General features: G+C 62.3%; 54 protein-coding genes, 1 tRNA gene and 4 pseudogenes (1 of these 59 only partly in view). 36 read left to right on the forward strand and 23 right to left on the reverse strand.

Annotation, left to right across the window (positions count from 1 at the left end):
* Positions 1–280: trehalose-6-phosphate synthase (locus tag F3J18_RS04305; protein WP_205195295.1), on the forward strand; the 280-nt coding region annotated here is incomplete at its 5' end.
* 416 nt (positions 281–696) lie between these two features.
* On the opposite strand, the gene F3J18_RS04310 is transcribed toward F3J18_RS04305, so the two are convergent.
* The 3 genes from F3J18_RS04310 to F3J18_RS04320 form a co-directional block, all read right to left on the reverse strand.
* Complete coding sequence (locus F3J18_RS04310; RefSeq protein WP_166911536.1) at positions 697–1,311, reverse strand: hypothetical protein; 615 nt, start codon at positions 1,309–1,311, stop codon at positions 697–699.
* Complete coding sequence (locus tag F3J18_RS04315) at positions 1,308–1,586, reverse strand: hypothetical protein (protein ID WP_166911538.1); 279 nt, start codon at positions 1,584–1,586, stop codon at positions 1,308–1,310. Before F3J18_RS04315 ends, F3J18_RS04310 begins: the two co-directional genes overlap by 4 nt.
* Before the next feature lie 192 nt (positions 1,587–1,778).
* The gene (locus F3J18_RS04320) at positions 1,779–2,267 is read right to left on the reverse strand and encodes a response regulator transcription factor (protein ID WP_166911540.1); all 489 of its coding nucleotides are present in this window, start codon (positions 2,265–2,267) and stop codon (positions 1,779–1,781) included.
* Positions 2,268–2,383: 116 nt separating this feature from the next.
* On the opposite strand from F3J18_RS04320, the gene F3J18_RS04325 reads away from it, so the two are divergent.
* Entirely contained in the window at positions 2,384–2,761 is a 378-nt protein-coding gene (locus F3J18_RS04325; RefSeq protein ID WP_166911542.1) for a hypothetical protein, read from the forward strand.
* A gap of 14 nt (positions 2,762–2,775) precedes the next feature.
* Here the strand turns inward: F3J18_RS04325 and F3J18_RS04330 are convergent, their stop codons facing one another.
* From F3J18_RS04330 to F3J18_RS04340, 3 genes are all read right to left on the reverse strand, one after another.
* The gene (locus tag F3J18_RS04330) at positions 2,776–3,429 is read right to left on the reverse strand and encodes a response regulator (protein ID WP_166911544.1); all 654 of its coding nucleotides are present in this window, start codon (positions 3,427–3,429) and stop codon (positions 2,776–2,778) included.
* Between the two features lie 65 nt (positions 3,430–3,494).
* Complete coding sequence (locus F3J18_RS04335) at positions 3,495–3,926, reverse strand: response regulator (protein WP_205195296.1); 432 nt, start codon at positions 3,924–3,926, stop codon at positions 3,495–3,497.
* A 30-nt stretch (positions 3,927–3,956) separates the two neighbouring features.
* Positions 3,957–5,882, reverse strand: coding sequence for an ATP-binding protein (locus tag F3J18_RS04340; RefSeq protein WP_205195297.1), 1,926 nt, complete (start codon positions 5,880–5,882; stop codon positions 3,957–3,959).
* A gap of 396 nt (positions 5,883–6,278) precedes the next feature.
* Between F3J18_RS04340 and F3J18_RS04345 the strand changes: the two genes are divergently transcribed.
* Complete coding sequence (locus F3J18_RS04345; RefSeq protein ID WP_230686075.1) at positions 6,279–7,262, forward strand: alpha/beta hydrolase; 984 nt, start codon at positions 6,279–6,281, stop codon at positions 7,260–7,262.
* A 134-nt stretch (positions 7,263–7,396) separates the two neighbouring features.
* On the opposite strand, the pseudogene F3J18_RS04350 reads toward F3J18_RS04345, so the two are convergent.
* Positions 7,397–7,627: pseudogene (locus tag F3J18_RS04350) on the reverse strand (amino acid ABC transporter ATP-binding protein); the annotation flags it as partial.
* Positions 7,628–7,660: 33 nt separating this feature from the next.
* Positions 7,661–8,104: a hypothetical protein gene (locus tag F3J18_RS04355; RefSeq protein WP_345891693.1), complete on the reverse strand. Its 444-nt coding sequence runs from the start codon at positions 8,102–8,104 to the stop codon at positions 7,661–7,663.
* A gap of 944 nt (positions 8,105–9,048) precedes the next feature.
* Here F3J18_RS04355 and F3J18_RS04360 point away from each other — a divergent pair.
* From F3J18_RS04360 to F3J18_RS04405, 10 genes are all read left to right on the forward strand, one after another.
* A complete protein-coding gene (locus F3J18_RS04360) occupies positions 9,049–9,834 on the forward strand; it encodes an AfsA-related hotdog domain-containing protein (protein WP_166911546.1) in 786 nt (261 codons plus the stop codon).
* On the forward strand, positions 9,831–10,907 hold the full coding sequence (locus tag F3J18_RS04365) for a ketoacyl-ACP synthase III family protein (RefSeq protein WP_166911548.1): 1,077 nt from the start codon (positions 9,831–9,833) through the stop codon (positions 10,905–10,907). Before F3J18_RS04360 ends, F3J18_RS04365 begins: the two co-directional genes overlap by 4 nt.
* Positions 10,904–11,362 (forward strand): nuclear transport factor 2 family protein, encoded by a 459-nt coding sequence (locus tag F3J18_RS04370; protein WP_240154483.1) that lies wholly within the window; start codon positions 10,904–10,906, stop codon positions 11,360–11,362. The genes F3J18_RS04365 and F3J18_RS04370 overlap by 4 nt, the downstream gene beginning before the upstream one ends.
* On the forward strand, positions 11,359–12,009 hold the full coding sequence (locus F3J18_RS04375) for an isoprenylcysteine carboxylmethyltransferase family protein (RefSeq protein ID WP_166911550.1): 651 nt from the start codon (positions 11,359–11,361) through the stop codon (positions 12,007–12,009). Before F3J18_RS04370 ends, F3J18_RS04375 begins: the two co-directional genes overlap by 4 nt.
* Entirely contained in the window at positions 12,009–14,783 is a 2,775-nt protein-coding gene (locus tag F3J18_RS04380) for a PEP/pyruvate-binding domain-containing protein (protein WP_166911552.1), read from the forward strand. The genes F3J18_RS04375 and F3J18_RS04380 overlap by 1 nt, the downstream gene beginning before the upstream one ends.
* Before the next feature lie 11 nt (positions 14,784–14,794).
* On the forward strand, positions 14,795–16,015 hold the full coding sequence (locus tag F3J18_RS04385) for a cytochrome P450 (protein WP_166911554.1): 1,221 nt from the start codon (positions 14,795–14,797) through the stop codon (positions 16,013–16,015).
* Entirely contained in the window at positions 16,012–16,920 is a 909-nt protein-coding gene (locus tag F3J18_RS04390; protein ID WP_166911555.1) for a hypothetical protein, read from the forward strand. The genes F3J18_RS04385 and F3J18_RS04390 overlap by 4 nt, the downstream gene beginning before the upstream one ends.
* A 27-nt stretch (positions 16,921–16,947) precedes the next feature.
* Positions 16,948–17,943 carry an NAD(P)-dependent oxidoreductase gene (locus F3J18_RS04395; RefSeq protein ID WP_166911557.1) on the forward strand — a complete coding sequence of 332 codons (996 nt, stop codon included), beginning with the start codon at positions 16,948–16,950 and terminating at the stop codon, positions 17,941–17,943.
* A gap of 137 nt (positions 17,944–18,080) precedes the next feature.
* Entirely contained in the window at positions 18,081–19,325 is a 1,245-nt protein-coding gene (locus F3J18_RS04400; protein WP_166911559.1) for a Bcr/CflA family efflux MFS transporter, read from the forward strand.
* Between the two features lie 165 nt (positions 19,326–19,490).
* Entirely contained in the window at positions 19,491–20,810 is a 1,320-nt protein-coding gene (locus tag F3J18_RS04405; RefSeq protein WP_166911561.1) for a nucleotide disphospho-sugar-binding domain-containing protein, read from the forward strand.
* Positions 20,811–21,481: 671 nt separating this feature from the next.
* Here F3J18_RS04405 and F3J18_RS04410 read toward each other — a convergent pair.
* Positions 21,482–22,438, reverse strand: coding sequence for a tyrosine-type recombinase/integrase (locus F3J18_RS04410; RefSeq protein ID WP_166911563.1), 957 nt, complete (start codon positions 22,436–22,438; stop codon positions 21,482–21,484).
* A complete protein-coding gene (locus F3J18_RS04415) occupies positions 22,435–23,262 on the reverse strand; it encodes a nucleotide-binding protein (protein WP_166911565.1) in 828 nt (275 codons plus the stop codon). Before F3J18_RS04415 ends, F3J18_RS04410 begins: the two co-directional genes overlap by 4 nt.
* Before the next feature lie 112 nt (positions 23,263–23,374).
* Between F3J18_RS04415 and F3J18_RS04420 the strand changes: the two are divergent.
* The 4 genes and pseudogenes from F3J18_RS04420 to F3J18_RS04435 form a co-directional block, all read left to right on the forward strand.
* Positions 23,375–23,626: pseudogene (locus F3J18_RS04420) on the forward strand (IS30 family transposase); the annotation flags it as partial.
* Between the two features lie 45 nt (positions 23,627–23,671).
* A complete protein-coding gene (locus F3J18_RS04425; RefSeq protein ID WP_166911567.1) occupies positions 23,672–24,256 on the forward strand; it encodes an ATP-binding protein in 585 nt (194 codons plus the stop codon).
* Between the two features lie 97 nt (positions 24,257–24,353).
* Positions 24,354–25,196 carry a bis-aminopropyl spermidine synthase family protein gene (locus F3J18_RS04430; RefSeq protein ID WP_166911569.1) on the forward strand — a complete coding sequence of 281 codons (843 nt, stop codon included), beginning with the start codon at positions 24,354–24,356 and terminating at the stop codon, positions 25,194–25,196.
* On the forward strand, positions 25,196–25,777 hold the full coding sequence (locus F3J18_RS04435; protein WP_166911571.1) for a hypothetical protein: 582 nt from the start codon (positions 25,196–25,198) through the stop codon (positions 25,775–25,777). The genes F3J18_RS04430 and F3J18_RS04435 overlap by 1 nt, the downstream gene beginning before the upstream one ends.
* Here F3J18_RS04435 and F3J18_RS04440 read toward each other — a convergent pair.
* Positions 25,774–26,427, reverse strand: coding sequence for a hypothetical protein (locus F3J18_RS04440; RefSeq protein ID WP_166911573.1), 654 nt, complete (start codon positions 26,425–26,427; stop codon positions 25,774–25,776). The two genes, F3J18_RS04435 and F3J18_RS04440, sit on opposite strands and share 4 nt — an antisense overlap.
* Positions 26,424–27,422: an ImmA/IrrE family metallo-endopeptidase gene (locus F3J18_RS04445; protein ID WP_166911582.1), complete on the reverse strand. Its 999-nt coding sequence runs from the start codon at positions 27,420–27,422 to the stop codon at positions 26,424–26,426. The genes F3J18_RS04440 and F3J18_RS04445 overlap by 4 nt, the downstream gene beginning before the upstream one ends.
* Positions 27,423–27,848: 426 nt before the next feature.
* Between F3J18_RS04445 and F3J18_RS04450 the strand changes: the two genes are divergently transcribed.
* Positions 27,849–28,628 (forward strand): hypothetical protein, encoded by a 780-nt coding sequence (locus F3J18_RS04450; RefSeq protein WP_166911584.1) that lies wholly within the window; start codon positions 27,849–27,851, stop codon positions 28,626–28,628.
* 164 nt (positions 28,629–28,792) lie between these two features.
* Here the strand turns inward: F3J18_RS04450 and F3J18_RS04455 are convergent, their stop codons facing one another.
* The gene (locus F3J18_RS04455; RefSeq protein ID WP_166911586.1) at positions 28,793–29,557 is read right to left on the reverse strand and encodes a hypothetical protein; all 765 of its coding nucleotides are present in this window, start codon (positions 29,555–29,557) and stop codon (positions 28,793–28,795) included.
* Positions 29,558–29,681: 124 nt separating this feature from the next.
* On the opposite strand from F3J18_RS04455, the pseudogene F3J18_RS04460 reads away from it, so the two are divergent.
* Positions 29,682–29,934, forward strand: a pseudogene (locus F3J18_RS04460) (IS6 family transposase); the annotation flags it as partial.
* Between the two features lie 507 nt (positions 29,935–30,441).
* Here F3J18_RS04460 and F3J18_RS04465 read toward each other — a convergent pair.
* The 4 genes and pseudogenes from F3J18_RS04465 to F3J18_RS04475 all read right to left on the reverse strand — a co-directional run.
* Positions 30,442–30,741: pseudogene (locus F3J18_RS04465) on the reverse strand (site-specific integrase); the annotation flags it as partial.
* Positions 30,742–30,942: 201 nt separating this feature from the next.
* On the reverse strand, positions 30,943–31,125 hold the full coding sequence (locus F3J18_RS38065) for a hypothetical protein (protein WP_240154484.1): 183 nt from the start codon (positions 31,123–31,125) through the stop codon (positions 30,943–30,945).
* The gene (locus tag F3J18_RS38070) at positions 31,122–31,283 is read right to left on the reverse strand and encodes a hypothetical protein (protein WP_240154485.1); all 162 of its coding nucleotides are present in this window, start codon (positions 31,281–31,283) and stop codon (positions 31,122–31,124) included. The genes F3J18_RS38065 and F3J18_RS38070 overlap by 4 nt, the downstream gene beginning before the upstream one ends.
* A gap of 74 nt (positions 31,284–31,357) precedes the next feature.
* Positions 31,358–32,284 (reverse strand): abortive infection family protein, encoded by a 927-nt coding sequence (locus F3J18_RS04475; RefSeq protein ID WP_166911588.1) that lies wholly within the window; start codon positions 32,282–32,284, stop codon positions 31,358–31,360.
* Positions 32,285–33,095: 811 nt separating this feature from the next.
* Here F3J18_RS04475 and F3J18_RS04480 point away from each other — a divergent pair.
* From F3J18_RS04480 to F3J18_RS04520, 9 genes are all read left to right on the forward strand, one after another.
* The gene (locus tag F3J18_RS04480) at positions 33,096–33,578 is read left to right on the forward strand and encodes a hypothetical protein (protein WP_166911590.1); all 483 of its coding nucleotides are present in this window, start codon (positions 33,096–33,098) and stop codon (positions 33,576–33,578) included.
* Positions 33,579–33,818: 240 nt separating this feature from the next.
* Complete coding sequence (locus F3J18_RS38075) at positions 33,819–34,577, forward strand: hypothetical protein (RefSeq protein WP_240154486.1); 759 nt, start codon at positions 33,819–33,821, stop codon at positions 34,575–34,577.
* A gap of 92 nt (positions 34,578–34,669) precedes the next feature.
* Positions 34,670–35,635 (forward strand): DUF932 domain-containing protein, encoded by a 966-nt coding sequence (locus F3J18_RS04490; RefSeq protein ID WP_166911592.1) that lies wholly within the window; start codon positions 34,670–34,672, stop codon positions 35,633–35,635.
* 80 nt (positions 35,636–35,715) lie between these two features.
* Positions 35,716–36,711 carry a lambda-exonuclease family protein gene (locus tag F3J18_RS04495; protein WP_166911594.1) on the forward strand — a complete coding sequence of 332 codons (996 nt, stop codon included), beginning with the start codon at positions 35,716–35,718 and terminating at the stop codon, positions 36,709–36,711.
* Between the two features lie 10 nt (positions 36,712–36,721).
* Positions 36,722–36,949 (forward strand): hypothetical protein, encoded by a 228-nt coding sequence (locus tag F3J18_RS04500; RefSeq protein ID WP_166911596.1) that lies wholly within the window; start codon positions 36,722–36,724, stop codon positions 36,947–36,949.
* A 50-nt stretch (positions 36,950–36,999) separates the two neighbouring features.
* A complete protein-coding gene (locus tag F3J18_RS04505; protein ID WP_166911597.1) occupies positions 37,000–37,920 on the forward strand; it encodes a phage capsid protein in 921 nt (306 codons plus the stop codon).
* Positions 37,917–39,005 carry a hypothetical protein gene (locus F3J18_RS04510; protein ID WP_166911599.1) on the forward strand — a complete coding sequence of 363 codons (1,089 nt, stop codon included), beginning with the start codon at positions 37,917–37,919 and terminating at the stop codon, positions 39,003–39,005. Before F3J18_RS04505 ends, F3J18_RS04510 begins: the two co-directional genes overlap by 4 nt.
* A gap of 59 nt (positions 39,006–39,064) precedes the next feature.
* Entirely contained in the window at positions 39,065–39,871 is an 807-nt protein-coding gene (locus F3J18_RS04515) for a DUF4942 domain-containing protein (RefSeq protein WP_166911601.1), read from the forward strand.
* A 102-nt stretch (positions 39,872–39,973) separates the two neighbouring features.
* Positions 39,974–40,273, forward strand: a complete 300-nt coding sequence (locus F3J18_RS04520) for a hypothetical protein (protein ID WP_166911603.1) — start codon at positions 39,974–39,976, stop codon at positions 40,271–40,273.
* Between the two features lie 29 nt (positions 40,274–40,302).
* Here F3J18_RS04520 and F3J18_RS04525 read toward each other — a convergent pair whose 3' ends face one another.
* Positions 40,303–40,605, reverse strand: a complete 303-nt coding sequence (locus F3J18_RS04525; protein WP_166911605.1) for a helix-turn-helix transcriptional regulator — start codon at positions 40,603–40,605, stop codon at positions 40,303–40,305.
* A gap of 232 nt (positions 40,606–40,837) precedes the next feature.
* Between F3J18_RS04525 and F3J18_RS04530 the strand changes: the two genes are divergently transcribed.
* Together F3J18_RS04530 and F3J18_RS04535 are read left to right on the forward strand one after the other, a co-directional pair.
* Positions 40,838–42,607, forward strand: a complete 1,770-nt coding sequence (locus F3J18_RS04530; RefSeq protein ID WP_166911607.1) for a hypothetical protein — start codon at positions 40,838–40,840, stop codon at positions 42,605–42,607.
* Between the two features lie 143 nt (positions 42,608–42,750).
* Positions 42,751–44,016, forward strand: coding sequence for a toxin-antitoxin system YwqK family antitoxin (locus F3J18_RS04535; RefSeq protein WP_166911609.1), 1,266 nt, complete (start codon positions 42,751–42,753; stop codon positions 44,014–44,016).
* A gap of 397 nt (positions 44,017–44,413) precedes the next feature.
* Here the strand turns inward: F3J18_RS04535 and F3J18_RS04540 are convergent, their stop codons facing one another.
* On the reverse strand, positions 44,414–45,604 hold the full coding sequence (locus tag F3J18_RS04540) for a hypothetical protein (RefSeq protein ID WP_345891694.1): 1,191 nt from the start codon (positions 45,602–45,604) through the stop codon (positions 44,414–44,416).
* Between the two features lie 1,153 nt (positions 45,605–46,757).
* On the opposite strand from F3J18_RS04540, the gene F3J18_RS38080 reads away from it, so the two are divergent.
* A complete protein-coding gene (locus tag F3J18_RS38080; RefSeq protein ID WP_240156356.1) occupies positions 46,758–48,353 on the forward strand; it encodes a translation initiation factor IF-2 associated domain-containing protein in 1,596 nt (531 codons plus the stop codon).
* Here the strand turns inward: F3J18_RS38080 and F3J18_RS04550 are convergent.
* The 3 genes from F3J18_RS04550 to F3J18_RS04560 all read right to left on the reverse strand — a co-directional run bounded on the left by F3J18_RS04550 (position 48,336) and on the right by F3J18_RS04560 (position 50,459).
* Complete coding sequence (locus tag F3J18_RS04550) at positions 48,336–49,082, reverse strand: hypothetical protein (protein ID WP_240154487.1); 747 nt, start codon at positions 49,080–49,082, stop codon at positions 48,336–48,338. The genes F3J18_RS38080 and F3J18_RS04550 overlap by 18 nt on opposite strands.
* Positions 49,083–49,329: 247 nt before the next feature.
* Positions 49,330–49,406, reverse strand: a tRNA-Arg gene (locus tag F3J18_RS04555).
* Positions 49,407–49,628: 222 nt separating this feature from the next.
* Positions 49,629–50,459: an undecaprenyl-diphosphate phosphatase gene (locus F3J18_RS04560; RefSeq protein WP_013697431.1), complete on the reverse strand. Its 831-nt coding sequence runs from the start codon at positions 50,457–50,459 to the stop codon at positions 49,629–49,631.
* A 571-nt stretch (positions 50,460–51,030) separates the two neighbouring features.
* Between F3J18_RS04560 and F3J18_RS04565 the strand changes: the two genes are divergently transcribed.
* The 5 genes from F3J18_RS04565 (at position 51,031) to F3J18_RS04585 (ending at position 56,782) form a co-directional block, all read left to right on the forward strand.
* Positions 51,031–51,948, forward strand: a complete 918-nt coding sequence (locus tag F3J18_RS04565) for an aldose epimerase (protein ID WP_025101001.1) — start codon at positions 51,031–51,033, stop codon at positions 51,946–51,948.
* Positions 51,949–52,204: 256 nt separating this feature from the next.
* The gene (locus F3J18_RS04570; RefSeq protein ID WP_166911612.1) at positions 52,205–52,918 is read left to right on the forward strand and encodes a peptidoglycan DD-metalloendopeptidase family protein; all 714 of its coding nucleotides are present in this window, start codon (positions 52,205–52,207) and stop codon (positions 52,916–52,918) included.
* Between the two features lie 354 nt (positions 52,919–53,272).
* Positions 53,273–54,895, forward strand: a complete 1,623-nt coding sequence (locus tag F3J18_RS04575; protein WP_025102304.1) for an acyl-CoA synthetase — start codon at positions 53,273–53,275, stop codon at positions 54,893–54,895.
* Positions 54,896–55,076: 181 nt separating this feature from the next.
* Positions 55,077–55,400, forward strand: coding sequence for a DUF2288 domain-containing protein (locus tag F3J18_RS04580; RefSeq protein ID WP_025102303.1), 324 nt, complete (start codon positions 55,077–55,079; stop codon positions 55,398–55,400).
* Positions 55,401–55,408: 8 nt separating this feature from the next.
* Positions 55,409–56,782 carry an MATE family efflux transporter gene (locus tag F3J18_RS04585; protein WP_166911614.1) on the forward strand — a complete coding sequence of 458 codons (1,374 nt, stop codon included), beginning with the start codon at positions 55,409–55,411 and terminating at the stop codon, positions 56,780–56,782.
* Positions 56,783–56,854: 72 nt separating this feature from the next.
* Here the strand turns inward: F3J18_RS04585 and F3J18_RS04590 are convergent, their stop codons facing one another.
* On the reverse strand, positions 56,855–56,988 hold the 3' portion of the coding sequence (locus tag F3J18_RS04590) for a hypothetical protein (protein ID WP_166911616.1). 61 nt of this gene lie beyond the right edge of the window; only the last 134 of its 195 coding nucleotides appear in the window; its start codon lies off the right edge, out of view; it ends in the stop codon at positions 56,855–56,857.

Below are 56,988 nucleotides of genomic sequence, written 5' to 3' on the forward strand. Positions count from 1 at the left end.
GGACGGCAAGGACCCCGGCGTGCTGGTGCTGTCGCGCTTCGCCGGCGCCGCCGAGCAGTTGACCGACGCGCTGCTGGTCAATCCCTACGACATCCAGGGCACCGCGCGCGCGATCCAGGCAGCCCTGGCCATGCCGCTGGACGAGCGCGTGCGGCGCCACACGGCCCTGCTCGCCGAGATCCGCAAGCACGACGTGCACTGGTGGACCACCCGCTTCCTCGGCGCGCTCGACGATACATCCGCCACGCATGTGATCAATCACGTTCACGCGATCGCTTAGGCTTGCAGCACGTCGTCTGCACCATGTTACATAGGCAACGATGCATGCCTCTTTGACCCGCTCTGCATCTGCGACGGCACTCGTTTATTTCGTGGACCAACCCATTCTAAGATGTCTAGCGACGAAGCTAGTGGCAAGGGCAACCCCGCTACCGGGCAACAATCTCATCCATCAGCGCAGTGGCCGATCACGCCGCCCCGCCCCCCGCAAAACATAGTAAAGCGGCAAGACACATGTCACCATAAAGTCCACGCCGATACTGCTCAGAGCGTGGTCCAATACGGATTTCTCAGTTGCCACTAGAGCGCCGAGCGAATAGTGCGGCGCGTCACCAGCACGGGGACATCACCATGCAATCACAGCAAACCATGCCCCAATACGAGCTAGCATCTTCATTGACGGCGCTCCGCCTCGTCTCACTGTGCTCGGCCTTCGATGCTAGCCGGCGACGGCATGCGCATTCGATCGAGCGCGAAGTCGGGCAACGTCTGCGCGAGGTCCGACGCCTGTTCAAAACTCACTAGGCTTGGCGGCTCGTCCTTAGACGCGAGATCGAGCAACTTGAGTTCAATCGCCTGTCGCCCGAGAATCAAGCTGCGCGTCACAATATAGCGAGTGTGCCCGTAGTCTTCGTGTCGAAAAATCTCGGCTATGCTTCCCTCGATCACTGCATACCATGACTCGGCGTTAACTGAGCAGGCGCGCCAGGTAACACCACCGATCTTGCGCGTGCCCCATTGAAAAGCCTCAGTCCAAGAACAGCCAGCCTGAGCTGAACTCAGGTTTCCGTTGTATGCGACCAGCCGAGCGATGTCGGATGCTCTAACGGTGGCGTGATAGCTCGGCCCCTCATCCGCCTGGGAGCTGAGCGTTTCAACAATCCGGATGTGCGAAAGCGTTCCTATTTCGACACGTTCTAATGACGTCGTGAGGCCGGTACGCGTGATTTTCCAGCGGTAACCGCCCCACTCGACACTGCCTTTGGAGGCCTGCCGCGCGAGAGCGATAAAGGTAGAAATAGCGTGCGTCATATCGGCTCTCCCAGAGAGTCCACAATCAAGCTCGTCATATGGGCAAGCACCGCCCGCACGAAGGTTGGCGCCATCTGCTCAGCTTCCTTAACGGATACCTGCGGTGTCGAGCGAAAGCCCAAATATATGAGATACCATGCCCCATCGACCTCGTACTGTATACGCGCGCGGTGGCCTGCGAACAGTGCGCTATAGCCGCCGACGTTGTTGCTGTCACGCTTCCAGTGCTGCTGGGCATAACCTAAGAACTGCTGATGAGCATCGGTTGGAGTCATAAGGCCTGCATGGGAAGGTTGATTTGGCATCTGAGAAGTATGCCAAAGTCCGGCTGCAAGCCATAGTGAACTGTCCAGAGCACACCAGACACCCCGGACCCTCACACCGCGGCCTGTTCAAAGGCGATGGGTGCCATCGGGCAGCAAATGCACAGATGTCGGTCCTTGCCCTGCCTTGTCGTAAAACCACCCTTAGCCGACAACACCAGATTTGGTCGACAAGAAGGATGAATCAGGCTCACGAAGGGGTTTGCATAAAAAATAATACCCCGACGAACCACGCACCGTTCGAATGAAACGGCTGCCGTCACGATCGTAGAGTTTGCTCCGGAGCTGCTTGATATGTACCTCGACGACATTGGTGCCCGGATCGAAATTACGCTGCCAGACCGCTTCGAGATTCATCCGGCGCGTAACGGTGCGTTGCGGGTTCAACATCATGAATTCCAGCAGCCGGAATTCCGTCGGCCGAAGCATCACCAAGGTTGAACCGATCAATGCGACCCGCCTGATCCGGTCGAGCGTGATGCCTGGCGCATGGAGTTGCAGCATCGGTTCGGCAAGCGGGGAAGGACGAGCACGCGACTGCCTACGGTACAGTGCCATCACACGGGCCGCCAACTCCTCGTCGACGAACGGGGAGGACAGGTAATCGTCCTCACCAGAACGGGACCGCCGCATCAGGAATCGGTGCGCAACTGAGCGTCGGCTTACGCGCCGGCATTCCTTCGATTCTCCTGAATACGGTCCTGCTCAGCGCCGCGGATGCAGTCGGCATCGTCATCGCGCGCGGCGGATTGCTCAAGCTCCTGCTCACGCTCGCGGGCCACGAACATACGCCGGGAATCGCCGGCACCTGGATTTTCCAACAGTTTTTCCACGTGGCTGTCGGGATCGCGATGATCATCGTCTACGGACTACTGTTGGGCTCCTGGCGCGCCCCAGCACTCCTCAAGGGTGTGCTCGCCGCGGCGATCGTCTGGCTGCTCAACGCCGGCATGGTACTGCCCATGCTCGGCGAAGGCTTCGCGGGCTCCCGCGTGCTGACGCCCGGCGGCCTCGCGGCCTTCGCGGTGGCGCACACGCTGTTCTTCGTGGTCGGCGCCGCGCTCCATGAAAGATGGAAAGGACGGACCGGCGAAATCGAACACCGAAGTGGCGTCGACAAGCCATGACCGACGGCCCCACGTCATTTCTGGTAGCGCGACACTGGTTCCCGTACGCCGAGCGTCTGTGCCATCAGCACGAGGTCCGCGAGCGAATCGGCTTCCATCTTGCGCATCAGGTTGCCGCGATGAATCTTCACGGTGATCTCGCTGAGTTCCAGCCTGCCGGCGATCTGTTTGTTCATCAGGCCCGCGGAAACCAGCCCGAGCACATCGCGCTCGCGCGGCGTCAAGGCTTCGAAACGCGCTCGCAGCAAGGCCTTCTCCCGCGACACCGTGCGCTGCTCGCGGCCCCGCGTCAGCGCCTCGTCGATCGCGGCCAGCATCGCGGATTCGTCAAACGGCTTGGATAAAAACGTGATAGCCCCGGCCCGCATGCCGCGTACGGTCATCGGGATATCGCCGTAGCCGCTCATCAGGATGACGGGCAGCGATGTATCGCTTTCGGCCAGCTCTTGCTGGAAATCCAGGCCATCGACGCCGCGCAGCCGCACGTCGAGAATCAGGCAGGCAGCCGCATCGATATCGTCGCAAGCCAGGAATTCCTCGGGCCCGTCGAACGCGCGCACACGATGGCCATGGGAGCGCAGCAAGGTATCGAGCGATTCGCGCACGTCGGCATCGTCGTCGACGATACAGATCAGTTCACTGGCGGACAGATCGTGCGTGTCATTCATCGTGGATCTCGCTCGGGCGGATGCGTGCATTCATGTGGGAGGCGTGGCCTGGCGCCGGAGCAGGCTCAGGCAAGCAACAAGGTTTCGACTTCGCCGAGCAACCACTCGGGATCCGCCGGCTTTGCCACGAAGCGGGCCACGCCAAGCAACCGGGCCCGCTCGCGAGCCTCGGGAGTCGGATAGGCCGTCATCAGGATCACCGGCACGTCGCGACCGCGCGCCTTCAGCTCGCGCTGCAGATCGAGGCCGTCCATGCCATGCATGTGCAGGTCGGTGATGACGCATCGCATGGTCGGCAATTCGACCGATGCCAGCAGCGACTCGGCGGCTTCAAAACCGCGCACGGCGATGCCAGCCGAGCGAAACAGGGTGCCGATGCTGTCGCGCACTTCCTCGTCGTCGTCGACAATGCCAATCAACGTATCCTTGCCACCTGCCATGTCGCCCTCGCCGCGGCGCATCCGCGATCCCTGAAAGCCGATATTAGTGACATGCATCGAGGCACGCCACACATACCAAGGTTTGCATCAGACAGACGCCAGCGGCTCCGCGTATGCCGCCGGCAGCGTGAACCTCACCTCGGCGCCCGGTCCGTGCGGGTTGTTCGCGGCGCTGATGCGCCCGCCCTGGGCCTCGATGATCGACCGGCAGATCGACAATCCCATGCCCATGCCGTCCGCCTTGGTGGTGAAAAACGGCTCGAAAACGTGCGAGGCATGGTCGGGAAAACCGGGGCCGGTATCCTGCACGCGAAGCTGGACCATGCCGTCAGGCTGTTGCGCGGCACCGATCCGGAGCTCGCGCTTGCTTGAGCCAGGATCATGCATCGCCTGGATGCTGTTCATCATCAGGTTCACCAGCACCTGCTGCACTTGCACGCGATCGGCACACACCTTGGGCAGCTCACCGCTCCAGTCGCGCCTGAGCGTGATATCGGCGTGCCGGACCTCCCGTCCGACCAGCTCGATCGCATCGTCGGCCAGCTCGGTCAGATCGAGCAGCGTAGCCTGGGGGGGCGCCTTGCGCGCCAGCGACCGGACCCGACCGATCACCTCGGCCGCGCGCGTGCCGCTCGCCGTGATCTTGTCCAGGCAATGCCGGATTTCCCCGAGGTCCGGCTCCGGGCGGTCCAGCCAACGCTGTCCGGAGCGCGCGTAGTTGATGATCGCGGTCAGCGGCTGATTGACCTCATGCGCGATCGAGGCCGACAACTGGCCGAGCATGGACACGCGCGCCGCGTGGGCAAGCTCGGCCGAGGCGGCCTCGATCCTTGCGCGCGCCTCGTTGCGCTCGGTCACATCGAACGCCATCAGCAGGACATGCGAACCCTGGTCCCCCTCGGGCAGCAGGCTCACGCGCAGCACCACATCGGCAATACGACCGCTGGGCGTGATCAGCCGCGTTTCACTCTCGGCCATGGCGGCGCCCCCAGCCAGCGCCGCGAGAATCCGCGCGAAGCCGCCGCGCCCTTCAGGCGGATGCGCGCGGCAGGGATTCGAGCCCACCAGACGCTCCACACTGCCGGTCTCGAACAAATCGACCGCTGCCTGATTGCCGTTTCTCACCACCGCCCCGGCGATCGCCCGCTCGACCACGTCGGGATGCGCCACCAGCCAGGTATCGAGGGGCGCATCGACGGGCGCCTGTTCTCGCACCACGCGCAAGCTGGCGGACCAGTCCGATTCCCAGGCGGCGAAACCGGCGAGATCGAAAATGGTTCGATAACGCCGCTCCGAGGCGCGGCGCTCGAGATCGGCGCGCCGCAACTCGGTCAGATCCGCGCTCGACTCGATCACGCCGATCGCGCGGCCGCCGGGGTCCCGGCGCGCGAGCCAGCGGCTGGCCAGCACGATGCGCGAACCATCGCGCCGGGTCCGGACGATTTCGCCGGACCACTGCCCGCGCGTGTCCAGCGTCGATCGCACTTCCGCCGACGGAAACGCGCAATGCAGCAGATCGCTGCAAACGCGCCCGACCGCCTCCTCGCGCGTCCATCCGTAAAGCTGCTGCGCGCCGTCGTTCCAGTACAGGATGACGTCGTGCGGGTCGCGGATGATGACCGTGTCGTGCGTGAGTTCGAGAATCCGCGCCTGCTCCCGCAGCGTGGTGCGGATAAAGCGATCGCGCAACGACAGGGCGGTCACGCTCACGATCAGCACCAGGCTGAGGCCAAGCGGCACGCCTGCCGAGGCCGTCGCGGCATCGCGATGAAGAAGGACGAACTGCAGGAAGACGAACGACAGCAGCGTGAGCGCCGCCGTAATTGCACCGGCCGCCAGCACATGGCGCCTGCCGAACGGCGCCATCAGCAGGATCACGGCCGGGTAAAGCACCGCCGCCGTCCCGGCCAGGGGCCCCCAGGTGTCGAAGGCGCAGATCAGCGCCGTCAGTGCGATCGCGATCATCAAGGTATGGCGCATCGGTGTCCCGATCACGGCTTGCTCGTCATTCATGGGCGCATCTCGGTCGGTGCGGAAAACGAAAAAGGCCGGCCGGATGCCGACGATCGACGTGATTGTAGCGACTACACGGCGCACCGGAGCGCCTCCCATACCTTGGTATGAAGCCGCTCGGCCCGCCATCCGGCGCGAACCCGATTTTCCTTTCCGGTCATGGACTTGGCGTGATGGCCAGGCCGTAATTCTGGCCGACTCATACCTAAGCGTGAATGGTCGCGGGCCGTCGGCGCGGATAACTTTGCATCCATCGCGGAACCGGATGCCTCTCACGGGAAAAGGACTCCGCGACACGATCGAAGCAGGATTCTTTCACGTAGCCGACTACCGTCCAGGAGTCTCACCATGAACCGCCTTTCCAAACTCGCCACCGTTCTCGCAGGAGCCACCATCATGAGCCAAGCCGCCATCGCCCAGGACGTCGCCACCGACCCGCACCTCGATCCCCAGGTGCGCTCGTTCCTGGTCGACATCAACAAGGACAGCAGTGAATTCTGGAAGCTGCCCCAACCGCAACCGCAAGACATCCTGACCGGTCTGCAGAACAAGACGCCGGTGGACCTGTCGGGCGTCACGACCACCGAACGCACCATGAACGCGGACGGCCACGCGTTCAAGGTCTACGTGATGAAGCCCGACCATGTGAAGGGCAAGCCGGGCGTGCTGCTGTTCATCCACGGCGGCGTGTGGATCGTCGGCAATTTCGCGAACCATCAACGCCTGCTGCGCGACCTCGTGGTCCAGTCGGGACAGGTCGGCGTGTTCGTCGACTACACGCCGCTGCCGCAGGCGAAATTCCCGGTCCAGCTCGACCAGTCCTACGCGACGCTCAAGTGGATTTCGGAACACGCCGCCGATTTCGGCGCCGACGGCAGCCGCATCGCAGTGGCTGGCAACTCGGTAGGCGGCAACATGGCGGCGGCGCTCGCCCTGATGGCAAAGGACCGCCAGGGCCCGAAGATCAGCTACCAGGCCTTGTTGATTCCCGCCACCGACGCGAGCGTCGATACCGACTCCTACCATCAGTACGGCACCGATCGCTTTCTGGCGCGCTCGTTCATGAAGTACGGCTGGGATCTGTATGCGCCGGACGCGAAGACGCGCGACAACCCGTATGTCTCGCCGCTGCGCGCCAGCGCCGACGAACTGAAGGACCTGCCGCCGGCACTGGTGGTGACCGCCGAGAACGATCCGCTGCGTGACGAGGGCGAAGCCTACGCCCGCAAGCTCAAGGAGTCGGGCAACGTGGTGGCCGCGGTGCGCTACAACGGCACGATCCACGATTTCGTCCTGCTCAACGCATTGCGCCAGGTGCCGTCGACGCAGGCCGCGCTGCAGCAGATCAGCGACGGGATTCGCGCGCATATTGGCCAGTAGGGTATGGAGCGACCGGAGGCGATTGTCTACGCCTGCGGTAGGTAACCGAGCGCCCACGCAGTATGGGCGCTCTGTATGAGCGGCTCGCCCATGCCTCAACGAACAGGGAATCGTGGCGCGAACGATCAGACCGCCTAGCGGGTCAGGAATTTCCCAGCGCGCTCGGTTCCCGGCTGCTGGAAAAAAGCCTCGGGCGAGCTGGTTTCCACCAGCTCGCCGCCGTCCAGAAACACCACTTGGCCCGACACCTCGCGCGTGAAGCCCATCTCGTGGGTGACCACCAGCATGATCATGCCGCGCCCGGCCAGCACCCATATCACGCCGAGCACCTCGCCGATCCTCTCGGGATCGAGCGCGCTGGTGGGCCTTCGACACCTTTCACAGCAGCTCGTCGCGGCTCATCTCTTCGAGATCGGGGAGCGGTAGCTACCGACGCTCACAAATGACCTCCGCCGGCACAAGGCCGGAAACTTCACGGAGTAGCGTCGTGACATCTCATCCACAAAAAGATAAGGCGGATTATCCGTTCGCGACCGATGAAAGACCGGATGCCGAACCACACTCTCGCGTGTCATCTGCACATAGGCGACCTCGACCAGGAGCTTCGGACTGACCCAATGGACGCCCTTCGCTTCGTAGCCCCTGGCAGGATTCGCCGGTGGCGATTGCGTCGTTTCGAGCGCCTTCAAATGGCCGAGGATCATGTGTAGCGCGGTCTCGTTGATGCCGGCGCCGAACTTGCCTGCGTAGCGTAGCTCACCTGGGCCCGCATCGTGCAGGCCGACGAGCAGAGCCCCGAAGGCGAAAGCGCTGCCGCTTGGCCCCGTGTAGACGGCGATCACGAACCCTTGGCAGAGGCGGCATTTCAGTGTGATCCAGTCGTCCGAGCGCCGCGCTTCGTACAGGGTTCCCGCGCGCTTGAACGGTGCTCCGAATCGGTCACACCGGTTTTCAGCACTAGCGTCTTCAACTGGACATTGCCACCCCGGGATCTATCGATCCTCGACCGCAAACCACAAAACAAGGAAGATATTTTGCGCTTATCGGCACAAGCGAACCCTACATCTATCTTTTTAACTCTCCCGCAACGCCAGCAAGTTTTTGCCGAGCCGCCGCATAGCACACCAAAAATTGCAGCGCTTCGAGCGACGCATCGCGTAATGCATGGTGCATTGCACGAAAATTACTGAACTCATGGCTCCCTTAATAGCGCGCACCACAATTGAGATACATCACCCCACCAAAGTTGGCGAATACGCACCATATGTCATAGTTTGTCATGACAGACATGACATTTAATCGATGTTCAAATTCAATCTCCAAATACGCAATCAATTAGCAACCCACAATTTATTCACCACTCACTCGCAAACAATTGATAAAAAATGAGGATCATATAAATCCATATAGCCATCGTAAAAAATATTATTTATCCGCATCCGATTGAAAGTCGAGCCCTTGACATTGTCGAGAGCAATGAGCTGGATATGCCTCTGCAAAGGGTCTTCCGGCAGCACCACCAATGCGTCGACGCATGGATCAATACAGCCGAAATGTTGCCGAAACCGCTATACCATTAACCAGCACTCATGAAACATCGATGATCGCACGCCATTCCGCTTTGCTTGACATACCGAAGGCGGCTTAGCCATTTTTCCGACCAGATGACGTTCTGGTTGGGGCAATCACCAAGCCTCCTGCTCAAGCACCACAATTCAACGCAATTCAGCTTGCTTGGCATAAGCAAACGCGGCGATTTTGATTTGATCAATCATTTACGAAAACCATGAATATCATTCTGATTGTCGGACAGAGATTTACCGGAATCGGCACGCCAGATCACGTCTTCGGTCTTTATGATTTTATTTCACATCTAAAACATGGCCAATACGACAGCCTCCAGGCGAGGCATCATCTTTACTTTGGCCAAGGCATCAACTCCTACGACAAGCTTTATATCGCAGATGAAATAAAACGACGTGCGCTTTCGGAGCGCATCGCGATTCCGGAACGCATGCCGCGCAAGGCTGCTCGTGCGCATGTCCACAAGCACTTGGAAAAAAACATCCTGCTGGCCGACCTCGAATCGAGCGAACCCAACCGACTGCGCGCCCGCCTGTCCATCGACAACGACAACGAACTGATGCAGGACCACATGACCGGCTGGCATCTATCGGGCATGGTGATGCTCGAGGCGATGCGACAGATGGTGATAGCAGCAGCCGAACGACACGAAGCGATCTCCGTACTCGGTGATCGCCATAGCTTCGTGTTGCTCAACTGGACGTCCAGTTTCGACAACTTCCTGTTCCCTTTGGATGCGGAGGTCGATAGCGTCCTGCATCTCAACCCAGCCTCGAAAGCCAGGCGCCTGGAATTCCGGGTCGATGTCCGCATCATCCAGATCGGTCAGCCGGTTGCAAAGGGCACGCTTGAATTCGCCGTCATCACACGCGACGCGCTCGATTCGCTGGAGGAGCGCCACGCCCGGAAGTCAGTGCAGGCGCTGATGCGCAGCTTGGGCTCAGCCATGCCGGCGGAGGCCGACTCGCTGATGAAGGAGGACGCATGAAGCTGTCTTCGCTTCATATCCGCAGCCTCGGTTCCTATCTGCCGCCTCGTGTCGGCACGCACATGGCGGTCGAGCGAGGCTGGTACGACCCCCGTAGCGTGGAAGCCGATGGCTGGCTCAGCGCCAGCGTGGCCGGCGACCGCGCACCGCCCGAGATGGCCGTAGCGGCCGCCCGTACCGCAATCGAGCGCGCGGGCGACGATGCCACCGCCGCGATCGACATCGTGCTGCACGCCTCGATCTACCCACAAGGCCCACATGGCTGGTTTCCACACAGCTACATCGAACATCACGCGGTGGGGCGTGGCGTGCCTTCGCTCGATTTGCGCCAGGGCTGCACCGCCGTCTTTGCCGCCTTCGAACTGCTCGACGCCTATCTCGCGGTACCTGGTAGACATGGCGCGCTGGTGACCTGTGCCGACAATTTCGGCTTCGATCCCGGCGGCGACCCGGATCCGGCTGGGCGCTGGTGCTATGCGATGAACACCCAGACGGGACGTGGCTCGATTCTCGGCGACGCCGGCGCTGCCTTGGTGCTCTCCAACCGGGACGGCTTTGCCCAGGTGCTGAGCCTGGCGACGCGCTCGCTCTCGTCGATGGAGGAAATCTATCGCGGCGGCGAACCGCTGTTCCCGCCGCGCTCCGGCAACGTCGCTCCGGTCCGGCTCGGCCCACGCTTCAGCGCTCACGAGCAGCGCTACCCGGGCGCGATGGTCTCGATGCTCCGGCGCCTGAACGCCGCGCGCGTCGAGGTGGGACGCGAGGCGATGGACGAGGCAGGCATCCTGCCCGAGCAGGTCGCGCGCGTGGTGCACGTGTTCACGGGCCAGGAGCGCTACCTCCAGCAGTTCTTGCCCAAGCTCGGGATTAACACCTCGCGCGGCGTAGTCGAGTTCGGTCGCACGCTCGGCCACCTCGCTACCTGCGACCCGGTGGTCGGACTCGAGCACCTGGTGGACACGCGGCAGGTCGGCCCCGGCGACCATCTGCTGCTGATGGCGAGCGGTGGCGCCGCGACCGCCGTGTCCTGCGCCGTCCTGAAAATTTCCGATACTCCGAGGTGGCTCTCATGAATCAAGCGACACAACCCGCCGCATGGCATCCGTGGCGCGACCCGCGGGCCGCGACCAGCATCGACGCGCAAGCCTGGGTGGACGGCCTCGAAGCGGCCTGGCGCGCGCGCGACGTCGATGCCGTCGCGGCGCTGTTCGCACCCGACGCGATCTATTTCCAAGGTCCGTTCGGCGAACCGCATCGCGGTCCGGACGGCATCCGCAAGCACTGGATCGGCGTGCTCGACAAGCAGATCGATCCGCGCATCTGGTTTGATCGAGCGTTACAGGACGGCCATCGCGGCGTGGTCGAGTGGTGGTGCATCCTGCACGACCCCGTAACCCGCGTCCCGCGCACCGGCTCCGGCGTCCTGACGATGCGCTTCGCCGCCGACGGCCGCTGCACACACTTCCATGAATACTGGCATCGCCTGGTCGACACCGCGCTGCCCTGCCCGGAGAACTGGCACGCATGAAATCCTTCGATAGCCCCTCGTCGCGCCGCATGTTCCATGCACCTCGCTTCCTGTTCGTGCTGTTCCTCGCGATCCTGGCCGGCGGCCTGGCGGTGCAGTGGAGCAGCGACGATGCCAACCCGGTATTCGCGTACGCGCTGGTCGGCCTCTATGCAGCCTGGGTGCTCTACGAGGCGCCCGTCACGTTCCAGGCCTCGGCAGCGATGAAGGAGACCCGCACGCTGCTGCCCTACGGCCTGGCTCGCGGCGCGGTGATGGCCGCCACCCTGCTCGCGCCGCACGCAGCCGCGCCGCTGCCGTGGAGCGCGATCGGGCTGCTGCTGTTCGTGGCCGGCGTGCTGATTCGCGAGATCGCGATCAAGACCCTCGGGCGCTTCTATACCCACCACGTGGCGCGCCGCACCGACCAGGTGGCGGTGACCACCGGCCTGTACCGAGTGATCCGGCATCCCGCCTATTGCGGCATGCTCGCCGCGCATGTCGGCCTGGTGCTGGCGTTTCCCACGCCGCTGGCCGCGTTTTGCCTGGCCCTGCTGTTCGCCGCCGTGATCCGGCGCATCGTGGTCGAGGAACGCGTGCTGTGGGACATGCCCGGTTATGCGGAATATGCCTCCGCCAAGCCGCGCTTGCTGCCGGGGATCTGGTGATGAACCCGATCGCGCTTTCCATGACGCTGGTGCGCGGCGGCCCGGACGCGCTCGACGCACGCCTGGTCGGCAACAAATTCGCCCGGCTCGCCCGCATGCGCGAGGCCGGCATGAACGTGCCCGACCTGTTCTGTGTGCCCGCACCGATGTTCGATGCGGCACAGGCACTGGCCGCCACCGCGCTGGGACCGGTGCCTGTCGAGCAGCCGATTCACGCCGCGGGCGACCCGATAGCCGGCCGCTGCGCCGCCCTGGCAGGCGAGCTTGCCACATTGGTCATGCCCGCCCGCTGGGTCGACACGCTGCTGGCCGAGTTCGATGCCCGCTTTGGGCCGGACGCGCTGGTGGCCGTGCGCGCCTGCGTGGTGCCGGCGGTCGATGCCAACGGGCGGCAGCTCGAGGATGGCGAGGACAGCTCGCATGACCCGTTCGCGGGTATGTCGGACAGCTTCCTCTACGTGACCCGCGCCCACCTGGCGGAAACCATCGCGCGCTGCTGGGCTTCCGCCTATACGGAGCGCGCGGTGCGCTACCGGCTCTGGCGCGGGTTGGATCCGTCCAGCGCCCGCGTGGCGGTCGGCGTGCAGCGCATGATCGAGGGCAACCGCTCGTTCGTTGCCTTCACGCGCGATCCTCGCGACAGCGAACGGCGCGTCGTGATCGCCGCCGCACACGGCATCGGCGAAGGCGTGGTACAGGAAAAAGCCGACGTCGACCACTTCTTCGTCGAGGCTGGGCGCGTGCGCACGCAGACCGTTACCAAGCGGGCGATGGTGGTGCGCGACGGTCAGCGCGGCAATGGCGAACTGGTCATCGTGGCCGTGCCGGAGGCGCTCGCTGCGCTGCCCGTGCTCGGTGACGACGAAGCACGCCGGGTTGCGCAACTGGCGCTGGCGGTCGAAGCGCATTTCGGCTGCGCGCAGGATATCGAGGGCGCCCTAACCGCCGACGGCACGATCCACCTGGTGCAGGCTCGTCCGATGGTGGCGCGCCACGACGCACCGCCGCTCTACTGGTGCAACTACAACATCACCGAGAGTTATCCGGGCGTGTCGTCCGCGCTGACCTACTCGCAATCGCAGCTGTTCTACCAGCGCGCCTTCGGCGACCTCTACCACCGCATGGGCGTGCCCGCCGCTCGCCTGGATGCGCATCGGCACCACTTGGAGCAACTGGTCGCTTGGCTCGACGGTCGCATCTACTACCGGCTCGACGCCTGGCACGCGCTGCACGGGCAGATGCCGGTATTCGAACTGATGCGCTCAATCTGGGAAGAGGCCATGGGCGTCACGGGTCCGGCACGCGAGCGGCCGCGCTGGACCACGGCCCGCGCGCTCGCCGGCGTGCCCGGCTTGTTGCTGCGCCGCATGCGCCATGCCGCACAGGTACGCGAATTCCTCGGCTGGTGGGATGCGCTGATGCGCGAGGCAGGCGATCTTTCGGGACACGCGCCTGATCAGCTGATCGCGTTCTACCGACGGATGTGGGCGCAGGTTGGAGTGCGCTGGGGTGTCACCCTGACCAATTCGCTCTACGCGATGCTCGAACTCCGCGTCTTCAAGGCCTTGCTGCGTCGGTGGACCGGTGCCGACGTACGCACGCTGGCGGGCCTGCTGATCGGCGGCCGGCCGAACCGCTCTCTGCTGGCGGTACGCGCGGTCGTCGCGCTGGCCGAGCAGGCCGGCGCGCACCCGGCATTCCGCGCTGCCCTGCTCGACCGTGATTCGGCGCAAGCCGTGCCGCTGGCCGAGCTGTGGCGCGCACTGGCCGGGCATCGCTACGGCGCCGCGCTGGCCGACGCCGCGCTGGCCTACCTGGCGCGATACGGCGATCGCGCGATGCACGACCTCAAGCTCGAGGAGCCGACCCCGCGCCAGCAACCCTGGATGCTGCTGAACATGCTGATGCCCTACGTGCGACGCGGCATCAGCCTCGCCACGCTGGAAGCCGACGAGGCCCGCGCCGCGCACGAGGCAGACCAGGAACTAGCGCGGCGCTGCCCGTCGCGCCTGCGACGTGCCGTGTTGCGCGGCTTCGCGCGCCGTGCCCGCGAATACGTGGCGATGCGCGAGGACATGCGCTTCTGCCGGACCCAGCTATACGGGCTGTCGCGACAAGTCATGTGGACGCTGGGGGCCGCGCTTGCGAAAGCGGACCGGCTCGATCGTCCGCAGCAGGTCCACGACCTGTCGGTTTCCGAAGTGATGGGCGCGTTCGACGGCACCCTGGCCGGCAGTCGCTTGCGCGAGCTCGCCGTGCTGCGCCGCGCCGAGCGCGATGCCTGCGTGGCACGGCCGGCCGCCGAGATCCTGCTCGCAACGCCGCGCGAGTTACCCGTCGCGCTTGCACTCGAGCGCGCGGCTCCGGTCTTGCCTGATGTCGTCGCGCCGACCCTGCAGGGGCTCGGCTCGTCGGCCGGCGTGGTGCGTGCCCGCGCGCGACGTGTGCTCGAACCCGACATCAGCGCCGACAGTTGCCAGGGCACCATCCTGGTCGCGCGCGAAACCGACCCGGGCTGGCTGTTCCTGATGATGGCGGCGAAGGGGCTAGTAGTCGAGCGCGGCACTCTGCTCTCGCACACCGCGATCACCGGCCGGCTGCTGGGCATCCCGACCGTGGTGGCGGTCGCCAACGCCACCACCCTGATCCCCGACGGCGCGCTGATCGAGATCGACGGCGGCGCCGGCACGATCCGCATCATCGACCCTGCGCCGGACGCCGTGGATCGCGGCGAGGCCCACGCCGAGCACGACTCCGCCCATCCCGCACTCTAACCGACGCCATCATGACCCGCTGCCCGTTCCCGTTCCACGACCGTCCCGGCGTCAGCCTCGACGCCGACTACCTGGCCGCCTACCGCGGCGAGCCGCTGATTCCAGTCACGCTCAAGAACGGCGCCGAGGCGCTGTTGGTGACGCGCTACGCCGACGTCAAGACGGTGCTGTCCGACGCCCGCTTCAGCCGTCAGGCCTGGAAGGGCGGCACGCTGTTCGCGCGCGAGACCAGCGCGTTGGCGCTGGTCACCAGCGACGCGCCGCTGCACACGCGGCGACGGCGCGCCGTGCAGGCGGCCTTCACGGTCAGCCAGGCAGAACGCGACCGGCCGCGCATCGCGCAGATCGCCGAGTCGCTGCTCGACGCGATCGATGCCCCCGCCGGGCGCTTCGACCTGATCGCGTCGTACACCCAGCCGTTCCCCTACCTGGTGATATGCGAGATGCTCGGCCTGCCGAAGCAGGATATCTCCCGCTTCCTGCCCTGGGTCGAGACCATGATGTCGGCCGGCCGCTTCACGCCCGAGGCCACCGCCGAGGCACATCGCAACATGTACGACTATTTCGGCTCGCTGTTGCGCGACAAGCAGCAGCGGTTGGCGCGCGGCGAGCCGCACGACGGCCTGCTGATGCGCTTGCTCGATGCGCATCAGCCGCGCGACGACGAGGAGAATCCCGACCAGCCGCTGTCGTTCGAGGAACTCACCGTGCTCGCGTTCGGCATGATGATGGCCGGCGGCGAAACCACCACAAACCATCTCGCTCTCTGCGTCTGCGAGGTGCTGCGCGATCCGGCACTCGCCGCACGACTGCAACGCGAGCCCGAGCGGATTCCCGACGCAGTCGAGGAGCTGCTGCGCTGGACCTGGTTCGTCATGACGGGCGGGCAGCCGCATGTCGCGCTCGAGGACGTGGCCCTGTCCTGCGGCACGATCCGCGCCGGCCAGGTGGTGATTCCGTTGACCGATGCCGCCAATCGTGATCCCGCAGCGTTCGGCGACGCCGATACCTTTCGCATCGACCGTACCCCGAACCGCCACCTGGGCTTCGGCATCGGCCGCCACATGTGCCTGGGCGCGCCGCATGCCCGTGTCGAGCTGCAAGAGGGGCTCGACGCGCTGCTGCGGCGCTTCCCCAGGCTCGAGCTGGCCTTGCCCGAGGCCGAGCTGCCGTGGCGCAGCGGCATGTTCATGCGCGGCATCTGGCAACTGCCGGTGCAGGTGCTGCCATGAGCGACACGTCGATTCGCCGGCTGGGACGATACATCGCTGGCAGCTATCCGCCCGTGACCTCGACGCTGTTCGCGCTGGCCTGGAGCTTCGGCGTAAGCGGCCTATACGCGATCGTCGATCCCCGCGGCGGGGCCTGGCGGCCCGGTGCGGACACCGCGATCGCCGCACTCACGCTGGCCCTCGACCTGCTGCTGATGCGCATCGTCGACGACATCCGCGATCGCGACTACGACCGCGCCAATGATCCGGCGCGTCCGCTGCCGCGCGGCGTGGTGGCCATCCCCGAACTGCTGGCCGCCTACCTGGCGGTGGCGGTGCTGCTGGTCGCGCTCAACGCGGGGCAGCCCGGCGCGGGCTTCCTGATCGCGCAGCTCGTCTACGCGCTCGCCATGCTGTTCACCCATGAATGGTTAGGCTGGCCCTCGGGCGACCGGCTGGTGCTGACCCTGCTGATCAGCTGCCCAGCCCAGATCCTGCTGCACCTGTACCTTTACTCGCGCTACCTGGCACGCGTGGGGCATGGCCCGGACGCATGGGGGCTGCTGGCGCTGGTCATCGTGCTGGCCACCACCACCCACCTTGAGGCCGCCAAGAAGATCGTGCGCGTACCACTCCCGGGCGAGCGGACCTACGTGCGCGACTTCGGGCTCGGCGGCACGGTCGGCATCGCGATGTTCTCGGCGCTCGGCGCCTCGGCGCTGCTGCTCGCGGCCATCGTGTCGCGCTGGTCGGCTGCGGGCTGCGTGTTGCTGCTCGCGCCGCTCGCGCTGCCGTTCTCGGCCTATCTGCGTTTCCTGAGGCCGGAACCGCGCTGGCGCGCGAAGTATGCGGCCTACTACGTCCTGGCCAGCTTTGCCGCCTATGCTGCAGGCGGCCTGTGGCTGGCGACTTCCGCCGTCGCATGACGGCCTTCACGGTCTGCCCTCCACGCCATGACGACTTCCTCCCCCCTCACCCTGCTGCTGCTCGGCGGCAGCGGTTTTATCGGCCGGGCCGTGCTGCGTGAGCTGGCGCGCCAGCCGCACGGCAGCCTGCGCATCCGTGCCCTGCTGCGCCAGCCCGACACGCTGCCCGCGCAAGCCGGCCTGGAGCGCATCTCGGGCAGCCTCGAGCAGTGGCCGACCACGCTCGAACCCGACGCGCCGTACGTGCTGGTGCATCTGGCCGTCAAGCAGATCGACCGCGACGGCGGCGGCTACCTGGCCACCAATGTGACCGCCACCGAGGCCTTGCTCGCCCGCCTCGGGCCGCGCCTGCGCGGCGTGCTGTACGCGAGTTCGATGTCGGTATACGGCCAGGGCGTGCAGGACGGCATCGACGAGCGCGCCGCGCCGCGCCCCGACACGCCACTGGCACACAGCCGCCTGCGCGCCGAACGCGTCATCGCGGCGCGAGCGCGGGCGGCCGGCGTCCCGACCCTGGCGATGCGCCCGCGCTTCGTGATCGGCGCGGGGGATCGCCACGTGTTGCCGGCATTCGCGCGCGTCACGCGCCATCCGCTGCAGATCGGCAACGGCCATCAGCGTTTCTCGTTCATCGACGTGGACGACTATGCGCGTGTGATCGTGAGACTCGCCACGCGTCTCGTCGAGCAATACGAAAACGGCGACAGCAGTCAGTCGAGCGTGCATATCGGCTACCGGCAGCCGCTCGATTTCGCTCGGATCGCGGCGATTATCCGCGAGATCGATCCCTCCCGCCGTCCACCGCTGGCGCGGCTGCCTGTTGCGCCCACCCTGACCCGTTGGTTGCGGCGGCTGCCGAGTGCCGGGCTCGCGCAGCTAGCGACCCGGCTGGAACTGCTCGGCCTTTCCCACTGGGGCAGCACCGAACGGCTCGCCACGCTAGCCGGCGCGGATCTGGTCGAGCGCGATCCGGCAGCGGTATTCCAACACGCCGTGAGGAAACTGATCCGCGGCGACGGCTGATCGAGCCGGCCCGTCGGCGCAAGGCGCGACGTCGGGCAATTCGCCGTTGCCGCTCGATCCTTCTGCCGCCCGGCTACCACGCCGATCGACATGCCGCATCGTCCATCCTCCGCAAGCCTACATGAGTGCTCTTGACCATGACTGACCAGGCCTTCTCCCCCGCGATGCATCCGATACGCCCGGTGCCCGTGATCTATCTGGCGCTGCTCGCCATCCTGGCGATGCTCGGGACCGACATCTACCTGCCCGCACTCGGCGAAATTCAGACCGATCTGTCAGGTTCCGTGTTCCAGGTGGGGTTGTCGCTGACCGTCTATGCCGCCAGCCCCTGCCTGGTGCAACTGCTGTACGGCCCGCTGTCGGATGCAATGGGGCGCAAGCCGGTGCTACTGGCCGGACTCGCGATGTTCGTCGCGGCGACGCTGGGCTGCCTGTTAGTGCGCGATATCGGGAGCTTCCTGATGCTGCGCTTCCTGCAGGCCATCGGCGTGTGCACCGCCACCGTGCTCTGGCAGCCGATCGTGATCGACATCCACGCCGGCGACGACAAACGCGTGCGCGACACCTTCGGTTTCGTGATGTCCTTCGTCGGCATTTCGCCGGCGCTCGCCCCCCTGGCGGGCGGTGCCATCGCCGCCGCGTTCGGCTGGCGCTACACCTTCGTGGTCCTGCTCGCGCTCGGCGCGCTACTGCTGGCGTGGACCGCGGCGCTCTACCGGGAGACGCATCCGCGCGAGCGGCGCGCAGTCCACTCGATCCGCGCCCATGCGATCCTGGCGCCTTATCGCACGCTGCTCGGCGATCGACACTTCCATCTCCACGCCTGGCCGGTAGCCGCGGCCGTGGGTGGCTACCTGGCCTATCTGACGATCGCCCCGTTCACCCTCGCACATCTCGGCCTGACGCCGGTCGCGATCGGCCTGAGCTTCCTGCCCTTGGCATGCCTGTTCGGGTTGGGCAGCGCAGCTGCCAGGCGGATCGCGGGCCGGTACAGCGACAAGGCCGCGCTGCAGGTCAGCGCCGCGCTCGCGGCACTGGCAGGCGCGCTGTTCTGGTTATCGGTGGAAAGCGGCTTCGCGACCACCCCGGTGCGCTACGTCTCGTCGTTCGGGCTGGTGGCGTTCGCCATCGGCATCATCATCCCGACCGGCTCAGCGGGAGCAATCGCACGGTTCGCCTTGATCTCGGGTGCCTGCTCGAGCGCGATCAACTGCCTGATCTCGATAACCGCACTGGTGACGACCACCCTGGTATCGCTCGGCTATCAGGCGGACGGCAACCGCCCCCTCGGCGCGATACTGGTCGCCACCGGACTGATCTCGCTGGCCTGTGCCACCGCATTGCGACCAGTACACGACCATCCGACGCCGCCCCCCGCTTGATCGGGTCCGCACAACGTCGGATTCGTTTCGGCCATGCGATGTGGCTCGAGGGCACAAGCAGGCTCTGGCGGCCCGATGCCGGAATGAAACGATTCCGCGGGCGATGCGAATTCCATGAGGTTTCGCCGCTCATCCTACCCATGCGACTGTTACGAAGGAGGTTCCGTGTCACACATGATCATTACCGCGATCGGTTCAGCTGGCGACGTGCATCCCATGCTCGGCATCGGTGCGGCCCTCGCCTCGCGAGGGCATCGCGTAACGTTTTGCAGCCACCCCCAGTATGCCGAGACAGCAGCCCGTCGAGGCTTCTCCTTCGTGCCGGTCGGTACCGCCGAGGCCTACGCGATGGCACTCGCGGACCCGGCCCTATGGGACCCGCATACGTCGTTCCCGACCTTGTGGCAGGCCGTGGCGCCGATGATGCGCCCGCACTTCGACGCGCTGTCCGCGCTGGTCGACGACGATACCGTTCTGATCGGCACGCTGTGGGCGTTCTCTGCCCGGCTGATGCAGGAGCGATACGGCACGCCATTCGTTCTTGTCCAGAGCTATCCTTCGGCGATGCTCTCCGCCTATGCGCCGCCGACCCTCAAGGGGCTGACCGTACCAGGCTGGCTACCGCTGGTACTCAAGCGTGCATTGATCACATTCATCGAGCGCGGCGTGATAGATAGGGTCTGCGGTCCCGAACTGAACGCGGTACGCGCCGGGCTCGGCCTACCCGAGGTCAAGCGCATCCTCGGTCGCTGGCTGCCCTCGAAAGACGGGGTGCTCTGCCTGTTTCCGAGCTGGTTCGCCGCCGATCAACCTGATTGGCCCGAGAATCGGCTACTTAGCGGCTTTCCCCTGTTCAACGACATCGCGGATGTCGCGGACGATGCAGAGCTCGACGCATTCATTACGGCGGATGAGGCGCCGGTGGTGTTCACGGCGGGATCGACCAGGGTCGACCTGGATCACTATCTGCGCATGGTAAATGAAACCTTGGCCGCAACCGGCCTGCGTGGAATCCTGCTCGCCCCCGATCTGCGGGACACACGCCACGATAAATTGCTGATACGCAGCTATGTCCCGCTGCGGACCTTGCTACCGCGCTGTCGTGCGCTTGTGCATCACGCCGGCGTCGGCACTGCCGCACTCGCTTACGAGGCTGGCGTGCCGCAGGTACTCACCCCCTTCGCGCACGATCAATTCGACAACGCGCAACGGGTGGCGGCAAGCGGTTGCGGAGTCGTGATCGACGAGTTGACCAACAGCGACTCGTTGATTCGCGGGCTCAAGCAGGTTCTGGACGACGAGACGCTGGCCGCACAATGCCAACGACACAGGACCTTGGTAACCGAAGCCCCGAATGGATGTGAAGTTTCCGCGCGCTTCATTGAACGGGTGATCCACTCATCATTCCCGCCTGTCGACACACGGCTCGATCTTGATCGACGGCCGGCCGGCTCTCCTCACACGTCCGGCATCGGTCAAACCTGAATCCAACGAGACAGCGGGCGGACGGTGTCGAGGACCAGGACCTCGAGTTCGTCTGATTGCCGATTTGGCGTGTCGAGCCACTCTGCAGCGAGACGGGATGATCGTCGGCGGGGATGAGCACACGCGATCGCGGCGTCGACGGAACCCGCACCTGCCCGTTCCAAGGCCCCCTCCAGCGCCTGCCGCGGCGGGATACGCCATTCACCCGGCACGCTCCGGGGCAATCCAGTGGCTCAGAGATGTCGACGAAAGGCGCCCCTTCAGCACCTCCCTCACTCACGGTTAAGAGAAGTGCAAGCGGTGATCGAGACGACTATCTTGACCCTTGGAAGAGGCCGTCATATATTTACATTAGCCGGACAGGCAGTCCGGTGCCTCGATATTATGGCTCTTTCCCGACAAAACCCTCATTTTGTCGGGATTTTTTTCATATGCCTCCGCTCGTCAATTTACCGATAGTTACCTTTGCAGAGCCTTCGGTAGCGGTGAGCGTTTTACTTCAAGCTCAGCAGCTTCCAACTTCAGCTCTCGCACCGACAAGGTTGTCCTTGACGATCGACGCGACCGTTTCATCCGTCAGAACGCCGGCCCTGAGATATAAATCGGCCGTCTTATCTCAATAGCTTGGTTCGAGCTCGAAACTTCGCGACGGTACAGGGGCATACGCTGCGCTATAGGCAAATCCGCTCCACGTCATCTACGGCGATCTCATCGCGCCGGCGATCATAAAGCTGCGTGGTCCGAGTTGATGCGTGGTTCGCCATTGCCGCGGCATTCTCGAGCGTGCCGCCGTTCGCTAAGTATGCAGTGATGCCAGTCGCGCGAAACGTGTGGTTGCCGATCGCCGTCGCGATGCCGGCCGCCGCTGCGCGACGGCGTACCATCGCGTAGGCGTTCGCCTGCGATAGCTGTCTGTCGCTGAGCCGCCCGGTGCCACGCGCGATCGTGCGGAACAGTGGGCTTTTCGGCTCGGATGCGATGCCCGCGCTGTCTAGGTACGCATGCAGGGCTGTCTCGAGCGTGTGGTGACAGGGCATCGCATGCACCTTACCGCCCTTTTCGCGCAGGCGCACCCACAACCTCCGCTGAGCCACGTAGACGTCCTCAACACGCATTGCCAGCGCCGCGCCCACGCGCGCGAATGAAAACATCATCAGTGCGATCAACGCGCGATCGCGCAGCCCTCCCGGCATGGTCACGTCGATGCTGTCGAGTAGCTGCCGCGCCTCGGCCGCCTCGAGCACAGGAGTCTTGCCGGTTTTCGCGACATGGCTAGGCCCGCGCACCGACGCGGCCGGATTGTGTGGCATGATTTGGCCCGTCACCAGCCAGTCGAACAGATGGCGGATCGCGGCTAGGCGCTGCTTGACGGTCGGTGCCGAAAGTGTCTGACTCTGTAACTCAATCCAAGTCGCGACATGCAGCGGCTGCAGCGTGGCGATCGACGGTACACCTATCCCTTCGCACCAGGACAGGAAATCCCCGGCCGCGCGCGCGTAGGCGCGCCGCGTGTGAGGATTGCGGATCGCCGAGACGAAGAATTCCAAGAAACGCACGCTGGCACGCTCGCCGGCCGCGTCGATCAGTGCCGGCGTGGCTATCTCTCTGAGCGTGACGGGCAAGCTCATGATCGCATCACCACGTTCCAGTCGATCTCATGACCGGCAGCCTGCATCTCTCGACCAAGTGACTGTTTCCAGCCGCCGCCGTCATCCATCCTTTCCCACACGACGCCGAGGTAGTCGCTCGGCAGCTCGAGCTCCCCCCGCTTGAGCGCGCACACCTTGTCGCGCCCGAGCTTGCCGATGAAATATCCGAGTTCGAGCACGACGTTCTGCCTGGCGCGCAACTGAAGCTCCCCACCCATGGCGCGCCCTTCATCGTCAGGCGTGAGTAGCACCACCGCGAAGCCAACATCACCGTGTGCCTCGAATTTCTCGATGATTGTACGACCCTGATTGGCCTGCTCGTGCAGAATGATCGGCTCAAAACCGAGCTTCGCGAGAAAGCGCGCGACAGTTTCGCGCGCCTCGCCATCGTGGCCGTGGACCACGAACACCCGCCGAGATAAAGACACAGCCGACTCGACCGGTTTCGCCGGCGCATGCACCGCATCCTCTAGATCCTCACGAAGCGCCCGCTGCGCGTCCTGCAGAAGGGCGACGGACCGATCGAAATGTTCTCGGACCTCTTGTCTGAGATAGAACTCGTTCTCGAAGCTTCTGGACTGCATCGGTCTCAGCGCGGTCGCCAGCTTGTAGCGCCGGTACGCCGGCGTGTCCCGACCGAAACACCGTTCGAGCGTATCCGCGATCGCCGCTGACAACGCAGCTAGTTCTGGCAGGATTCCATCCTTCGTGAGAGCCTGGAAATCGAACGCCCTGAGCGCGTCGATCCGTTCCTGCAGGCGGGCGATCCCGCGTTCGATCGCGTCGGGAGAACGAGGCGTCATAGCCGCTCCATCTATATGTGATAAAGGACATTATCATATATAGACATTCGATTGCGGATTCAACCCGTCGATGCAACATACTTGGAGCTGCGAGGCGGCAATGAGTGCTGCTATGAAACAGAGACGGCGGACCTACTATACAGATAGCCAGAAGGCGTTAATGTGGGAGCGCTGGCGCAAGGGCGAGTCGATGCAGAAGATCGCTCAGTTGTTTGATCGGAACCATTCCTCGGTGCAAGGGATTTTGGCAGAAACCGGCGGCATACAACCGAAGCCGCGGCACCATTCGAGGTTGGCACTGGCCCTTGCCGAGAGAGAAGAGATTTCGCGCGCTGTAGTTGCCGGCGAGTCGATGCGCACGATTGATTGCAGTTTTAAGATAGCTCGGCCGAGCTAAGGAGGGCATTCCGTGGGACGAGTGATCTACCTTACTGGTGCACCCGCAACGGGTAAGTCATCAATCTGCGATGCAGTCTCACGGCGAAACACAGGGGTGCGTGTCTTCTCGTACAGCTCGATGTTGAGAGAAACTGTCTCCTCCCGGACGTCAACGTTGCTTGATGCACAGCAAATCCGTCAAAACTCAGCAGCTGTGGTGACGCGCGATGATGTCGCCGCTACTGACGAGCGGCTAATAGTCGAGGTGGAGGCCGCGCGGAGGACCAGTCACGTCGTGATAGACAGTCACCCCGTTACCAAGGAAATTTACGGATTCAGGATAACCGGTTTCACTATTGAGCATCTGCATGTACTGAAACCCGACGTCATAGTTTGTACCTATACTTCCCCAGAAGAATTGGAGCGACGTATCCGCTCGACCTCCGAAGGTCGCGTGCTACCCTCCTTTTATGACCTTGACATGCATGTCAAGCTGCAAGCCTCGGTCGCTATCCAATACGGGCTAATACTGGGTCGGCCAAGCTATTTTCTCGACACGTCTTCCACGCTTGATGTGACTGTCAATCATTTTCTTACCATTACAAAGCTTTTGTGATACTTTATCTATCGGCGTCAGTTTATTTGAAGGTTTTTTGTCATGCCCGTTAGTGTGAGTCAAAATCAATCAAACGGGCCACATTATCGGGGGGCGTATGGCGGAGCGAAGGGAGATCGATCTTAAGGCAGCAATTAATGCAATTTCAGATGTAGTCCAAAATCGACCAAGGCCACTGCGGGAAATGGACCAAATCTACATGAAGACCGGCGACATGGTTCTTCAAAGTGAGATGGTCGCGAAATGGGCCGACGGCAAGAGACTGGCGTTCATTGGCGACGGGGATGCTATCAGCGTAAGCGTCGCCTACCTGATGCGCCGCCAGATCCTGAACTACGGGCCGACCAAGATTCAGGTCTTCGATTTCGACGAGCGCATCTGCGGTGCCATCAAGCGCTTTGCCGACCGCGAGCGGATTGAGAGTCTGGACTCCACCCTGTACAACGTGCTGGACGCCTTCCCGAACATTGGCCACTTCGACTGCTTCTATACGAACCCTCCTTGGGGGGCCAGCAATGGCGGGGCCAGCGTGAATGTCTTTTCTCAACGCGGCATGGAAGCTGTTGGGAACAAGGGTGAAGGCATGATTGTGATCGCTGACGATCACGATTTGGAATGGCCGCAGCAAGTGCTGGCCGAAGTTCAGAGGTTCACCCTCAATTCTGGCTTTTACATCCAGCGCATGGCGTCCAAGGTTCATTTGTACCATTTAGATGACAACCCGGATCTGCGGTCGTGTAACTTGATGATTAAGTCGCTGCCAGGCACTGCTGCGCCGCAATTTTCGAATGCCATCACCGATCCGAGCCGGTTGGAGAATTTTTACGGCAGCGGACGTCCCATCGAGATCAGGTATGTGCGTGAGCGAAAACGCGTCGACTACGGCATGGCACATGACGACGAATACGAATATGAAACGTTCGCTGAGCGGGGGCAATAATGACCGGCATCATCCAGCCCAATCGGGGCATCCTATTCATGAAGGTTGGAGTTCACGCACAAGAAACTCTCGAGGACATTATTGAGCGCAAAACCAAGGAGATCAAAGACGCTGGCTTCGCCCTTTGGGGCTATGGCGGGAACACTTGCCATCCTGCAACTATGGTTCAGCCGTTCGTCGCAGACCGCGAGGCACGTGGCGAAAAAGTCGTTCTTTGCATGAATGAAATGGTGTCGAACCACTTCGCCGACCCGGTGCGGGCCAAGTACTATTCGACCGACGGTAACGATTGGCGCGAGGTACCCAAGGCCATCAACGTCCTCGGCTCTAGGTATGCACTAGCGATTAAAGAGCTTCGCCGCGAAGAGTTGGTATTGCCCTTGAACAGGGTCACCGTAGCAATTGGCAACAGCCGAGGGATGTCGGGCCTAAAGTACCTGAGGGGGCGGGTCGACAAGGCTTGTCTGGCGCTAGGTGAAGGCGTGGATATTCCCCCGGCACCGGAAGAAGCTACCTCGTGCATTCGGATCGACTTGGTAGCCGAGGTGTGCGAACCGTATGCCGTGTTCCTGAAGAACTAGGTCGGGTAGTCAATCAACACGCTTGGCGCTTCCGTCTGGATACTATTGATATAACTTGTCAGCCCCTCGTGACAGGACCCGAGGGAAGCGCCACCAGAGTAGCAACCCAGCGCCATCGTGAGGCTAGTGTCGACTGCGGGCAGAACGCAGACGGAAGGTTGTACAGCGTCGAGGCCCGCACACGCAATCATCCATAGCGCCAGTTGCTCCAAGCAAGCCACCTTTCCATGCGCGTAGGCGCATGCCGTGTGCTCCTTGAGCGCTGCGATTGCCCTGATCGCGCGCTTGTCGCCGGTCATCATTAAGTTCATTTCCCGCGACACCATCAACGCACAGATCTGGCTTTCGCCCAGATCCAGTTCAACGCCCATTGCCACCGCCGCGCTTTCCAGTTCGGCGGCCAGCGCAAGTTCCTCAGACCTCGGCTCGATCGCCGCGATGACAGACATAGCTTCCTGGAAGTGAGCCTTTGCCTCTGCCAACCGCGGCTCCTTCAACTTCTTCTTTAACTTGCCGGTCACGACGAATTGAGCGGCCGCGATCATTCCGAATTCTTTGCTCTCGAACGGCGCCAACGCGAGTAGTTGCTTTAACAACTTGTACGATGCGGTCTTGAGCAGGACATCTGTATCGATCAGTGCCTTGCTCATCGAATCGCTCCCATGACTGCTTTCACGAAGTGTACGTTTTCGTCGCTCAGGTTAGGCCAAGCCATTTGTTGGGATGCGATGCCGTTGACCACTTGCCAGGCGGGCGTGGCGTTCGCGTAGATGAGCTTCATCGCTTTCTGAGCGACCGCCCATTCACCTGTGGAGTAACCGTAGCACTGCGCAAGCGTGCCGGGCTCGATTCGCTTTTTCGGGCCGACGGTCAGAGCCTGGGTGGCAAGCTCGCCCGGATTGCGGCCTTCGCCTTGCTTGACGATCTCGAAGTCTGGGTCGCCGGTAAGCAGTTCAAGCGCGTAACGATCCGCTTCGATTTCTTCCGCATCGTTATTTTCATGCCCTTCGTCATCGTCCATGTCCAAAAGCGCCGAGCCTGCCTCGACGTGGCCGCAAGCGATGTGTCCGATCTCATGGGCGAGATAGAAGGCGATCGGAGCAGGATATAAGGAGTCCTTGGCTAGCAGGATTGCATACCGATCCTTGTAGCTGCTCACCATGGCACTCATGCGTTTGGCGGCCAAGGGGTAAACGCGCAGATGCAAAACAGGTACCCCAACTCCCCAAAGAGCCGCCAATAGTTCAATCAGGCCGACGTAGTCGTTGCCTTTCAAAATAAAACTGCGCAGCTGCGATGCCGACACGCCCTGCAGAGCGACGCTTTGCTCGACGGACTTAACGAGCATGCGAGTAAGCGATCTGCCGAAGGCCGTGATGGCCGGCTTGTCGCGCTGATCGTCCCCTTTGAAGCTCTTGTACTTTGCGGAATCGTCCCAGATGAACTGGGGCGCCTGATCGTCGAGAACAGTGAGCGGGTCCAGCCCGAGGTTCCGAGCCAAGGAAAACCGCAATTCTGCTTGAGCCGACGGCGATGCGTCGGCAGCGTCACTCCACCACTCGGGCCACGCGGCGCTAATTGCCGAATCGGTCAGCCCCGTGGACTTTGCGAGGCGCAGCCGGAATGCAGTTGCATTATTCGCCAAGATGCCTCCCATACGAGATGACGAGCCGGTTCTAGCCCTGGGTTCGTCTTTCTTCTACGGTGAAAGACCGCGTACTTTCGATCAACTTTGCAAGCAACGCCGCGTGCGAGTTGCTCCCATCCCAGACTTCGTCAAGCAATTTGTGCAAATCGTCTATTTCCGACTCCAGCGCACGTGCATTTTCATCGACGTGTATTCCAAAAAATGCACATAGCAAAAGTGCGTTTTTCCCTCTGCTGCCAGCACCGTGCTTTCGGAGCCGACGCACAGCATAGAAGTCCGCGCCGCTCGCCCGAGATAGGGCTACCGACGTGTCGTTGTATTGAGCCAGTGCCTCATTCAGCTTGACCCTGGCTACAGTCCATTGGGCTTGTGACTTGTGCATATTTTGATATAATATCAAAAATACGCACATACCACATATCAATGCCTACTAATCTTATCGAGTTGTCCACGACCACTCATCGCCGCGTCGAAAATTCCGTCCCCGATATCTTCTGCTGGACCAAGATGGGTACCGAGGCTGGCCAAACACTCGATACCATCATCCGACGCAAAGAGATGGAGCGCATAGCGGGCAATGGCGTGTTTGCATGGGGCATTGGCAACTCCTTGGGTACCAGTGTTGACTTGGCTCGTCAGATGCGCCCCGACGGTAGGGTGGACGTGCTCTTCACCCCCATGAAAAGCGCACCCAAGCAAGCGGACATCTCCCCTTCCAAAACATTCCTGTGGCTGAGCTCGATCGAACGGGATGGTCGCATTGCACCCTTACCGAAACACCTCCTGATCACCAGCCGCGGTAGCGAAGGCAAGAGGACGCATTACGCGTTGCTGTGCCACAGCGACAGCAGCATCGAAAACGAAGCCCTGGAGCACTACATTTACGCGGCAAGTGCGCGCAACCTTGCCAGCAGCAATCGTATCGGCGCCTCGCAAGTAACTTCGATGGTGCGGTATGGCTCTGCCTCCTCCTCCCCCTCCCCCGACGGCGCACCTTACAGAGTGGCCTTTCGAGCAGCCCTCCATCAGCAGGGGTTTCTAAAATTGATCAACCCGGTCGCGCTAGAGGGAGCGATCGCCACGCTGTACCGTCAGGCGTGCGCGGTCACCACTGCGAGCGAATGGCTCAAGCTAGCCACCGAAGTGCGACAGATGGCACAGGAGCGGGCGAGCGCAATGCGAAAGGCGGATCTGTTTTCATGACACTGTGATTTTATACAGTACTCGTTAATCAATCAAGGCAACTCCGTGAGGCACGCTCACCTCAACCGAGCTGCTTGCCTGCACCGCTACCCGCCCGCGTCGGATCCCGAAGGCGACCTCACGTGGGGTTTCCAGTCCTGAATCTAGCGGCACGCGACATCGCATCAAAGCGAACGGCTTGACGCCTTCGCGATCTGAGCCTCCCGCCACTTGCGAGATTGAGATTCCGGCTTGTCGGCTGCATCAAAATCTTCGAAGCCGTCGAGAAACTCGCTCGTTGCAGCAAGCTTACGTTCGTTGATCCCCGCGGCTGCAAGCAAATCTAACATCCGCAGTCGGTCAAAGTGTCCCAGTTGCGGATCGGTCAAAGCGATCGGATTCACGAAGAATTCCCCACGGTAAAAACACAGGAGTCGCATCACATGTTCGCTCGCGGGCGCGTGCGCCATGAAATTCGCCGATAGCTGCAATGCACATACGTCCCTAGTCGCTTCACTTCGTCTTTCTGCCGCAGCATAGGCGTCGATGAAGCCGGTGCCGATTAACGAGTTCGGTCTGGCCTGGACTAAGCCCCACCCGAGACCGCCTCTAGGAATAAAGCCGTCGAGAAGTAACGCTTGAAAGACAAGCGACGCGGTGATCAAGTAACGCAGCGCGAAGTCGTCCTTCGGTATGCTCGAATAGACGACAAACATGTCATTTAGACGGAACGTGGAGAAGTCACGCGTTCCCCAGACCTTGTTCATTGCGTGCACGACAAGCCCGAATGGGATCGTCATGCGAAAACGCAGGTAATTCCGATCCATGTTGTCTGCCAGGGCGCTGAGCGCCTCCTCGTCGCTCTCAAGGATCTTATGAGTGAATCCAAGTGCGTCGACGACCAGCACCGGGGATTGAAACGGCGGACGGGGTTTGCTGCGAAAGAACATACTCGCTCCTCAACTCGAACTATCGTTAAAACCGGTGTACACGGCGTACGGAAGAAGCGGGAGAAGGCAGTGATGGAAATTGAAGGAGAATGTTGCTTCTCACGGCAATACTTTCCAATCAAACTCCACTGCCCGCGTGAACAACCGCGCCGAGAACAGCCATCAGCCAACCCGCGAACGCGAGCGACGCATGCGGGGATTTCGCGACCCGAATCGCACCCAGGCTTTCCTCGCGATCTTCGGGCTGATATACCAGCACTTCCCCTTGGTGCGGCATCTGTTGCGTGCCTCGTTTTATCGCAACCACCTCGCCCGCCGTACGCTCCTCGACGTGGCGCGAATTTTCCGAGGTCACCCGGCACCCGTCTGCCGCATGAAACATGTAGGTCGCGCTCGCGCCCCTTGCGAACATACTCCGCTAACTTGACAGCGCCGTGCCGACTGTTTACACGGATCTAGCTTGGAATCACGGGCCGTTGCACGTCAAATGTCCGATTAAACGGCGTCCATCCTTAATAAGCACCGGCTGCTTACGACGCGCAGCGTACCGAAGCGCTTTTCGCAGAGATCTGAGATTAGGTACCAGCATGTAAACGCGGACCACAGCGAACTCGCGGTTCCTAAGAGAACCGTCGCGCCGGTCCCAGAGGGCTACATCTGATTCAGTCGCCCCATCTCTCGGCTCGCTTTGACCATTGCATTCGAATCCGCCTCGGCCCTCTCGCTCAGTCGGACATTGGCCCACAATCCCTTATGCTCCAACAGGACAGGCTTGAACGAGCTCTACCCGTGCGGAGCCAACTCCTCGTCCGACGGGCGCAGCAGGCCAACCTGGGGAGAACCGTTAGGAAATAGAACATCCCCGTCCCTTTGCTCTTTTGCCCCTACCGTTTTGTTCTGCCTGCAGCAAGTCGAGCGTGATACTTCGCACTCTCCTGGCGCATGCGCTGCTGCTCGGCATTCACGTAGATGGTGGTGGTCTGGAGCGACCCATGCCCCAGCACCTGCTGCAACACCTCGATCGCCATGCCGGCCGCGGCCGACTGCGTCCCGAACGTGTGCCGAAACGCATGCGGCGAGGTAGCCGCCAGCTGCCGGCGAGCCGACTCCTCGAGATCCGGCAGTTGCTCGAGCAGGCGCCCGAGGGCGCGCGTCACCACCCGGCGCGCAGCACGCGGCGTGTAGCGCGATCGACACCAGGTCGTCGCGCATGGTGCGCAACAGGCGCTCAACGTCCAGGACCTCGTGCTCCTCCGGATCGAAGTAGAGCCGCGCGATGGTCGCGACCGGCAGCCCTTTCACGCGCGCGCGCAGCGCCGTGAATTCGGTGCGCGAGTAGGTTCGGGGCGGCGGCAGCTCGAGCTGCTGCGGGCAGTTGGCCATGGTCAGGTCTTGGTTGCTGCGCGACGGGTTAGTAGCGGGAATAGCTTGAGCCAGTCCGCATCGGACACAGCATCGATTTCCAAGATCGCGGCGTCCCGGGCGTCATCGATCGTGAACGCGGCCACCCGAGGAATGCGCCGCCCCGTCTCCACCTCGGACACGGCGTAGTCGGCGACCACTTTCAAACCGGCCGATTCGAGGGGTGAACGGCGAAGGTCCGGCCGCGGTGCTCGAACGGCACGCCGATCACCTCACACCGCAGCCCGTTCTCGAGCACGATCTCGAACACAATGCCGTCGACACGACGGGCGAGTGTGGCGGCGACAGCAGAAGAACTTTTCATAGGTCGTTTCCTGTGGGGAGCCGGATATATCGCAGGCCGACGACGAGGTGCCCGAGCTCGATGGTCGGCATCGGTTAGCCCGCCGGCGCCGGACTCGAATCGTCCACTGCCAAGGGGCTGGCCTGGTGGCGATCCAGCAAAAACGTCGCGGCAGCCACGGTCGCCTGCTTCACGAACACGGCGTAGCCCGGATCAAGCGGCGGCAGGTGACTCGTCGCGCCGTGAGCGGTACCGAAGTGGGTGCGCAGCGCGCCGATACCCTGGGTGATGGATTGAATCCCGTCAAGCAGTTTTCTCGCATCCTCTGCGGCCTCCTTCTCTGCCGGCCAGGTCAGTGTCTCCAGGCAAGCCTTCACAAGCGGTGAGATCGATTTGTCCTTCGGCAGTGCCACGCCGCGCTCCCGCAGGATCTTCGCGCACACCGCCTCGAGGAACCGGCTGCAGCGCGTGAGCGCGTCAGCCGAATCGGTCCGCGTTGCGTCCACGGCGTCTTGCCATAGACGGCGCAGGTTCTCGTCGCCGACAATCGTGAGACTGTCCGCCATCTCGGCGTCGATCACACCGGACTCATCCGCCAGGAGCGCCCGGACCGAGGCCAACGCGCCATCGAGCCGGCCCTCGATTTCGTCCAATCCGTGTCCGCCTATCCGGCGAATGAGCGACGTCACCACGTCCTTGGCGGTGAGTCGCTCAAGCCAATGTGGAGGGCAGTTTTCCAACGGCCAGGTGCCCTCGACCCAGGCGCTGAAATCGGTTTCGCGGGCATCGCTCGTGACCACCATCAGACGGTTGTCAGTGAAGCGCAGGCAGAGGTTCAAAGGTGGATCGTCGCTCCCGGGCAGCGGTTCCACGCGGACAAACGCGCTCTGACCACTGACCGATAGATGCCCGAATTCGGTTCGCATCGCATCAACCAGCTCGAGCAAACCCGTTTGGACTTCTTCGTGCTTGGACTGGACGCGTTTGAGTTGTGCGGCTCGGGCTTTGATCAGGTCTCTCATCTCGCTCTGTGCCGGTGCTCGGCAATGTGGTGGTGTTGGTCCTGTATCCCTGGTGCCTGACACGCCTGGCCGCAGCGTTCGGCATCCGCCCTACCAGTCGGCGCCGTGGAGGGCGATCCACTCGCCGCGACAACCCGGGTCGCGTTTGTGCGGCACGTTGGCGAGCGCGAGCTGCAGGCGGCTCAGCTGGCCGACGTCGAGCACGGCGTGCAGGAAGGATGTGGGGGGGGCGCGCGCACGGTGTCGGCCGCGCGCAATTGGATGCCGGTGTAGATGATGGTCCTCGTTGCCCTTCGCGGGGGCGGTGCTGGGCGTGGGGCGACGCACGGCGCCGGCGCCAGGCTGCCCTGCTTGATCGGCTGGCGGGCCGCCAGGCGCCGTGGGCGCCAGTCGACCCCGGTTCGTCAAAATACGGGTTAACCCTATATTCAATGAGATGTAATTCGACCCTACGGCATTCTAGGCCATTAAATGCAAGTCTGCTAATGGTGCTTAGCGGATCAATTAATCCGCCGCAACTACCGCGCCCGTCCAAACCACCAACCACCGACCCCCACTCGCCATATAAAACCAAATTACCAACACATTAAATCCAACCACCAATCATGCCCATTAAAAATTAATAGCCCTCACCAATATCATGACCAGCAAAACAAACAATCAAAAACAGAAGACGCGAAAAATCCGCCCACCAACCCAAAGCAATCAACCTCAAATCTCCCCAAGCCCCGCCACAAAACCATAATCCGCACCAAACACTTATCCACCCCCACAATTTGAAATCAACAAAATTCAACCATTGAGGCAAATAATGAAAAATTACATTACCAACTTCCCACTTGTCGAGTATTTCGGCTGCGATGGCTCAGACCCGGAAATCGAACCATGGAAGAGCTGGTTTTCTGGCGCGGACCCTTTACTCGGTCGAAACCTAGCTGAACCTTTATGGTGGCACTTCTGCGACATACTGTCGCACTTCGAGGAACTGACTTGTCAGCACCTCGGGATCTCCCACCCCTCCTACGAAGCCCTCGAAGCAACGCTTTACGATCACCTGTCTCTAGCTGAATCCATTAGAGGCGGACCGCTCGTCCCGGCAAATATCTACAACCTGAAACATTTCATGATAAGCGGTGGAGTGAAAAATAATTCAACTCTTGAAATGTTAGTTCTCGCATATTGCATCTGGTGTGTCGACCGGCTTATCGATGCACTGTACGCCAACGACGCAATGTTCGCGTCGCTCATGATCTCCAATGTTTTTTGCGCCACCAATGATTTTAGCAATAGGTAGCCATCTCCATAATCCAGGGCACTACCTGGGACGTAAACTCTCGACAGCAAGGGCGTTTCCGATTAAAAAATTGGCGTCACGGCTTGTGCCTACTAGACGTCAGCCGTGACGTAAAAGATACGAAATCCCCCGAGACAGGTTCCAAATATCTTTGAACCTATATGACCCATATGAGCACGGTCGGCATCGACCACTCCGTCAGTGCAATTCAGCATAGACGTACTTAGCTCAGGAGATTTTGTGCTTCCTTCTATTTATACCGTCGTGGCGATTACCTTGACACTCGCCCTCGTCGCGGTATTCGCACTTGGCCTTTACTGGCTCGGCGCGTCTACGAGACCCTCAACGAAGCTTAATTCATCGCGCAACGCATCAGCAGAACATGCATCCCTCGCGCCCCACACTCCAACGTCTCGCCACCACACGGATCCCGACTCGCCTGATGAATGGGAAGCCTTTGCGCCCCCTCCCGACTTTCTCATCGGAAACGCTCACAGCGCTGATATAACGCTGCTCGACCCGCCTTCTTCACAGGAGGGTGAATCGATCAGCGGCCTGAGCGTCCCCGAAGTTCGTCATGGCGTTCTCGAAGCAATCGAGTCGTTGACGAGTCATGCAAGCGCGTCGGTGGAAGACGACAAGCCTATCAATGTATCGCCTCCCGGACCGCTGCTGCACTGCCCACGATGCAAGTCGGCACGGATCGATACGCGCAATCGCGCTCGCAAGGCCGGTAGCGCTATCGGCAGCGTGGCGGGCGCAACCGGCGGAATGGCAGCGGCACTTGCTGGCGCAGAAACCGGTGCAGTCGTCGGTTCCATTGTAGGGCCAATCGGCACCGTATTCGGCGGGCTCGCCGGTGCCGTGATTGCCGGCCTTGTCGGCAGCGCCGCTGGATGCGCTGCAGGCTCCGCAGTCGGAGGTGCTATCGATGACAACGTCCTCGACAACTACATCTGCATGAACTGCGGACACGGATTCAGCGCAAAGCAAACCTGAGTCATATCCGCCTGCTGTTCCCTTCACATCTTCCTATGTGTCCGGCGTTAGCCGGACTGTATGCCCTCGTCTATTCTCAAAACGGAGCCTCTATGCATCTCGTACAAACCATGGCGTATGTCGGCCAAGAACCGTGGCACGGCCTTGGCAATCGTCTGGCGCCGAACCAGTCGATAGAAGTCTGGGCCGATCGCGCCGGCATGGACTGGACCATCGAATCGTCCGAGGTTCGGTTCGTCGCGGGCAGCAGCGGCATCGGCACGATTCACGCCTTTCCCGACCAGAAGGTGCTCTATCGCTCCGACAACAAACTGCCGCTGTCGGTGGTGTCCGCCCGCTATCAGGTCGTCCAGCCTCGACAGATTCTCGAGTTCTATCGCGACCTGACCGAGATCGGTGGTTTCGAACTCGAGACGGCCGGCGTCTTGAAGGAAGGCCGCAAGCTCTGGGCTCTCGCCAAGACCGGACAATCGGGTTTGCTCAAAGGCAAGGACAAAATCACGGGCTACCTCTTGCTCGCCACCGCGTGCGACGGCACGCTCGCGACCACCGCGCAATTCACCTCGGTGCGCGTCGTCTGTAACAACACACTGCAGATTGCCTTGGGCGACAGCACGGGCGTCGTCAAGGTTCAGCATCGCTCACAGTTCGATGCGCAAGCCGTCAAGCGTCAGCTTGGCATCGCTGTGTCGTCATGGGATGCGTTCATGGCGCGGGCCAAGGCGCTCACCGAGCGCAAGATCACCGATACCACGGCAGAAGCATTCCTACGGCGTGTGCTGACCTACTCAACCGTCAACGTTCCGGATCGAGAAACGGTTTCGGTTAACGAGCATGCCATCAAGACAGTCGGCCAGCTCTATGCTGGGCGCGGGAAAGGGGCTGACCTGTCATCTGCCTCAGGCACCGCGTGGGGACTGCTGAATGCCGTGACCGAGTATGTGGATCACCACCGTCGCGCACGCACTGGCGATCATCGCCTCGACGCCGCCTGGTTCGGCGCGGGCGCGACGCTCAAGCAACGCGCCTGGGACGAGGCCATGAAGCTCGTCGCGTGATCACCGTTTCACTCCCCGTATTGCCTCACCCTTGGCCCGGCCAGATTCGTCTGCCGGGCCTTTTCTTTTCTGGAGACGCCATGCGCACTCCTCTTCCTGAACCACCTGGCGCACGAAAACCTGCGCTGAAGCTCGTCAAGACACGAGAACTGAGCCGCGACGACTGGCTCACCGTCAGGCGGACCGGCATCGGCGGCTCGGACGCTGCGGCTGCCGTGGGCCTCAATCCCTACCTGAGCGCCCTGGAGTTGTGGCTCGTCAAAACCGGTCGTGCCGAGGGCTTACCACGGCCGGATCCGGCCGATATGACATCGCCGACGTATTGGGGAACGTTGCTGGAGCCCATCGTGGCGGCGGTCTACACCCAACAGACGGGCAACAAAGTTCGAAAGGTCAATGCCGTGCTTCGGCACGCCACGGTCCCCTTCATGCTGGCGAACATCGATCGCGAGGTGGTTGGCGCGCCCGACGTGCAGATTCTGGAATGCAAGACCGCTGGCGAGTTCGGCTCACGACTCTGGCGGGACGGTGTACCGGAATATGTGCAGCTTCAGGTGCAGCACCAGTTGGCCGTCACGGGCAAGACGGCGGCGCATGTCGCGGTCTTGCTTTGCGGGCAGGCGCTCGAAGTACACCGGATCCAGCGAGACGATGCGCTGATCGGGAAGCTCATCGAGCTCGAAGCGCGCTTCTGGCGCTTTGTGGAAACCGATACGCCGCCACCTTCGGATGGCTCCGAATCCGCCGATCGCGCGCTCCGCCACCTGTATCCAGGTAACGGCGGCACGATCGATTTCGTCGACGACCGAACATTGTCCGCTGCATTTGCAGACCTGCTCGCTGTCCGAGCTGAGATCGAATCGCGTCAAGCGATCGAGGCCCGGCTCAAGCAAACGATCCAGGCTGCGATGGGTGATGCCACCCGCGCCCTGTTCGAGACCGGTTCGGTGTCGTTCAAGCGTAGCAAGGATTCGTCGTCGATCAATCTGGAGCGGTTGACGGCCGATCACCCGTCCCTCGTTGCGCAATACGCCATCTCCAAGCCGGGCTCCCGGCGCTTTCTCACGTCGACCTGATTTGTTATCCATGACTAACATCGAATGCTTGAACGACATCATGACCTATTCACGCTATGGCGCGCTCGTGCAGGCCTTCGTGATGGACGCCCTCAGCAAGCACGCGCATCGCGTGGCCACGATTTCTCCCGACACCTTGCGAGAACAGTTCGGCGCCCACATGCTGGTCAACGTCGAAGCCTGGCAAGGCGTGGCCCGCGAGATCCACGACAAGCTCGAGGCGCACTTCGCGCAGTAACCAATTCGACGCGTCCCCTACTCACAACTCCTCCTTTCTGGATAACCATCATGCTCAAAGGTCTAGCTATCACTCCGCCCGTGATCGGGCGCATATCGATCGGCAGAATTGTCGAGAAGAACGGCAAGCGTCTGCCGGAAAAAGACGATCAATTCACCCTTACGACTCAGGTACAGCAGCGCGGTGAGTGGATGTTGCATCCACTCAATGAAGCACTGCGCAAGGCAGCATCAGGCAAGCTGCGTGCGATTCCGGTGCGGCTTCTGTTCAACGATCCCGACCTCAACCTGCGCGCCGAATACTCGCTCTTCGATCGTGATACGGGGCGCCCCGTGTGCGTCGGCAATGGCGAGGCATGCCGGCGGGTGACGGATGCGGGCATCGACGCCCTGCCCTGTCCGTCGCCGGACGGCTGCATATTCGGTCGCCAGGGCGGCTGCAAGCCTTACGGCCGCCTGAACGTCATCGTCGGTGATGACGATGAAATGGGCTCGTTCATCTTTCGCACCACGTCCTACAACAGTATTCGCACACTCGCCGCACGCCTGCACTACTTTTGCGCCGTCTCCGGGAACCGACTGGCTTGTCTGCCGCTGGAACTGAAACTACGCGGCAAATCGACCACGCAGAGCTATCGGTCGGCTATCTACTATGTCGACCTGTGCGTGCGCGCGGGTGGCACGCTCGAACACGCCTTGGTCGAGGCCAAAGATCTGGACGCGCGCCGCCAGGCATCTGGATTCGACCAGGCTGCACTCGATGCCGCAGCGCGACTCGGATTCGCCAATGGCGCATTCGAGGATAGTCCGGAGGAACAGGCCGCGGTTGTCGAGGAGTTCTATCCCGATCCCACCTCTCGCTCTCCGGATACGGGCGATGGAGCCAATGACGAGATGGCCAGCGCGAAGCCGTCGACGCTGCGCGACAAGCTGGAACGCCAAGCCGTGCTACTCGGCGGCAAGGGAGCATGAGCTTGCGGCACTGGGCTTTTGTCCTTGCGGCGGGTGCCACGTCCACCGCGCTTTGCCTGTCGATACTCGCCGGCTGGCAACGCGGTGGATCGCTCCCGGAACGGTTTGTCTGGGTCGCGATGGGTGTGGTGCTTGTCATCAGCGCGCACTTGTTACCGGCGCTCTTGCGGGAGGTGCCTATTCTTCTCCGTCACGTCGGTAGCCTGCTATGGGTGACGTGCTTGGCGGCCGCATGTTTCGGCCATGTGCAGTTTTTTGTGACTGCGCAGCGGCATGCCGGCGAACAACGGGCCGCGGTGGTACAGGTAGCAACACCGCCATCGTCCATGCGCAGTCTCACGGCTGTTATGGCGGACCGCGCGACCGTGACGGCCCAGCTTGCCACGGCCAAGGCACGTGCTTGCGTCGGTATCTGCGCGACATTGGAAGCCCGTCGCGCGACGCTCGCGGCACGACTCGATGCACTGAATGCCGAGGCGAATGACATCCGGCGTCAGCAGCGCGCAACAGATCACGTTACGGCACAACGTGACTCGTTACTCGCCGATCCAGTCACGACAAGACTTGCCGCGTTACTCGGCGTCACGACCGCTCGCACGGACCTGCTGTCGGGGTTGATGTTTGCGGCCGTGCTTGAAGGCGTCGCATGCTTGTGGTGGGCCATCGCCTTTCGCCTGCCGGCAGTCCCGCAGTCCGCCCCGGCGCGGATCGCGCCACTGGTCGCGATGATGGGCGGCGAGGCTCCCTCGGGAATCGCGCCGGTCGCCATCGTGACTGAGGTGACGGGATCCGCCATCACGCCTTCTGCTGACTCAACGTTGCCGACCGTCACGCCAGCCACAGCGAGTCACGACGGTAAGACCGTTAGTTGCGATGGTGCGATTCATCATCACAACGGCACAGCACTGTCATCGGTTTCGCTACCTGCCGCCCCAAGCGACGAGCTGCTGGCGCAACTCACTCGCGACGTTGCTGCCGGCTTGGTCCGACCGACCGTTTCCGGCATCCGGCTGCATCTGCGTTGCTCTCAAGCACGCGCCATCACCCTCAGGCGCCAGCTCGCTCAACGCGACATCACGGCATAAGCCGGGCCTCATCGCCCAGCTCGCCGTGTTTTCTTCCTTCATTTTTACCGTCATGAAACATGGAATCGAATACGCTCGTCCCCAGCGTCAGCATTGCCAACCTCGCCAATCAACGCGCCGCCATCGTCGAACGCGTGCGCGCCGCCCTCGACCTGCTAGGCGAAGCCCAGCAGCTCGCCAAGCTTGCCCACCTCGGCTTCCCCCGACTCGTACTCGATGAAAGTTATGGCTGCCGCGGCCGCGCGACCGTAACGGGAGAATATGCAAAGCGCGACGAAGCTGAAGCCGCCATCGTGCGCATCATTGACATTCGCGGCTGGGAGTATCTGCTGTCGGAATCGGGCTTACGTACCTTCATGGACGCGAAGGCGCGGGAGCAATGGAGCAGTCAGATCGCCAATGGCGACGTACCTGAACTGACGGCCGCCAATATCGAAGCGACGTTCGAGCAGATCTACGGCGCACGCGGCGATATGTTCGAACGTGGCGTGCTCCAATGCTTTCGCAGACTGTCGTGGAACTACAAAACCAACGAACCGTTCAAGTTCGGGCGACGCATCATCGTGCAATACCTGTTGAGTTCCGGGTCGCCCAATCATCGAGTGACCAACGAACTGGACGACCTGATCCGGGTGTTCTGTCTTCTGGACGGCAAGCTTGAGCCGGACCATCGCCATGGTGCCTATGCTCTGGTGTCCGACACGCGACAGGCTCGACGCACGGAAGCAGAAAACGACTACTTCCACCTGCGCTGGTTCAAGAACGGCAACGGTCACCTGACCTTCAAGCGCCCCGACCTGATCGACAAGATGAACCAGATCATCGCGAAGCACTACCCGAACACCCTCGCCTCAGAGGCGCGGTAATCCACCGCGCAGTAGGCCTTGCACTTTTCCCAACCCTGTTTTAGCGACATCGGTATCCGGCTCGCCCGGAGGCTCGTGCTCGCCCTTTATCGGGAGTATGTCGTGAACCTACCATCCATTCACCACAGCGGTCCGCGCTTCAAGCTCGGCCGGATCTTCACCCCACCCGCTGCCTTGGCGGCGTGCGCCACGGCTCACGTCTCGATGTTCGATCTGTTGCTGCGCCACGTTCGGGGTGACTGGGGCAATTTATCCGAGCCGGATAGGCAACAGAACGAGCATGCGCTTGAAGTGGGATTGGTGCTGCTATCCAGCTATGCCCTGCCCAACGGGGCGACCATTTGGGTCATCACCGAATGGGATCGATCGATCACTACGTTACTGGTACCCAGCGACTATTAGATCTGGCTACATCAAGTGCTGCGATACGCTTAACGGCTCAGTTCATTCATGAAAGTGAGCACCGATTGCTGCTGGCCTTTCGTCAAGCGATGAAACTTCAAAAGCATCTCGGCTTCAACATCGTCAACCGCATAAAAGTACGCGGCAGGTACTTGGAGGACAACGGCAAGACGAGTCACCAGTTCTAAGTCAGGAATGCGCTTGCCGAGTTCGTAGCGATTCATTCGTGTACTTGCAGACATTGGGTCGAGTCCGGCCTCGATCCCAAGACGCTCTTGGGAGAGACCGGTACGTTGGCGAGCATTTTTTAGCCGACGGGCAAGTACGGACATTTTTACCTTCACATCGAGGAAAGTAAAAATCGTCCCGGTTTAGCTCGCACCCAATACTACCAATTTGGTAGTATTGGGTGCCTTTGCTGGCTAGCTTGCCTTGGAACGCTGCCGCATCGCACCGCGTCGCGTGGTCAAGGGGACCTGTCTTCTCAAGTGCCAACGACCTCGCCCGCCGATCAACTATTGAAATCCCAAGACCGGTAACCAATACCGCCATAAGGTGAGAACAATGCCAAACAGCAACCATACGGGGTTCGCCAAGCATATCCTTGGCGTATCTATCGCCACCGCCCTCGCCGCCTGCGGCGGCGGCGGAGACTCCGGGCCCACCACGCCGCCCACGAGTGGTGGAGGCACCTCCGCAACTCAGCCCACGGGGGCCATTTCGGGCAAGGCAATGGACGGTTATCTCGCTGGCGCGACCGTCTGCCTGGATCTGAACAACAACGGGATATGCGACGCGGGTGAACCCACAGCAGTCACCGACGCGACCGGCCAGTTTTCCGTTCCCTACAGTGGCGATGCGACGGGTAAAGCACTACTTGTCCAAGTCACGTCAGCGACCAAGGATCTTTCTCGTCCTGCTGGTTTCCAGTTCCCTGCAGCGTTCACGTTGTCTCAGGTTGTGCAATCGGCAGGCGCTCAGGTGGTTAGCCCGTTGACCACACTGGTCACTGCGCAAATGCAAACTGGCTTGAGCCACGCGCAAGCCCTTGCTGCGGTGCAAAGCCTTGTCGGCGGGCAGGTCGATCCCAACGCCGACTACCTCGCCAACCAGGATGCCTCGACTCAAGCGCTCGCGCAGGCTGTCGTCGACAAACTCGGGACCTTCGCCACCAATGGCGCAGTGGACAGCGCGACATTGCGCAATGCGCTGAACGCGATGGTCGCCGAGGGCAGCGTGTCTTCCGTTACGTCGCAAGATGTGGCCGCACAAGCCACCAGGCCCGTCTACCAGTTTGCGGACGCATCACAGATCCTCGCCCAGCCGACCTATAGCTTCGTGGACTATCTGATCTCATTCTTCGGTGGCTTCAATCCGACACCGGGCTCGACTAACCAGGCGTTGGTGAGAAACGTCCGCCAGATCGCAGGCGGCGCATTGCAAACGATCGAACAAGAAAATCTGCCGGTGGGTAGCTCAACATGGACGGATGTTCCGCTCGGCGCTTACAACGGGGGCAAATATGACGGACTCAGCGGCGAGTATGTGCTGAAAGCAGATGGAACCTGGTCTAGCCTCGTCTCGGAAACCCAGCGACTCGCGCCGCTACCCCTGTCCAGAGTCGGCACGACGCTATCGGGCACCGAACCTTTGTCGGGCATCGGGTTCTCGTATGAAGTCCGGTCGGTCGATCTTTCTGGCCAGCCGCTGGCCGTTGCAGCGCCACTTGCCTCGAGCTTCCATGACTTCGCTCATGCAACACAGCTGACCAATGCGTCGTTCCCCAACGGAAGTACTGCCTACCTCGGCATCCAGACCTATGCTGCCGATCGCGTTGTGCTCCCGGTGTCGGTTCCGGTGTGTGACAACGCAACGATCGAGGCCGGTCTTGTTTGCGGCGCGACGCCGGCCTATCCGGATGGAGACACGATTGTCATGACATCGGGCGCGCCGAGCATGACGTACACGTCGATTCAGCAAGCCATCGGTCTCAATCTGCCGGGACCGAACGTCGGCGTGAATTCCATCCAGCTGTCCGCGGACCATAGCGCGATGATCGACTCGGTGGCTGCCACCTGGTCAGTGTATTCGCAGAACCCGGACATCCTGGTGCTCGACGTCGCCGCCAGCGACATCCCGGCCCTGGCGTCGACAAACGGCCGGCTGCAACCGCTGGTCGAGGGCGCAAAGTTGGTGCTTGCCTTGCGGCAAGGGCACCTCCAGGTCGGCTGGCTGTATCCGTCCAATTTCGCAGCAAAGGCCATCCAGTTCTCAGGCGGTTTGCCCGCTCCGCTACTAAGCGCCCTCAACGCAGTGATCTCCGCGCCGCAATGATCCGGCGCTGAACATCAGCGCACCTGCCTCGGGCCCATAGCCCCCCGGCTATGTGGCTTTTCCCGCCGACCGAGGTCTTCTCGGTCGGTTTTTTATTGCGCAAAGGCTTTCCACTTCCGGAAGCCCCAATCTGCATGTACATCATGAAATTCACACTCCAGCGCGCCAATACAGTACTTATAGCTATCGCTGTCACGAGCAACCTCGCTGCCTGCAAAGGCGAAGTCCTCGACTATCGCAACGCCCAGATGGTAAATGGCAAGGTTTATGCAAGCGGTGTCAACGAGCCGTTCTCGGGCAAGCTCACCAATGTGCCGACCGCCGTCATCCTCGGCCCGCAACAGGGTTTCAGGACTGCCATTCGTACAATGGAGAAGACCCTACCCGCGCTTACGCTCGATTACATCAGCGCGGCAGGAATCGACTATTTCCCGACGGATGCGCGCATTCCCTCCGCTGCTTACTGCGAAGCGCAGGTCAGCAACGGCTATCCGGATGGCAAGGCGATCTGCAAGGCGGCGAACTCGGACCATACGCTGATCACGATGAGCTTCACGTCGGGGCAGCTCGATGGCGAACTAGATTCGTACGCGCCAGATGACAGCAGCCATCTGTTTGCGAAGGTCGCATTTCGAAACGGAAATGCCGACGGTCGCATGGAAGTCTACAGTCCAACGACGCACCGGCTTGTACATACGCTAACGTGGGCCAACGGTGTGCTGAATGGCGAGGAAGATGGCTTCGACGAAACCACGAGCAACCGCGTACTGCATGCGACGCTCGTCAACGGCCTGTATGACGGTGAATTCGTACGTTACGCGCCCGATGGCACGCAGGTGACCTACCGCGCGAAGTTCGTCAACGGCAGGCCAGACGGGATCGAGGAGGCCTACGATCCGCATACCGGCAGGCTGACCGGCCATGCGGAATATGCCAGCGGCGTACTCAACGGCATCGTCAAGCGCTGGGATACGGACGGCAGACTTGTCTATGAGAAGGAGTATCAAAACGGGCAGCCCCTCCGCAACGAGGCGGTTGCAGTCTGCGTCAACCAGCGCGACCTCCAGCATCAGAGTCAGGAGGGAGAAGACATCTCCGCGCTGCTCAACGAGTGGGAGGCGCAGTGCCGCGAAGAGCTTCATGGCGCTTTCAGTACGGCCCCGGGCACCGCAGCAGCGTCCTCCGCCACTGCCGGAAGCGGCAGCACCGACGCCGAAATCACTCGTGCCATCCGGGCTGCGGCGAACGAAGCGGTGTCGGCACCCGCAGGCAGAAGCACGCCGGTTGACGCCTGTGTGGACCAGTGGACTGCAGCCTTTCACCGTGAAAGCGGCGACGACGCGATAATCACCGCCGACCAGCTCGGCGAGTGGCAGTCGTGGTGCAAGGAGGGGAAACGGCTCAAGTAGGACCTCGACTCGAAAACCCACCGCCAGCGGGATGCGCCTTCGGGAGCATCTCGCATCGCGCTAGCCTCTCTTTTTTCGATTCGCCCCAGTTCAGGGACGCGTAACCGGCGAAGCACTCCGAACTCACAGCGGCTCAGATATATGATCAGCCTTCACCGATTGCACCACTACTTTACATGGACCGTCTGTACGAAGCCTTACTGATTTCGGTGACCGACCAGTCTTGCTCGTACCTTTCGTCTTGGCCGGAATCATTGTCGTCGTTTGTGCACGGTTTTACGCAGCCATCAACAGCACTCACGGTAGCTGTACGCCGAGCAAATGCTGCCCCACAGATCAGCCAGCCGCGTCACGCAATGCCTTCGCCGCACCGGCATGCCCGGCCGACATTCCTCTATCAGTTCTCGCCCACTTGCCGCCGACCATGCTTTGTCGTTAGCGTGTTGGCCCGGGCAGCTGGTTTGACACGAACCGCCTGCGCGTCTTCTTTCTCGAAGTTGGTTTTGACGAAGTAGCCCTGCACGTAAGCGTCGAGTCTGCTTCGATGTGTCGGGTTGCCGCAGTCAAGCTCCCCCAGTGCCCACGTGCGCTTCTGGATCATGTTCTGCCGGCCAGGACTGTCGTGGCAGTTGTACGATTGCCCGAGATCGCCTGTACTCGATGACCAGCGGTCAGTCAGCCCGTTGATCAGGCGCGGAAGATCCCCAACCTTCCATCGCGTGCCATCGAAGACGTATAGCCCGTGAAAGTGATTTGCGCTGCTCTGGCCACCGACCTCCATCTTCCAGATGCTGCCGACCATGTGTTCGAATAACCACCCATCAGACCCGTGCTGATTTTTGAAAAAGCGGCTGCGGTGCGCCATCGCCAAGCCCGCATCGATGCGGGCTCGGGTCTCTCCCACCGCCTCAGAGGAAGAAAGTGTGTCTGACGGTACTCGCACCCAGCGTCCGGTAGATGACGGACGCCAGCTCATACGCCGCAGCAGATCCCGCTCGTCAACGGCATCTTCCCTGTAGGAGTGGTCAATCCGTACAACCAGCAACCGGCGGTACAAGGTGTATAGGCCTTCCAAGTCTTCGCGAATCGACTGTCTCTGACGCATAATGCCCAACTTCCAGTCGGCCAGCCACTTTCTCACCCGCCGCGTCACCGCCTCTTGGTGGAGGAACGCAATGAAGTCGTTATAGACTTCAGCGACCAGCACTCGATCATTGAAACGATCAGAGGCCCGCATACCAGGCTCAACGAAACCGAATGGGTGTTGGCGATAGCAATCGAAAAAGAGCTTCAGGTCAGCAGTGTACGACCAGCTCGGCTCGTACAGGTCCATGAACTGCCGGCATTGTCCCATCGCCGACGCAAGCACTCTGTTGCCAGTGCCAAGCTGCGCAGGCTCGGTCGACTGTGCTGCCAAATAGTCGAAAGGCATCTCACAAGTATTAAGCACCTCCGATATAAAACGGATCAGCGCGCGATATAGCGCAGGATACTCCCCCACTTCCCAGATGCGCGTATCGATATTGCGCTCATATGGAGGAAAGCTATTGCCCGGCGAGAAACCCGGCGTTATGTATGCGTTCACCACTACCCCTTTTCATTGGTTTATTTCGGCTCGAAAGCCATTTCCGTGCGCTTAATACGCTGAGCTCATGCGACTTCGCCAGAAACAAGACGTGCTAGCCGACATGTGCCGAAGCACGAGTTGACATCTCGCTTTCTATCTAAATGAAATGGCGGGACGGCACTATCTGCTTTACGTGGCGCATCATTGATCGGGAGATAAGGTATTTAGAGGTAGAAAAACACTAACAAGAGGGAGAAGACACGACTGATCAATGAGAGGTACGGGCACCCCCAAAGCACAGCCGATCTAAAAATGCAGAACTACCTGACTCCAATCTTAATATAGGAGCTCAATCTCAATTTCCATATTAATCTCTAAAAATCACCACGCCGCACGCGTGCATCAGGTTACTACTCTCGCGACAAATGGCCGGAAACTGGAAATTTCACCACTCGTTCAAAAATTAACAGTTATCCCGACACATAGGATAGGAAGAACTTGAAAAAATGCCACTGAACTGAGGTTCCAGAACAAATCAGAGCCAGGCGATCAGTGTCGTCAGAAAGTGGCAAATACCGACGGGCGGGTGCGATTAGCAGACCCGCCGACGGGGCAGGTGCGGGTATTTCATCCCACTGGCTGAGTAGGCCACCGACACGACGTGTGCCTAAAACGTGCCGTGTAGCAACGCTAACGGTCAGCCGCTGCCTGAACTGGCATTTCGGACGAACGTGCGGCCTGAACCGCAGTTGCTGATGTCATGTTATCGGAGCAAGCGCATCATCGTGGAAACGAGACAAGGTGCCTCCGCGATGGTCGTCTGAAGTCCCAACAGACAAAGGGTAGAACTAATTCTTTACATCTGTGGGCGTTATATGCAAAATTTAGTGGAACTAATTCTACGGCGAACGAGCCATCAATCGCCTCAAAAGAAATGCCATCAAACCCTGAAATGACCGCGTCGGCTCAGCTGGCCGCGGGAGTTGTCTCAAATACAACGGCGAGAAGTGTGTGGGAAGTCGTCTCGAAAGCAAACCCGCACGCGGCGCATATTCGCAATGTCGTCGAATTGATTCAAGAGCTTGTTCGCCCCGCTCGGAGGTCAGCAGATGCGTTCCGGGCTATTCTTGATCACCGGGGATCGTGGATTTCTGCGACCGCAAGCGCAAAAATCATGCTGAAGCTGCTCTCTGGCCACTTTGCTCTAAAAAGCTGGGAAGCAGTTCGACACTTATCGGCGCACGAATTTCATCCCTTCTTTAAGTTTTTTCTGGATGAACTGGAACGTGATCCGTGCCCCGTCGAGATGAAGTTTTATGATCCAACATGGCCCCGGCCATTCCTCAACACGATGTCAATGCGAGATTTGGAGAATTTTTGTGACACCATGAATGAGCGCCATGACAGAATATGTCGACTAGCCAAAAATTCAGATTTTAATGAGATAGTGCGAACATTTAATCGCGTGCCGCGGGAAAATCGCAAAGGTCTGTTGCGCTTCGTTTCTGAATTTTTATGCAAGGCCCCGGCCCCTTGCGTCGCAAAAGTTACGACCCGATATCGCGGCAGTGAAGGCACATATTTGCCATCAGAGGCATACTTCACGCCAGTGACTCACGAAGAGATCACTATTTTCCGAAAAAACTGGGTGAAATCTTTCAAAAAAATAATACCCAGTGACATGTATCAAGGATATTCCATCCTACTGAATCACGATTCTGAAAGTGGGTACTATCTCGAAACATTTCTATTTCTTAGCCGCACGCTGATCGACGCCGGCAGCATTTTGGAAAGACTCGTCGCCCACTGGAACGGGGAAATTGCCTACGGACGAAGCTCCTCTATCGGCTTTCTACTAAATTTATTGACCCACTCCGAGGAGCAAGCGACAACAGCGCTGCTGCAGGAGGTGTCGCGCACGATGGCACCCGATTTTTATTACAGGGTTGATCCTCCGGGACATGAGCGTCGATTCTGGCAAAGCCGGTCGCCCGTAGGCAAACTCCGAAGCCGCACGACCGCCCAAAAGCGTGGCGCCACCTCGGCAAGCCGCCCGGCTGCCGCTAGCCCGACGGACCATCTGGCTACTCACTTCGCTGAAATGGATTTCCGCGCTCAGGAAGAGCAGCGGCTGGGTAGACAGGCCCGAGACTGGCAAAAGTGGGAAAAGAAGAAAGAGAAGCATGCAGTGTTGCTGTCACGGATGCGGAAAAGCGCTGCAAGGCGCGCGGCTTCCGCGCGATCAACTGCGCTCCAACCAACAGCCTCACCGCCACCCCAACTGCACGATGTTGATGACGAGGGCGTCTCTAACCTTGTGCCATCTCTGAGCTACATGAGTGCCCGGCCCAACGCAGGGACAAACTCGCCAATAGTTAACTGCGCGCATACTGGCAGCCCGACAAGTGCCCTTCCATCGGACATCTCGGCCCCAAACCAGACGGAAACGCAAAAGCGACCAAGGTTGCCGACAGACGTATCCACAGCGACCGCTGCTACCCCAACCAGCAATCCAGTGGATTCTGGTTTGGCGGTGGACATCGCCCCCAATGACGGCCCAAGAATTCGCCGCAGGACTTCGGAAATACTGCAGCTCGACGCCTCCGGCAGACTCCGAACCATACAGGTTGAGGTTCGGAGGAAATCGCCCCGTGCCAAGAGCAGGGCAGCGATCGAAACGGCGCCGAACAATGCCGAAGTCAACGCGCCCAACGCAAGTGGCGATTCTGGCTCACTCAGTCCGGACGCGGCTTCAGACTCGACCGAGTAGTGTCCTGACGGCCTCGACAGGCCACAGCAACCGGCGACTCGGCAGCTTCGTTGGTCTGACGCCGTGGTAGCTGCCTGTCTGAGAATAGCGCTTGCGAATTGACTGCGAATCAACAGCCAAAATAGCTGCAAGCTCGTCTGTCGACACATGCTCTCGATTTACAGGCACTGGCATAGGGCCGCGCTGCGCGACTGTTTCATTTTTCTTCGAAACCATCGCACTCAACGCCCTCCCATCCGACATCTGACCAGCAAGAGCGCTCTGAATTGCACTGATCGTCTGTACTGCCTGAGCCGCATATTCAGCAACGGCAAGTGGAATCAAGTCCAGTTGACCCGACCGGGGCTTGGTGCCAGCGACGTCAAAAAAGAGTCGCATCCAGTCAGTCTCGATGTTCATGTCTTGACACCAAGCAATGAACGCGTAAGGAGAGAGTTCGATCGGCGTCAGTTCGCCTTTTTCTTCGTCATCCTCACAGCGCAGTTGCCACTGATTCAAGATCCCAAAGGCGCAGTGAAAACGGTCATTAGCTGCATTCGCAAATCGCCTGCCATCAAGACCTGCTCCGCCGACGGGAATCTCCGTACATCCTCTCGGTGGATGGATGCCAGACAGTAGCAGCGCCCCCTCCACGGGTGTCCAACTAGGTCGATCGAGGTAATCCGTCAATACAGCATAAAGCTGCCTTGCGGCAGTAATGCGTTCTTGTGGAGATGTTTGATCCGTCATGACCCCGCACCCGTAGTGAAATTGGCAAAGGCGATCGTTGCTGCCGCATTGTTAAAGCAGTATTACATTAAATTGATGATGCGACAGGGGGCGCGTCTACTTACTGCGCCGCTCCAGAACGAAAGCCCGCCGCAGCTTGTAGATCCGCGTTGATCTAGATACATAAAAATGGGTTACACAGCGGTTACACGGAGACCATGACTCTAAAACCCCAGCCAAATTTTGTCTCGTAAACCATTGATTTGACTGGCCCGCCCTACACGATTCGAACGTGTGACCTACGGCTTAGAAGGCCGTTGCTCTATCCGTCTGAGCTAAGGGCGGTCGTGAGACAGGCAGCGCCGATGCACTGCCCGAAGAGACATGCGGACGATCCGAGGCGAACCATCCGATCGGGCCGTTCCCACCGAAGCACGAAACCCGCTCCGCGAGAAAAACCCGAGCCGGCAATTATACCCGATCGCTCCCGGGCAGCCAGCGTAAAACGGGGCGGCAGGGGCGGCCGTCGAAATCGGCCGCGCCACTGCCGCCCCGCGGCACCTCAACTCAAACCGGCTGCGGATGAAACGCGAACCAGCCGATGCAGAACAGTCCTGCCAGCACGCAATACACGCCGAACGCGGCCAGCCGCCCGCGCCCCTCGAAATAACGCATCAGGAAACGCACGCTCAGGTACGCGGCGATCGCCGTCAGCACGCCGCCCAGCGCGGCATCGGCCAGTTGGTCCGGCGCATGGAACAGCTTCGGCAGCTCGAGCACGCCCGCGGCCAGGATGATCGGCGTGCCGAGCAGGAACGAAAACTCGGCCGCCTTCTCGGTGGTGAGCCCCGCCGCATTGCCGGCGATCATGGTCAGCCCGCTGCGCGAGAAACCCGGGATCAGCGCGCCCACTTGCGCGAGACCGACCAGGAAGGCCCGGCCGAAACCGAGCTTCTCGGGCGCGCGATGCACGCGCGAGCGCTGCAGGCGATCGCCCCACCACAGCAGGATGCCGTTGACGATCAGCGCGCCGGCCACGATCCGCAGGTCATGGAACACATGCTCGATCTTCTTCTCGAGCAGCAACCCGACCAGCCCGGCCGGGATGGTGCCGATGATCAGCGCCCACATCATGTGCGCGTCGTCGTTGGGACGCCCCGCGAAGGAAGCGAAGAAACCCCGCACCAGCGCGCACCAGCGTGCGCGGAAATACCAGAGCAGCGCGAGCGCGGTACCGAGGTGCAGCGCGACCAGGAACGGCAGCAACTGCGGCGCGTGCTTGTCGATATGCATGCCGATCAGGGCCGGCACGAGCAGCGTGTGGCCCAGGCTGCTGACGGGGAAGAGTTCGGTCACGCCCTGCAGGACGCTCAGAAATACCAGAAACCAGAGGCTCACGCGTCAGTCCTTTTGTCGATGGATGGAGGGGAAAAGCCGGCAGGATCGCCGGCAGCGCCCCGATTATGCACAGCAGCATAAGGAGCGCCAAGCCGAATGGCGCCTCGATGCCGCGATCATCGACACTGGAACCGCGTTGTCAGCAAATTGAAATGATCATGAAAAACAAACGGCCCGCGGTCCGAGGACGGCGAGCCGGCAGACAGCGACGGAACAGGCTCCGTCGCGCGACGAAATCAGCGACCGAGCTGGTAGAAGAACAGCACCGTGCTGCCCGTGAACATGCCGAACAATGCGATGCCCATTGCCATTGCCAGATCCATGCTGCCGACTCCCGATAGCCAAGTCCGGTGTAACGAAACGTAACCGGTTGACGTCATTATCCTGACGGTCCGTCAGATTGCTACCCGCAATTTCCCGACACGGGTTTCCCCCGAGCAAGTTTTGCCGATCGCCTCGGCCGCCTGGTACCGAAGCCTGCCGATCGGCGCGCCCCGCAGCGCACAAGCGCGCATCGATCCGTTATGCTGTCCGCCCGATTTGCCTTGTCGATGCCGACCGAAGGAACCCCATGCCCATCTTCCAGCAGCAGGACATCATCGAACTCGTGGACGGCGCGGCGCGCCTGCGCATCGCCCCCCAGGCAGGCGGGCGCCTGCTGTCCTGGCACATCGGCGACGAGCCGATCATCTTCTGGCCCGAGCAGGCCGACTGGAGCGCGCCGGCCAAGGTGCGCGGCGGCAATCCGTTGCTGTTCCCGTTCCTCGGCCGCCATCGCGTGGGCGACACGATCGGCCGCTGGCGCGACGCGGCCGGCGTGGTACGCGAGCTGCCGATGCACGGTTTCGCACGCGACCTGCCGTTCGCCGCGCACGTGGATGCCGACGGCCGCGGCGTGGACATGACGCTGGAGAGCAGCGAAGCCACGCGCGAGGCCTACCCGTTCGCGTTCCGCTTCGACGCGCGCTACCAGTTCGTCGACGCGCACACGCTCGACGTCGAGCTGACCACGCGCAATCTCGGCGATGCGCCGCTGCCCTCGCTGCCCTATTACGCGGGCCATCATTTCTACTTCGCGCTGCCGCACGACGAACGCGCTCGGACCCGCATCGAACTGCCGCCGACGCGGCAATGCCACCAGCAGCCCGATGGCTCGATCAGCGCGCCGATCGCGGGCGAGCCGCACTACACGCTCGACGAGGCGCGCATCCTCGATCGCTTCCATTGCCTCGAGGGCGTGCCCTCGCGCCCGGTGCAGATCGACATGGCCGGCCGCCGCCGGCGCATCGAGATCGACCTGAACCGCCCCGGCTCGATCCCCTGGTACGCCGTGACCACCTGGACCGAGAAGCCCGAGTCGGACTTCTACTGCGTCGAGCCCTGGCTCGGCCTGCCCGACGCGATCCACAACGGCCTGGGGCTGCGCATGCTGGCACCCGGCGCGACCGAGACGGCCGCGCTGCGCATTCGCGTCTCGCCGCTCGGCTGAGGCGATCCGCGACGATCGACACGGCAAGGCATGGAGCGCGGCCCGGCGGGCAGCGCTCCAGCCTGAACTACGGCCGTCCAATCCGTCACTCACCTGCCCGCTTCCAGCGCCGCTAAGCCCCACGCGGCGCCATGCCACGCAAGCCCGGCCGCGCAATCTCTACCTCGAATCGGCGGCCCGCGCCGCGAACCCGGTAAAATCCGGGGTTTTCGTGTTTCGCCGTCGTGCCGGTCGCGACGGTGTCCTGTGAGGTTTCATGCTGGTCAAGACCACCCGAAGGTTCGTCGTCGCTTCCCTCGTCGCCGTGCTGGCCGCCTGCGGCTCCGCGCCGGTCGGCCCCGGTTTCTATCGCGTCGAGCGTGGCGACACGCTGTCGAAGATCGCGCGCGCGAACCGTCAGCCGATGTCGAACCTGGTGCGCTGGAACTCGATCACGAACCCCGATGCGATCGAGGTCGGCCAGGTGCTGCGCGTGGCGCCGCCGGGCGGCGCGGCCGCGGGTGGCGCGCCGATCCGCTCGGCCGGCGCCGGCTCGTCGAGCGCGGGCAGCTCGGCCCCGCCGCCGTCGAGCGGCGTGGCCAGCGCCGCGCCGCGCCCGAACGCCTCGATCTCGCTGATCTGGCCGGCGGCCGGCAACGTGGTCCGCTCGTTTGACGGCGGCAGCTCCAAGGGGATCGATATCGCGAATGCGGCCGGCACGCCGGTGGTGGCCGCGGCGGCCGGCACCGTGGTGTATGCCGGCAACGGGCTGCGCGGCTACGGCAACCTGCTGATCATCAAGCACGACGCGGACTTCCTGACCGCCTATGCCCACAATCGCACGCTGCTCGTGAAGGAAGGCCAGGCCGTCACGCAAGGCCAGAAGATCGCGGAAATGGGCGATACCGACAACGACCGCGTGGCGCTGCATTTCGAGCTGCGCTACGGCGGCCGCTCGATCGACCCGTCACGCTACCTGCCGGCGCGCTGAGGCGCGAATGCGGCCGACTCGCCGGCGCGTGCACGCGCGCCGGCCGCGACCCGAACGGCCGTAAGCGAAAAGGAGATTGCTCAGCGCTTGCGATAGCGGCCGCTGACGCGGCCGGACAGCGGATCGACGCGCGTCGCGAACAACACGACGGCGCCGATGCCCAGCAGGCTGAACCCCGTGGCAATCCAAAGCCAGACCATGTTTCACTTCAAATCGTTGAACTTGCGATAGTACGCGCGATTCGGCGCGGCCGCCGCGCAACCCATGATCGCGGCCCCGACTATCGCGTAGGCCCATGACGATACGGTGTAATCTCGTCGGAAACCATCACGCGCGATGTCGCGAGGAGCGCCGATGCTGCCCGATGCCGACGATTACCCTGCCCTGCTCGAGCGCTTCGCCTGGCGCATTCCCGAGCGCTACAACATCGGCGTCGACGTCTGCGATCGCTGGGCCGACGGCAGCGGCCGCCTGGCGCTGATCGACGAACGCGAGGACGGCTCCGTCACGCACTATACGTTCGACGACTTGAAGGCGGCCTCCAATCGCCTCGCCAACAGCTTCGCGCGCGCCGGCATCGGGCGCGGCGAGCGGATCGGCATCTTCATCCCGCAGGGCCCGCAAACCGCCATCGCCCACCTGGCCGCCTACAAGGCCGGCGCGATCGCGGTGCCGCTGTTCGCGCTGTTCGGCGCCGACGCGCTCGAATTCCGCCTGGCCGACAGCGGTGCCAGCGCGCTGGTCACCGACCGCGCCGGCGCCGCCAAGATCGCGCCGCTGCGCGCGGCGCTGCCGGCGCTGCACACGGTCTACTGCATCGACAGCGGCAGCGACGACGCGCCCGAAGGCACGCTGCCCTTCGAGGCGGCGCTGGCCGCCGAATCCGAGCACTACACGCCGGTCGACACGCTCGCCGAGGACCCGGCCGTGATCATCTACACCTCGGGCACCACCGGCAAGCCGAAGGGCGCACTGCACGCGCAGCGCGTGCTGCTCGGCCACCTGCCCGGCGTGGAGATGTCGCAAAACGGCTTTCCACGCGGCGCGCGCGTGTTCTGGACGCCGGCCGACTGGGCCTGGATCGGCGGCCTGCTCGATGTGCTGCTGCCGGCCTGGCATCACGGCGTGACGGTGCTCGCGCGCCGCTTCGAGAAGTTCGACGGCGAGGCCGCCTTCGCGCTGATGGCGCGCCACGGCGTGACGCACGCCTTCCTGCCGCCGACCGCGCTGAAGCTGATGCGAAGCGCGCAGCGGCCACCGCAAGCGCAGGCGCTGCGGCTCGTCTCGGTCGCCAGCGGCGGCGAGTCGCTCGGCGCCGGCCTGCTCGACTGGGGCCGCGAGGTGTTCGGCGTGACCATCAACGAGTTCTACGGCCAGACCGAGTGCAACATGGTGCTGTCCTCGTGCAGCCGGCTGTTCGCGCCGCGCGCCGGCGCGATCGGCAAGGCCGCGCCGGGCCATCGCGTCGAGATCGTCGACGCGGCGGGGCAGCCGGTGCCGGCCGGCGTGGAAGGCAATATCGGCATCCGCGCGCCCGATCCGGTGATGTTCCTCGGCTACTGGCGCAACCCCGGCGCGACCCGCGACAAGTTCGCCGGCGACTACCTGCTCAGCGGCGACCGCGGCGTCGCCGACCCTGACGGCTTCATCCGCTTCGTCGGCCGCGACGACGACGTGATCACCAGCGCCGGCTACCGGATCGGTCCCGGGCCGATCGAGGACTGCCTGCTCAAGCATCCGGCGGTGCGCATGGCGGCCGTGGTCGGCGTGCCCGACGCGACGCGCACCGAGATCGTCAAGGCCTTCGTGGTGCTGCAGCCCGGCGCCGAGGCCGGCGCGGCGCTGGTCGGCGAGTTGCAGCAGCATGTGCGCACCCGCCTGGCGGCCCATGAATACCCGCGCGCGATCGCCTTCGTCGACAGCCTGCCGATGACGGCGACCGGGAAAATCATCCGGCGCGCGCTGCGCGAGTCGTGAGCCGGACGGGCGAGACGGCGGATCGGCTAGAATCGCGGCTGATCCCGTGGCCCGCGATCCCCGCGATCCGGCACCGATGGCGTCCCGACGGCGGCGAAACGTTCCCAGGTTCCCGGGTTCGTATCTTCGCGCACCGCGAGGCGCGCCACCGCCACGGCCATTGCCCCCAGCCTCCATCACCATGAGTTCACCGAATCCTCCCGCGGCCGGCGCAGCGCCGAGCGCGCTCTATACCCAACTGCTCGGCGAGACCGCCAAGATCGACTGGTGCGACCTCGAGCGCTTCTTCGCGCAGGGCAAGCTGTTGTCGGTCGCGCGCGAGCTCGACCTGGTCAGCGTGGCCGAGGCGATCGCCGCCGACCAGGCCGAGCAGGTCGCGAGCTGGCTCGCCGCCGGCCACGTCGCGCGCATGCCGAGCGAGACCGCCCAGGACTACGCGAGCCGCAATCCCGAGCTGTGGGCGGTGGTGGTATCGCCCTGGGTCTGCGTGCAGGAACGCGCCTGAGCCGCGCGATGCCTGCCTCCCCGCCTTCCCCCTCGCACGCCGCTGCCACGCACGCCGGCGCCGCGCCTGAGCGGCCGCCGATCAGCCATCGCGGCGTGCTCGGCCTGGCGATGCCGATCGTGCTCGCCAACCTGACCCAGCCGATCCTCGGCGCGGTCGACACGGCCGTGGCCGGCCATCTCGACGGCCCGCAGGTGCTGGGCGGCGTCGCGCTGGGCAGCGTGTTCTTCGGCTTCGTCTACTGGGGTTTCGGCTTCCTGAGGATGGGCACCACCGGGCTGGTGGCGCAGGCCTCCGGCGCGGGCGACCTGGCCGGCGTGCGGCTCAACCTGCTGCGCGCGCTGGCGCTCGCGGCCGCGCTCGGCCTGGCCGTGCTCGCGCTGCAGGGGCCGCTGAGCTCGGTCGGGCTCGGCCTGCTGGGCGGCAGCGAAGCGGTCCGGGCCAATGCGCAGGCCTATGTGGCGGCACGCATCTGGGCCGCGCCGTTCGCGCTCGCCAACTACGCGATCCTCGGCTACCTGCTCGGCCTGCAGCGCGTGCGGCTGGGCCTGCTGTTGCAGGCCCTCATCAACCTGGTGAACATCGCCGCGGTGCTGCTCTATGTCTATCGACTCGACGGCGGTGTCGCCGGGATCGGCGCGGCCACCGCCACCGCCGACCTGGCCGGCTTCGTGTTCGGCGCCGCGCTGCTGGCCTGGCGCCGCACGCGCGGGCTGGGCCTGCCGAGCCGCGCCGAATTCTTCGAGCGCACGGCCCTGAAGCGGCTGGTGGCGCTCAACCGCGATATCTTCGTGCGCACGCTGTGCCTGCTGTCGGCCTTCGGCTGGTTTGCCCATCTCGGCGCGCGGCTGGGCGACGCGACGCTGGCCGCGAACGCGCTGCTGCTCAATTTCCAGACCTTCATGGCCTATGCGCTGGACGGCTTCGCGCACGCGGCCGAGGCGCTGGTGGGCGCGGCGGCCGGCGCGCGCGATCGCGCCGGCTTCCGGGCCGCGGTGCGCGTGACGCTGCAATGGGCGATCGGCTGCGCGCTGGCCTTCTCGCTGGCCTATGCGCTGGGCGGCGGCTGGATCGTCGCGCAACTGACCGACCAGCCGGCCGTGCGCGAGATCGCCGGCCACTTCCTGCCCTGGGCGGCCGTGATGCCGCTGATCTCGGTGTGGGGCTTCCTGCTGGACGGCGTGTTCATCGGCGCCACCGAAACGCGCACGCTGATGGTGGCGATGGCGATCTCGTTCGCGGTGTTCGTCGCCGCCACCTTCGCGCTGGCCGGCCCGCTCGGCAACCACGGCCTGTGGCTGGCGCTGTCGATCTTCATGATCGCGCGCGGCGTGACGCTTTCGCTGCGGATGCCGGCGCTGGCGCGTCGTATCGGCGGCTAGACGCGCCAGCGCCGAAGCCTGGAGCTTCGGCTCACCGGCCGGCGCATCGGCACTTCGGCCAGGTCGGCCGGCTTACTGCGATGCCGGCGCCGCGGCCGCGGCCGGCGCTTCCAGCATCGAGGGCGGCGTCATGTCGGTCGGCACGCCGTGATAGTCGGCCGGATCCTGCGGCGGCGGCTTGTGATGATTCGCGCCGGAAGGATTGG

Source organism: Burkholderia sp. Ax-1720 (genome assembly GCF_011753035.1).
Classification (GTDB): Bacteria; Pseudomonadota; Gammaproteobacteria; order Burkholderiales; family Burkholderiaceae; genus Burkholderia; species Burkholderia gladioli.

What these genes read in the sequence shown, in the direction of transcription:
- F3J18_RS04310 (WP_166911536.1), bottom strand. Translation starts at nt 1,311, where the DNA reads ATGACGCACGCTATTTCTACCTTTATCGCTCTCGCGCGGCAGGCCTCC.
- F3J18_RS04315 (WP_166911538.1), bottom strand. Translation starts at nt 1,586, where the DNA reads ATGACTCCAACCGATGCTCATCAGCAGTTCTTAGGTTATGCCCAGCAG.
- F3J18_RS04320 (WP_166911540.1), bottom strand. Translation starts at nt 2,267, where the DNA reads ATGCGGCGGTCCCGTTCTGGTGAGGACGATTACCTGTCCTCCCCGTTC.
- F3J18_RS04330 (WP_166911544.1), bottom strand. Translation starts at nt 3,429, where the DNA reads ATGAATGACACGCACGATCTGTCCGCCAGTGAACTGATCTGTATCGTC.
- F3J18_RS04335 (WP_205195296.1), bottom strand. Translation starts at nt 3,926, where the DNA reads ATGCATGTCACTAATATCGGCTTTCAGGGATCGCGGATGCGCCGCGGC.
- F3J18_RS04340 (WP_205195297.1), bottom strand. Translation starts at nt 5,882, where the DNA reads ATGAATGACGAGCAAGCCGTGATCGGGACACCGATGCGCCATACCTTG.
- F3J18_RS04345 (WP_230686075.1), top strand. Translation starts at nt 6,279, where the DNA reads ATGAGCCAAGCCGCCATCGCCCAGGACGTCGCCACCGACCCGCACCTC.
- F3J18_RS04360 (WP_166911546.1), top strand. Translation starts at nt 9,049, where the DNA reads ATGAATATCATTCTGATTGTCGGACAGAGATTTACCGGAATCGGCACG.
- F3J18_RS04365 (WP_166911548.1), top strand. Translation starts at nt 9,831, where the DNA reads ATGAAGCTGTCTTCGCTTCATATCCGCAGCCTCGGTTCCTATCTGCCG.
- F3J18_RS04370 (WP_240154483.1), top strand. Translation starts at nt 10,904, where the DNA reads ATGAATCAAGCGACACAACCCGCCGCATGGCATCCGTGGCGCGACCCG.
- F3J18_RS04375 (WP_166911550.1), top strand. Translation starts at nt 11,359, where the DNA reads ATGAAATCCTTCGATAGCCCCTCGTCGCGCCGCATGTTCCATGCACCT.
- F3J18_RS04380 (WP_166911552.1), top strand. Translation starts at nt 12,009, where the DNA reads ATGAACCCGATCGCGCTTTCCATGACGCTGGTGCGCGGCGGCCCGGAC.
- F3J18_RS04385 (WP_166911554.1), top strand. Translation starts at nt 14,795, where the DNA reads ATGACCCGCTGCCCGTTCCCGTTCCACGACCGTCCCGGCGTCAGCCTC.
- F3J18_RS04390 (WP_166911555.1), top strand. Translation starts at nt 16,012, where the DNA reads ATGAGCGACACGTCGATTCGCCGGCTGGGACGATACATCGCTGGCAGC.
- F3J18_RS04395 (WP_166911557.1), top strand. Translation starts at nt 16,948, where the DNA reads ATGACGACTTCCTCCCCCCTCACCCTGCTGCTGCTCGGCGGCAGCGGT.
- F3J18_RS04400 (WP_166911559.1), top strand. Translation starts at nt 18,081, where the DNA reads ATGACTGACCAGGCCTTCTCCCCCGCGATGCATCCGATACGCCCGGTG.
- F3J18_RS04410 (WP_166911563.1), bottom strand. Translation starts at nt 22,438, where the DNA reads ATGAGCTTGCCCGTCACGCTCAGAGAGATAGCCACGCCGGCACTGATC.
- F3J18_RS04415 (WP_166911565.1), bottom strand. Translation starts at nt 23,262, where the DNA reads ATGACGCCTCGTTCTCCCGACGCGATCGAACGCGGGATCGCCCGCCTG.
- F3J18_RS04430 (WP_166911569.1), top strand. Translation starts at nt 24,354, where the DNA reads ATGGCGGAGCGAAGGGAGATCGATCTTAAGGCAGCAATTAATGCAATT.
- F3J18_RS04435 (WP_166911571.1), top strand. Translation starts at nt 25,196, where the DNA reads ATGACCGGCATCATCCAGCCCAATCGGGGCATCCTATTCATGAAGGTT.
- F3J18_RS04440 (WP_166911573.1), bottom strand. Translation starts at nt 26,427, where the DNA reads ATGAGCAAGGCACTGATCGATACAGATGTCCTGCTCAAGACCGCATCG.
- F3J18_RS04450 (WP_166911584.1), top strand. Translation starts at nt 27,849, where the DNA reads ATGCCTACTAATCTTATCGAGTTGTCCACGACCACTCATCGCCGCGTC.
- F3J18_RS04455 (WP_166911586.1), bottom strand. Translation starts at nt 29,557, where the DNA reads ATGTTCTTTCGCAGCAAACCCCGTCCGCCGTTTCAATCCCCGGTGCTG.
- F3J18_RS38070 (WP_240154485.1), bottom strand. Translation starts at nt 31,283, where the DNA reads ATGAAAAGTTCTTCTGCTGTCGCCGCCACACTCGCCCGTCGTGTCGAC.
- F3J18_RS04475 (WP_166911588.1), bottom strand. Translation starts at nt 32,284, where the DNA reads ATGAGAGACCTGATCAAAGCCCGAGCCGCACAACTCAAACGCGTCCAG.
- F3J18_RS04480 (WP_166911590.1), top strand. Translation starts at nt 33,096, where the DNA reads ATGAAAAATTACATTACCAACTTCCCACTTGTCGAGTATTTCGGCTGC.
- F3J18_RS04490 (WP_166911592.1), top strand. Translation starts at nt 34,670, where the DNA reads ATGCATCTCGTACAAACCATGGCGTATGTCGGCCAAGAACCGTGGCAC.
- F3J18_RS04495 (WP_166911594.1), top strand. Translation starts at nt 35,716, where the DNA reads ATGCGCACTCCTCTTCCTGAACCACCTGGCGCACGAAAACCTGCGCTG.
- F3J18_RS04500 (WP_166911596.1), top strand. Translation starts at nt 36,722, where the DNA reads ATGACTAACATCGAATGCTTGAACGACATCATGACCTATTCACGCTAT.
- F3J18_RS04505 (WP_166911597.1), top strand. Translation starts at nt 37,000, where the DNA reads ATGCTCAAAGGTCTAGCTATCACTCCGCCCGTGATCGGGCGCATATCG.
- F3J18_RS04510 (WP_166911599.1), top strand. Translation starts at nt 37,917, where the DNA reads ATGAGCTTGCGGCACTGGGCTTTTGTCCTTGCGGCGGGTGCCACGTCC.
- F3J18_RS04515 (WP_166911601.1), top strand. Translation starts at nt 39,065, where the DNA reads ATGGAATCGAATACGCTCGTCCCCAGCGTCAGCATTGCCAACCTCGCC.
- F3J18_RS04525 (WP_166911605.1), bottom strand. Translation starts at nt 40,605, where the DNA reads ATGTCCGTACTTGCCCGTCGGCTAAAAAATGCTCGCCAACGTACCGGT.
- F3J18_RS04530 (WP_166911607.1), top strand. Translation starts at nt 40,838, where the DNA reads ATGCCAAACAGCAACCATACGGGGTTCGCCAAGCATATCCTTGGCGTA.
- F3J18_RS04535 (WP_166911609.1), top strand. Translation starts at nt 42,751, where the DNA reads ATGAAATTCACACTCCAGCGCGCCAATACAGTACTTATAGCTATCGCT.
- F3J18_RS38080 (WP_240156356.1), top strand. Translation starts at nt 46,758, where the DNA reads ATGCTGAAGCTGCTCTCTGGCCACTTTGCTCTAAAAAGCTGGGAAGCA.
- F3J18_RS04550 (WP_240154487.1), bottom strand. Translation starts at nt 49,082, where the DNA reads ATGACGGATCAAACATCTCCACAAGAACGCATTACTGCCGCAAGGCAG.
- F3J18_RS04565 (WP_025101001.1), top strand. Translation starts at nt 51,031, where the DNA reads ATGCCCATCTTCCAGCAGCAGGACATCATCGAACTCGTGGACGGCGCG.
- F3J18_RS04570 (WP_166911612.1), top strand. Translation starts at nt 52,205, where the DNA reads ATGCTGGTCAAGACCACCCGAAGGTTCGTCGTCGCTTCCCTCGTCGCC.
- F3J18_RS04575 (WP_025102304.1), top strand. Translation starts at nt 53,273, where the DNA reads ATGCTGCCCGATGCCGACGATTACCCTGCCCTGCTCGAGCGCTTCGCC.
- F3J18_RS04580 (WP_025102303.1), top strand. Translation starts at nt 55,077, where the DNA reads ATGAGTTCACCGAATCCTCCCGCGGCCGGCGCAGCGCCGAGCGCGCTC.
- F3J18_RS04585 (WP_166911614.1), top strand. Translation starts at nt 55,409, where the DNA reads ATGCCTGCCTCCCCGCCTTCCCCCTCGCACGCCGCTGCCACGCACGCC.